This is a genomic window from Fluviibacterium sp. S390, from assembly GCF_049800695.1.
Lineage (GTDB): Bacteria > Pseudomonadota > Alphaproteobacteria > Rhodobacterales > Rhodobacteraceae > Meridianimarinicoccus.
Genome location: NZ_JBNAFN010000025.1, coordinates 1 through 57,671 on the forward strand (window position 1 = coordinate 1; position 57,671 = coordinate 57,671).

Here is a 57,671-nt window from a genome sequence, read left to right on the forward strand (position 1 = left end):
TGCGCGCCCGCGACAGCCAGAACATCGTGATCGAGGACAGCGAGGTCACCGGCTTCTGGAAGGGCATCTACCTGGCGCGGGTGGATGGGGCGCAACTGCTGCGCACCGAGTTGCACGAGATCCGCTCGGATGCGCTCAACCTGATCGACACCCGCGACGTGCTGGTGGAAGACAACCAGTTCCACTCGATCCGCCGGTCGATGCAGTCGGGCGACCACGCCGACATGATCCAGGTCTGGAGCGGTCAGGACGATCCCGCCCGCAAGCCCGGCAACATGGTCATCCGCAACAATTATTTCGACATCGCCGACGGCGACCGCAGCCAGATGATCTATATGGACAACAGCCGCGCGTCGAACCGCGATGCGGATCCGGCGATCTTCTACAGCAACATCCTGATCGAGAACAACGTGATCATCTCGGGCACGGTGTCGGGGATCAAGCTGGGCGCGGTGGATGCGGCGGTGATCCGCAACAACATCCTGGTCTACAGCGAAGCCCCCGATGCCGACACCGCCAAGGGCGCCGGCGACCCGCGCATCCGGGTGGCGCCGCATTCCACCAACGTGGTGATCTCGGACAACATCACCTACGACGTGAAGGGCTATTCCGGGCAGGCCGACTGGTCGGTCTCGGGCAACGTGAAGGCGCAAAGCGCGCGGCCGGGGGCGCCGGGCTATGTCGGGGGGATCCTCAGCCCGATCTCCCATGACCCGGCCGAGGGCACCCCGGTGGATGCCACGCTGCTGGCCTTTGACAGCGGCACCGGCCTGCTCAGCATGCTGGAAGACGGCACCATGCAGGCGCTGCTGCTGCCCGCGGCGGCGCTCACCCCGATGGGCGGTGGCGGCACCGGGCTGGACCTGGGCACCGCGGTGGTCGAAACCCCGGCCTCGGCGGTGGCACCGCTGGGCGGCGGCACCGGCTTCCGGCTTGACGCCGGCCTGCGGCTGGAGACGGGGCAGGACCGGGGCGTGGTGTTCCTGCTCAAGGGGGTGTTGATGGTCTCGGTCACCGATCAGGGCGGCCTGGAGGCGGTTCTCACCACCGCCACGGGCGACAGCGCGCGGGTGCAGACCCCCGGCCCCCTGGGCGACGGCGGCTGGCACGACGTCTCGCTGACCTATGACGGCGCCGCCGGGGGGGGCGGGCTGACCCTGACGCTGGACGGGGTGCTGCAGGACACCGTCGCGCTGGAGGGCGCCCTGCCCGAGATGCCCCGCAAGGGGCTGATGCTGGGCTCGCCCTGGCACGCGGATGCCCAGGGCGGGCTGCGCCACCTGTCGCTGACCGGTCTGGTGGAACATTCCGATCCGATCCTCAGCCCGGCCCCGGTGCCGCCGGTGTTCCCGCCCGAGATCGACAGCGCCACGCTGCTGGCGCAGGCGGTGATGGCCGAGGGCTTCGACTTCCTGGAGGATCCGGCGCTGGCGGCCAACCTGATGGGCGATGCCCGGCTGACCGGCACCGAGGGCGACGGCCAGCTGAGCCTCGGCACCGGCGGCGCCCTGCACCTGCCCGGCCTGCCCGGCGACCTGCACAGCCAACATCTGGCCGCCGAGATCCTGTTCCAGGTGGACCTGGACGTCACCGAGCGCAGCACCCTGCTGTCCAGCCACCGGCGCTTCGAGGCGGAACTGGTGGGCGACCGGCTGAAACTCACCGCCAGCACCGCCGAGGGCGGCACCGCCTCGGTCACCAGCGGGCGCCTGACCGACCTGCAGGCCGACGGCCCGCACCGCCTGACGCTGGAGCTTGACGCCCGCGCCGACCTGCTGACGGCGCATCTGGACGGGCAGCTTGTGCTGGCCGAGACCGGCATCGACTTCGACCTCGCCGCCAGCACCGCGCGGGAACGCGGCTGGCACATGGGCAACCGCTGGAGCGATGCGGCGCAGGCGGTGGAGATCGACCAGCTGATCCTCGCCGATCTGGACGCCCTGCCGCCCGAGACGGGCGACCTGCTGCTGGGCTGACCGGCGGGGGTGTTTCGCGCGCGAAACACGCGCCGGGGTCACAGGCCTTCGACGATCACCACGCACCCTGTCGAACCGCTCTGCCGCAGGGCTTTCAGGGGGCATGGTCTTCGCGGGTGAGCAGCTTCCGCGCCGCCGCCATGTCGGGGAATTCGAACAGGACAATCCGGGTCAGGGTCCAGTCCCCTTCCAGAACCTCATGCGCGCCGCCCCGGACCAGGTATTTCCGCCGAAGGATTCAACCAGGGGGCTTCACCTGTTCCATGAACGCGCCGTAGGGGCCGGGTTCGTGGACGTCGACATCATGGATCGGATAGGCGCTCATCGGGGGGGATCCTTCCGTGGCAGGACAAAAGGCCAGACCGCCCCCCGCCAGACCACAACGCCGCAGGCCCGTCACCCACCGCCGTGTTCGCCGGGCCGGCCAGGGCGACCTCGACCGGCAGCCCGCCGGGGGGGGGCGCGAAATGACTTGACGAAGCCGGGGCGCCCCCCCCTTGATGACCGACGTCTTGCCGGAACCCCGGTTGCCGTCGTCCTTTCCCCTTTGGTGAGCGCGATTGTGCCCCACCCCCTGAAAGGGCCCCATTATGTCTTTCAAGTCGATCCTGGCCGGAACGGTCCTGGCCGCGTCCTCTGTCACGGGCGCATCCGCGGCACCGGTCAACACCGCGACGGGGCTGGCCGCGCCGGTCACGACCATAACCTTCTCGGAAGTTCCGGGGATTGCCCAGGGCGCGGTCGTGACCGATCAGTTCGCCGCCCTTGGCGCCACCTTCGGCAGTCTGTCTGCGACGGCAGGCCTTTACTTCGGCGCCAGCGGCAACCCCGGCGCGGAACTGCGGAACTTTTTCCCCGACACCTACAACCCGTTTTCGATCACCTTCTCCGGCACGGTCACCGAGGCCGCCTTCAACATGGTGACCAACGGCTATACCGACAAGTTCACGGCGCTGTTGAACGGCGGGGTTGTCGAAAGTTTCACCGCCCCGACGGGGGGCTGGAAATACTATGGGTTCACCGGGATTCTGTTCGACGAGATCCAGGTTGAAATCGGCTTCGGATCGACCGCAACGAACAAGCACATGCGGCTGGACAATCTTCAGATCGGCGCGGTGAGCGCGGTGCCGCTGCCTGCGGGCGGCCTGCTGCTCCTGTCGGGTCTGGGCGGCATCCTCGCCGTCAAGCGCCGCAGGAAGGCCCGCGCCGCGCGGCGCGACAGGGCCTAGACCCGCCGGGGGGCATCCACCCCGAAGGATGCGGGGGGTACCGGATCAGGATCCCGCACCGGCATGCAAAAGCGGGCGCATCGTTTCCGATACGCCCGCTCAAATCCGTCAGCCTTGCCCCCTGAGGGGCGCAGCCTTACACCAGCGCGAGGTTGGCGGCGCTTTCGCGACCGTCGCGGCCAGCTTCGATATCGAAGGTGACTTTCTGGTTGTCGTTCAGACCGGTCAGGCCGGCGCGCTCAACTGCAGAGATGTGCACGAAGATATCGCGGCCACCATCATCAGGGGCGATAAATCCGAAACCTTTTGTGGAATTGAACCATTTCACGGTGCCATTGGCCATCGTAATTCTCCTTGTTTCCTGCCCGCGACATGCGGCAGGGCGGCTATGTCAGTGCTAGATCGCGACACTGAGCCGTAAGGAGCAGATTCATCGATAGAGATAACGTAACCCGGCCCTCGTAAAGCCTCACGCCACAGCAAGCAAGCTTTATTTCCCCCGGCCTCTGTCCGCCATGTGTCCGGGACGACCGATATCCGGCCCCGAGAGCACGGCTTGCGGTACCGCATTCACCCCCCTTGGGCCGACCGGTCCGGCGCTCCAGACAAGGTCACCGCCTTACAAACCAAGATCCCTGCGCGCAGCAAGGGCCAGCTTGGCGATCAATGCGTCGCTGATCGGCTTGCCGGGGGAAAAGGTGACGCCCATTTTCGTGGGTTTGAGCCCCTCGGCGGCAATGTCGTCGGCATGGGCCGCAATGGCGCCATGGGACACGTAAAGTCCGCATTGCTTGCTGAAGGCCGCATAGCCCGCGATGACGGATTTCCCGAAGCCGAAACCGGGCATGTTGTAGGCGATGATCTCTTCGGCGTCGGGAAGTGCCCTGGCAAGCTGCGCCCGCACTTGACCCAGAAGGGGCCGCAGTGGGTCCGGAGCCGCGGCAATATAGGCGTCATGGTCAATTGGTGTTGTCATGCCCGAATATCATCGACGCGGCGCCTGCGCGCAAGTGGCAGGGGGATCGGCCCCTGCCCCGCCCGCCTCAGACCTTGTAGTAGTCCCGGTACCAGTCGACGAAGCGCTGCATCCCGTCGCGCATGTCGGTCTTCGGCGCATAGCCGGTCAGCCGCTTCAGCAGGCTGGCCTCGGCCCAGGTCGCCGGCACATCGCCGGGCTGCATCTCCATGAAGTTGCAATTGGCCTTCTGTCCCAGCGCGTCTTCCAGCGCGCCGATGAAATCCATCAGCCGGACCTGTTCGGAATTGCCGATGTTGACCACCCGCCAGGGCGCCACCGGGCTCAGGCTGTCGCCGTCCGCGATATCCTCGGGGGCGGCGGGGCGCACCGGTTTCGCGTCGATCAGCAATTCGATGCCGCGCACCAGGTCTTCCACATAGGTGAAGTCGCGCCACATCTCGCCGTTGTTGTAGACGTCGATGGGATCGCCGTTCAGGATCGACCTGGTGAACTTGAAATAGGCCATGTCGGGCCGGCCCCAGGGGCCATAGACGGTGAAGAACCGGAACAGGGTGATCGGCAGCCCGTGGATATGCGCCCAGGCATGGGCCATGGCCTCATCGGCCTTCTTGGTGGCCGCATAGAAGGACATCTGGGTGTCGACCTTGTCGGTCTCGGCATAGGGCATCTTCGTGTTGGCGCCATAGACCGAGCTGGTCGAGGCCATCAGCAGGTGATCGACCTTGTGTTCCAGCGCCAGCGCCATGACGTTGAAGCTGCCGGTGATGTTGGTCTCCAGGTAGGCGCGCGGGTTCTCGATGGAATAGCGCACCCCGGCCTGGGCGGCGAGATGGACGATCACCTCGGGCTGCGCCTGCGCGCCTGCCCGTTCCAGCGCGCCCATGTCCTCCAGCCGCCCGATGATCGGGGTGAAGCCGGGGTGCCGGGCCAGCCGGGCATGGCGGGCCTCCTTGAGGGCGACGTCGTAATAGTCGCTCAGGGCGTCATAGCCGGTGACCTGCCAGCCGGCGGCCAGCAGCCGCTCGCACAGGTGGTAACCGATGAAACCGGCCGAACCGGTGATCAGGGCGCGTCGTGTCATGTTGTGTATCCTGCTCTCTGGTGCCATCGCCAGGCATCGCCGATCATCTGCTCGGGCGTCGAATGCACCGGCTCCCACCCCAGTTCCGCCCGCGCCAGCCGCGAGCCGCAGACCAGGCTGGCCGGATCGCCCGGGCGACGCGGGGCGATGTCATGGGGGACCGTCTCGCCGGTGACCGCTTCCGCCGCCTCGATGATCTCGCGCACGGTCATGCCGCGCCCGGTGCCCAGGCACAGCAGCGGCACGCGGGTGTCGCGGTCAAGATAGTCGATGGCCGCCACATGGGCGTTCACCAGGTCCAGCACATGCACATAGTCGCGCACGCAGGTGCCGTCGCGGGTCGGGTAATCCTCGCCAAAGACCTTCAGCGCGCCGCGGCTGCCGCGGATGGCCTGGATCACCAGCGGAATGAGATGGGTCTCGGGCTGGTGATGCTCGCCCACTTGTGCTGCCGGATCGGCCCCGGCGACGTTGAAGTACCGGAAGGTCAGGGCGCGCAGACCATAGGCCTTCACATAGCCCGCCAGCATCATCTCGACGGCGGCCTTGGTGGCGCCATAGGGCGACATCGGGTTCAGCGGCGAGGTCTCGTCGATCTCCACCCCGTCCAGATCGCCGTTGACCGCACAGGTCGAGGAGAACACCAGCTTGTCGGTGCCGGTGGCGACCATGGCATCGAACAGCGCCTTGGCCGAGCGGAAGTTGTTGTCCCAGTAGCCCGCCGGATCCTGCACCGAGGCGCCGACCTCGATCAGGGCTGCGAAATGCAGAACCGCCTCGGGCTTTACGTCGCGCAGGGCGGCCTCGATGGCGTCACGGTCGCGCAGGTCGCCCGCGATCTTCGGGCCGAATTGCACCGCGTCGTGCCAGCCGGTCTGGAAATTGTCGAAGGTGACGGGCTCATGCCCCGCCGCCACCAGCGCCTTGCAGGCGTGACTGCCAATATACCCGCCGCCGCCGGTCACCAGAATGCGTGCCATATGCCTGCCTCTTCGTCTTGCCTGCCTTCGGGGTAGCGAGGGCCTGCGAGGGGCGCAAGGGGGCGCTGCCCCCTCCGGGCCTGCCGGCCCGTTCACCCCCGGAGTATTTGGACCAAGAAGAATGAGCGCCGTCTCGGAAACGCTCCCGGGGAGCGTTTCCGGCGCGAACGGGCGGAGCCCCATGATGCCTTTCGGTCGCGAACGGAATGTTTCGCGCGCGAAACATCGGCATGCGGGGTGAATGACCGGCTCATTCTTCTTGGTCCAAATACTCCCGCCGGAGGCTCCCGAAGCGGCCAGGGGCGGTGGTCTCGACAGACCGGGAGCACCCTGAACCAGAGGCGCGTTTCGCAGTCTGATTATTTTGATGCGCGTTTCGCGCTTGGCCTATTTTGATGCGCGTTTCGCGCAATAGGCCACGAAGGCGCGGGCCGGGCTGCGCAGGCGGGGGCGGCCGGTGGTCACCCAGTAGCGGCGCCAGTCGGCTTCCAGCGCGTAGACATCCCAGCCCGGCGCCACGGCGCGGGCCTCGTCCAGCGCCTCGGGGGGCAGCGCCGGGCCGTCGCCGGGGTCGATCACAGCGGCGCGCGGGGTGATGCGCACCAGGTCGCCCTCGATCACCTCCAGGCTGTAGTCGGGCAGGGGATCGGCGGCGGCCATGTCGCGGATCATCTTGCGGAACACCCGCAGCGGCGAGGCCGAGCCCGATTTGGCGCAGAGCACCGCCATGGAGATCTGCCAACGCGGCTGCCGCCCGCAATGCTTGCGGGCCAGTTCGTAGACCCGCCGCTCCAGCGGCTTGCGCAGGGAGAAGTAGTCGCGGCTGAGGGTCAGCACCGATTTGCCCAGCACCGCGCGATAGAGCCAGTCCGAGAGCGTCACCGAAACCGAGACCATCCGCCCCGAGCGGGTGCGGCGCACGATCTCCCAGCTTTCCAGCAGGCCGAAGCCGGCGGTGGTGGTGACCTCGGCGGTGGGGATGTTGGTGATGATGCGGGTGCCCGACAGCCGTTCGAAGGCATCGCGCAGGCGGCGGTAGCTGTCGCCGGAGGTTTCGCGGTTGGTGGCCAGCAGCAGGTCGTGGGCGGTCAGCTCCAGCGTCCGCGCCGTCGGCCGGCCGGCGTTCAGCGCCGCCACCAGCTGGCTGATGCAGTAGATCAGCACGTCCTTGTCGTGGATCGTGGCCAGCCCTTTCACCGAAGGCGTGATCTGCACCGAGATGCCCTTGTGATCATAGCTCAGCACCCGCCGGTCGGGGCGTGTGGACAGCGAGAACACCGGGTGTTCCATCGTCGCCATGTCATCCTTGGGGATGGCGGCCACGATATCGCACACGAAGAAATCCGCCAGCGCCGGGGCCGGGGGCGGCCCGAAGGCAGAGGGCGGGCCCAGGGCTGCAGCGGCGGGTTTCGGGCCGGGGGCCTTGGAAACGGAAACCGGCCCCCGGGACGGGGGCGGGGCGGGTTTGGACATCAATCTACTGCTCGTGACGGATTCGTCGTTTTATTTACACTCAGAGTAGAAAGACCCCCGGTGCGGCTCAAGCGGAAGGGAGCGCGGGTTTCGGGGGTCTGGAGTCGGCGGATCGGGGGTTCAGAGTCGGTCTTTCGTGGTTCCGGAGTCGCCAAGGTCTGAAAAAGGGTGGAATCGGCCTTTGATGTCAGCAGCTTGGAGAAATCCACAGGATGCCGTAACAGATATCTAACACATATTCTAACAGACCCGATGGCACCCGCGCCCCTGCGGCGCCTTGGGCACCTGATGGCAAGTGCCTGATTTTTCTTAGAAAACCTAATGGGATGCGCATTTTCCTTTGATATGCCGGGTTTTATGGTAGTCTGGCGAAAACAAAGCATGTCGAGCAGGACATTCCATGAGCAGCACCCCGGCGGATCCGCCGTATTTCAACATCTCACCCGATGCGGCGCTGGCCGATCTGGGCGATCCCGTGGACACCGCCGGCTTTGCCGAGGCCGCCGAAATGGCCTCGCGCGGGCGCGCCGACCTGATGTCGCGGGGGCTGAACCCGGATGGCGCGAAACGGCTGCGGCGGTTCTCGACCTGGGAAATCACCAAGTATCTGATCCCCGTCGCCACCCCGCATTTCCGCCGGGTGCTGAAGGCCAATCCGCATCTGCCGCAGGGCGCCTCGGAAACCGAAGGCGGGGCCAAGTGGTTCACCCTGGACGAGGTGCTGCGCCTGCGCGCCCATTTCGCCGCCGAGGGCTCCAAGACCAAGGAATACCTGCCCTACCGGCCCAAGGGGCTGCCGGCCAAGGTGGTGGCGGTGGCCAACTTCAAGGGCGGCGTCGGCAAGACCTCGACGGCGGCGCATCTGGCGATGTCGGCGGCGCTGGACGGCTACCGGGTGCTGGTGCTGGACCTGGACAGCCAGGGGTCGATGACCTCGATCTTCGGCGGCCAGGTGGCGGACGAATGGCAGACGGTCTTCCCGCTGCTGGCGCGCGATTACGCCGAAAGCCTGCAGGCCGAGAACCGCGCCCGCATGGGCCGGGGCGAGGCGCCGCTGCCGCTGGACGATCTGCTGGCCGAGGCGCTGAAGGTCAGTGCCCGCGATCTGGCGCAGAAGACCCATTGGCCCAACATCGACCTGATCGGGGCGCAGCTGAACCTGTACTGGGCCGAGTTCCAGGTGCCGGTCTGGCGCATGGGGCTGAAGGGCTGGAAGCTGTGGGACGCGCTGCTGAACCGGCTGGAGACCGACGGCATGCTGGAGGCCTATGACGTGGTGATCCTCGATACCCCCCCGGCGCTGGGATATCTGACCATCAACGCGCTGGCGGCCTCGGACATCCTGCTGGTGCCGCTGGGGGCGTCGTTTCTGGAGTTCGACAGTACGGGGCGCTTCTTCGACATGCTGCACGCCACCTTCAGTTCCATCGAAGAGGGCGAGAACCTGGCCGCCCGCGCCCTTGGCACGCCCGAGCTGCGCTTCGAATGGGACGCGGTGCGGGCGGTGGTGACGCGCTTCGATGCCGCCCAGCAGATGGAGATGGCCAACCTGATGCAGGCCTATATCACCCCCTACATGTCGCCCTACCGGCAGGATTTCACCGCGCTGGTGGGCCAGGCGGGCGAGCAGGTGAACGGCATCTACGAGGCCGATTACCGCGACTTCAACCGCGAGACCTACATGCGCGGGCGCGAGACCTTCGACGAGACCTATGCCGCCTTCAAGCGGCTGCTGATCGGCGCCTGGAGGCGGGATGAGCTGGCCGGGGCGTCCCAGGCAACGGACGGTGGGGCAGGGATGTCTTCACCTTCCTTGCGCCATCCTGACCCCCGCCCCAGAAGAGGAGCCGCGTAAATGGCCCGCCGTCGCCTGACCCCCGCCCAGCCCGGCTATCTTGCCCCGGCCCAGAGCCGCCCCGCGCCGGCCCCCGCGGCCACGCCGCGCGCCGTGGCCCCCATCGCCCAGGTCTCGGGCCAATCCGCCGAAGCCGCCGCCCTGCGCGAGATCACCGAAAGCCTGCAGGCCGCCCGCGACGAGGGCCGGATGATCGTCGAGGTGCCGCTGGCCGACATTGCCCAGGGCCACCTGGTGCGCGACCGGATCAGCCTGGATGCCGAGGAAATCGCCGCGCTGAAAGCCTCGATCGCCGCCCATGGCCAGCGCACCCCGGCCGAGATCACGCCGCTGCCCGAGCCCGCCGCGGGCGAGGCCACGCCGCCCTATCGCTTCGGCCTGATCTCGGGCTGGCGCCGCCTGCGGGCGCTGAGCGAACTGTACGAAGACACCGGGGAAGAGCGGTTCTCGACCCTGCGCGCCCTGATCCGCCCGCCCGAGGAGGCCGCCGACAGCTATGTCGCCATGGTCGAGGAAAACGAGATCCGGGTCGGGCTGAGCTATTACGAACGCGCCCGCGTGGTGGCCGAGGCCGCCGCGCGCGGGGTGTTTGCGGACCAGTCGGCGGCGCTGCGCAGCCTGTTCGCCACCGCCAGCCGGGCGAAGCGGTCGAAGATCGGCAGCTTCATCGACATTCACGAGGCGCTTGGCGATCTGCTGAACTATCCCGCCGAGATCCCCGAACGGCTGGGGCTGGCGCTGGTCTCGCGCCTGCGGCTGGGCGATCGCAACGCCATCCGCGCCGCCCTGACCCGCGCGCGCCCGGCCAATGCGGCGGCAGAACTGGCGCTGCTGGAGAAACTGGCGCAACCGCCGAAGACGGATGTTTCGCGCGCGAAACACTCCGGCGAGGTGCTGCGCGACGGGCTGCGCTTTGCCTCGGCCCGCAAGGGACAGAAGATCACCCTGACCCTCAGCGGCCCCGGCGTGGACGACGCGCTGCTGGACCGGCTGCGCCAGGCGATCCGGGCGGCGGAGGGCGGCCAGGGCTGACGCCGCCCGGCGGGCGTATTTTCACCAGGAGTGAGCGCCGTCTTGCAATCGATCCAGGGGATCGATTGAGGCGCGAACGGGCGGAGCCCCAGGCCGTCCGGGAACCTGCCAAGGCGCGCCCCAGGGGCTGACGGGCAGGGTCCGCCCGCGAAAAGGATCAGGCCCGCCGCCGCCTGCGGCGCAGCAGGCCGAGGGCGGCAACCCCGGCCCCGAGGGCCGGCAGGCTGGCGGGCAGGGGGATCTCTGTGCCCAGGGTGGGAAGCTGGCGCACGGTCCATTCCTTGGCGGGTGCCCAGAAGTCTCCACGTGTCTCATAGTAGACTTCCGAAATGAAGATTCTGTCCCATTTCGGGTCCATCGAGGAATCCGGGGAATCCTCTTCCGCATAGATGTTCCAGTCGAGCACCTCATAGTTTGGTCCGAAGGTGAAGCTGGCGACGGTTCCATATGCGATTTCTGTGAAGAGATTCACGGAAAAGTTCCACGAAATCACGCCGTCTGTTTCGATGGAGGTGTCGTCGTAGGGGTACTCGTGCCGGAACACCACGGTGGAATTCTTGAAGCGACCACCATAGGCCGCTTCATCCAGAATGATCGTCCCAGAGAACCCCGCGTACGAATAATGATAACTCTCCCACACCCAGTCGTCATCGCCGGGGCAGGGGCCGGCAGGCTGCGGTGTGTAGGTGCATTCTGCGAGTGTGTCGTAGTAAATCGTATCGCCGTAGTAGCTCAACTTCAGCGTCACCGCGCTGGCGGTGGTGGTGGTGAACAGGGCCGCTGTAATGAGCGGCAGGGTGCTTTTCAGATGCATCGGAAGGTCCTTTTTCGAAATACCTTCAGGATATTCCGGACCGCCACGGGCGACAAGCGGGGGGCGGGCGGGGGTTAACCTGCCTGGCGGCGTGGCCCGTGGTCCGGGGCGCAGACGGCAGCGGCCCGCCGTGTCGCGGGCGAAACAGCGGGCCGTCATGTCATGGGCCGGGGGCGCCCCCGGCCGCCGGGGGGCGGGCCGGGTCAGACCACCTCGATATTGGCGAAGGTGATGTCGTCCACGACAAGATAGCCGTTGCCATTGGTGATGGTGAGTGAGGTGATGTCGTGGAAACCGGTACCGAAGGTGGTGGTGCCGGTGGCCCCGGCGGCCACCGTGTGGGTGGCGCCGTTGGAGGCGGTGAAGGTGACGCCCGTATCGACCCGCGCGATATAGAGCGATTCAAGGTCGAAACTGCCGCCGTCGCCCCGATCCAGCGTGTGGACGGAGTTGCCGTACAGATAGGCTTCCCAATCCGCATCGCTGCCATCGTAGTTCGCGACATGATGGTACTCGCTGGTGGCGAAAAGGGTGAAGCCGTCTTCGATATAGAGTTGGTTGTTCTGGCCCCTGTCGAATTCGATCACATTGGGATCGCTCGCATAGGGCGTGGCGCCTTGCAGATCCTCGAAGATGAGATTGTCGATGGTGAAATAGTCCAGATCCGTGGAGGGGGTGCCGTCGCCGTTGACATTGCCGGTGAAATCCCAATCCACCCAGGCCACATCGGTGAAGACCGCGGCGAAATTCACCGTGCCATAGGAGGCATAGGTCTCGGATCCGGTACCGGTATAGGTGACCGTCTGGGTGGCGCCGTTCGATCCGGTGAAGGTCACCGACCAGCCGTCGCCCTCGTGGTCCCGGAACGTCTCGATATCGAGGGATTTGAGCGAGAAGGTGCCGGTGCCGCCTTCGCCTTCGATCCGGCCCTTGCCCTCGTAATAGGTCGCACTGAGATAGTCATAGTCATAGGAATACACAGCGCCATCCCCGGTCCCTTCCGCCGGGAGATACCAGCCAAGGACGTCATCGCCGATGCCCCGGACCTGCAGCCCGGCATCACTGATATGGATGCTATTGACCCCTTCGGCATTGATCGCGACCCAATAGAAGGCCCCTTCGAAATCCACCACCCCGGACACGCCGTCGTCCGCCCCGTTGATGGTCACGGTGACGGTGGCGGTGTCGGTGTCGCCATTCGCATCGGTCACCTGGTAGGTGAAGCTGTCGAGCAGGGTCTCGCCGGCGTTCAGCGCCTGCACCGCCGGGTTGGCGTTGTCGAGCGCATAGGCATAGCTGCCGTCCGGGTTCAGCACCAGCGTGCCCAGCATGGCCCCGGTGACCAGCGTGACCGCGCCCAGAAGGTCGGGGACGCTGTCGTTGTCCAGCACATTGCCGACGATGGCGGGGCCGTCCTCGTCGACGCTGACGGCATCGTCCACCGCGGTGACCGGATCATCCTCGGGGGTGATTTGCTGCCCGTCCACGAAGATCTCGAGCGCCTCGACACGGGTCACGCGCAGGGTCTGGTTGCCGAAGCTTTCGAAATAGAAGAACTCCTTGACCGCCTCGCCGGTGCCGCCATTGGTGGCCGTGTCGAGGAAGGCCAGGTAGGCGGCGATTTCCAGCTGCACCGCCGGGTCGTTCCAATGGGTGCTGGTCATCAGCAGGCGGATGGTGTCGAGCCCGAGGCCGCCATCATAGGTGTCGGTGGCGCCGTCGTTCAGGGCCACGTCATAGACCAGGAGATCATCGCCGCGCCGGCCGCGTACGATGTCGTCGCCGGCGCTGCCGGCGAGCATGTCACCCTGGCGGGTGCCGTGAATGTCTTCGTCTGAGGGGGTACCAGCATAGATAATTCCAGGCATGGTCAGCATTCCTTCCATACAATAAAAATGTATAAAAAAAATGCGTTACGCCAATATCGAGCCAAGCTAATGCTTGCTCTCGCATCTGAGTCCTGTCAACAGGATTCCGCAACGTCAGGAAGGATCTGCCCCCGGCCTGTGCCGGGGAGCAAGGGTCAGCGGTCGGCGGCGCGCTGGTAGGCGTCGATCAGCGTGTCGACCTGGTAGTCCCAGCTCAGTTCCGTCTCGACGCGGTTGCGGCCGATGCGGCCCATTTCGGCGGCGCGCGCGGGATCGTCGATCAGCGACAGGATCTTGTCGGCCATGTCGGTGGTGTTGTTGGGTTCGGCGTACAGCGAGGCCTCCTGCGCGCTGTAGCGGCCCTCGGTCACCTCGAACTGCACGATGGGTTTGGAAAACGCCATGTATTCGAGGATCTTGTTCATGGTCGATTTGTCGTTCATCGGGTTCACCCGGTCCGGGTTCACGCAGACATCGGCCGACGACAGCACCTCGAACAGTTCCGCATCGGGGGCGCGGCCGGTGAAGGTCACATGGTCTTGCAGCCCCAGATCGCGGGTCATGGCCTTGAGGTCGTCCAGCGCCGGGCCGCCGCCCACCAGCACGAATTGCACGTCGCGGCCGCGGTCGAAGACGATCTCGCGCGCCGCTTCCAGCAGCAGGTCGATGCCCTCCTGGTCGCCCATCACGCCGACATAGCCGACCATGGCGGCGCGGCCCTTCTTCCAGGCCGGGTTGGGCGGCATCACGTGCAGCCGGTTCAGGTCGGGGCCCGAGCGGACCACGAAGATGTCTTCGGGCTTCTTGCCGCCGCGCTCCATCGCGATCTGGCGGTAGGACTGGTTGGTCGAGATCACCACGCCCGCCGACCAGAAGTTCAGCTTCTCGAACAGCACCATCAGCTTCCAGAAGAAGCCGCGCTTGTTGAACTTGGCTTCATAGAGCTCGGGATTGATGTCGTGATGGTCGAAGATGTACTTCTTGCCCAGCAGCTTGAACGGCCAGGCCACCAGGAAGATCAGGTCCGGCGGGTTGCAGCCCTGCAGCGTGTCGAAGCCGTGCTTGCGCAGGATCTTCCACGCCAGCCGGGTTTCGTGGAACAGGGCAGCGCCGTATTCCAGCAGGTAGCCCGAGGCGCCCTTGGCATCCAGCGGCAGCTTGTGGCGGTAGATATGGACGCCGTCCAGTTCCTCATACGGGGCTTCATAGCCCTTGCCGGTGGGGCAGATCACGCTGACCTGCGCGCCCGCCGCCGTCAGGGTCCGGCATTCGTGCCAGACCCGGCGGTCGAAGGGCAGGGGCAGGTTTTCCACGATGATCAGGACCTTGCGTCCGGCCAAAGGCCTGTCGACCCGGACGGCTTCCATCCGGGGCATTTCGGTAAACTGACCGTCCATCACACACTCCATTCCGTCACTGATCGCCCCCCGGTTCAGGCTGCTCAGGGCAAACGGCCCAGATCGCGCAGGTCCGTTGCCGCGGGCAGATCCAGGTCCTCTACTGTCGCATTGGTCGCGATCACACGCGCATAGGCTGTACCCTCTGCGGTGGGCTTGTCCACCAGCAATGCCTCGATTCGGGGCAGTTTCGAGAAGGCATAGCCCAGATTCGTTCCCATCAGCTTTTCGGAATCGACCCCCGGATCATAGATATCCAGGTCATATCCCGAGGCCAGCAGCTTGCGCGCCAGGTCGACATTGGGGCTTTCGCGCAGATCGTCGGTGCCGGCCTTGAAGGCCAGACCGGCCAGCAGCACCCTGGCGCCCGGCTCCAGCCCTTCGACCGCGTATTCGTACATGCGGTGCTTGTGGGCCTCGTTCGAGCGGATCAGGCTTTCCACCAGCGGCATGTTCGAGCCGCTGTCGACGCCGATATATTGCAGCGCGCGCACGTCCTTGGGCAGGCAGGAGCCGCCGAAGGCGCCGCCCGGACGGGTGTAATAGGGCGAGATGTTCAGCTTGGTGTCGGATTTGAAGATCTCATGCACCGTGGAGGCCTTGATGCCGAGGTTCAGGCAGACCCGGCCGATCTCGTTGGCATAGGCCACTTTCACCGCGTGCCAGGTGTTGTCCACGAACTTGGTGAACTCGGCCTCGCGGTAGCCGACCTGGAAGGTGGGCGCGGTGATATTGGCGTTGAGCTCTTCCATCTGCGGGTTGGGCTGGCCGTCCCGGGTGCCGATGACGATCTTGGGCGGCTCGAAGTAATCCTTCACCGCCGAGCTTTCGCGCAGGAATTCGGGGTTGTAGACCAGTGCCGCCGCCGCGTCGGTCTTCTCGCCCAGCACCGCCATGAAGATCGGGTGGATCAGCTCCTCGACCGAGCCGGGGCGGATGGTCGAGCGATAGGCGACGGTCAGCGGCCGCGCCCGGTTCGGATCCAGCGCCAGGGCGATCTGGTGCGAGACATCGGCGATGTAGCCCATGTTGTGCGAGCCGTCCGACGCCGAGGGGGTGCCGACGCAGACGATGGCCAGGTCGGCGTCATCCAGGTGGCTGCCGATCTCGGTGTCGGCGGTGATCCGGCCCTTGGCCAGACCGTCCTTGAGCATCTCTTCGACGCCCGGTTCCAGGATCGGCGGGATGCCGTCACGGATCGCCTGCACCTTCTTCAGGCTGACATCGATGCCTGTAACCTCGTGCCCTTCGCTGGCGATACAGCAGGCGGCGGTGAACCCCACATAGCCCAGCCCGAAAATGACGACCTTCATGAACACTCGTTCCTTCACGCAAAGATAACCAGATACGGGGCATTGCCTATCAGACTGTGAGCGCTGACGCGACGGGGCAGGCGCAGGACACGCAGCGGTAATATGGCGCGGCCCGGCTCTGGACAGAAAACCGCGCGGCTCGCTACTGTCCGGCGCACCACCCGCCGCCGCGCGCGCGGCCCGAACCGGGTGTGACATGAAAAGAGGTTGAGGATGAGTGATGTACGTACCGCCCCCCAGGGGGACTACAAGAAGGCCCGGCGCACCGGGCTGAACCGGCTGGCCGGGGTGCGGCACCTGATCGTCGAGACCTACCGCTGGTACTATACCCGCGTCTGGGGCATGGACATTCATCCCTCGGCGCAGTTTTCCCTGTCGGCCAAGTTCGACCGCACCTATCCCAAGGGGGTGCACGTGGGGAAGAATTCCTATGTCGCCTTCGAAAGCCGCCTGCTGTGCCATGACCGCACCCGCGGGCTGTACCTGCACACCCGCGTGGGCGAGAACTGCTTCATCGGCGGCCGCAGCCTGATCCTGCCCGGGGTCGAGATCGGCGACAATTGCGTGGTGGGCGCGGGCTCGGTGGTGACCAAATCGGTGCCGCCGCGCTGCGTGGTCGCCGGCAACCCGGCAAAGATCCTGCAGGAAGGCATCGAGGTCGGCGCCTATGGCCGCTTTGCCAGCGCCGATGAGACCGAAAGCAAGCTGGTGGAGCAGGGGCTGGTCTGACCCCCGCGCCTGCCCTTGCGGAACATCGTTCCGGAAAACCCCGTTCTGACGAAAAACCGGGCACCGCCCCCGGTCTGTGTGCGGCGTTGGTAATGCTGCGCGCAACCTTCCCGTGCGTCACCGGCGTATTCCGCCGGAACGAAAGCAAAATTCCGCTCAGAACCCAGGGTTAACCAAGGGGCGGGGTCGCGTCGCGGCGGCGATCCGGGCATATCCACCCCGAGGAAGAATTCTTCACCAAGAGCACATTGCCATCGCCTGCGAAGCCTTTGGATTCGCAGGAGGGAGATGTGTTGTCGCGTAACGAGAGGACAACTGTCATGGCCACACATGTGGTAACCAACGCCGCCCAGCTTCACACCGCCTTTGCCCGCGCCGCCGACGGCGACCGGATCGAACTGGCGGGCGGAAATTATTCCGCCGTCAACCTGCAGGGACGGGATTTCGCCCAGGGGCTGACCATCACCTCGGCCGACCCCAACGACCGCGCGGTGCTGGCCACCTCGCTGGAGGTCCAGAACTGCAGCGGCGTCACCATCGAGGGGCTGGATGTGGATGCCGCCAGCATGGCGCCGAATTTCAGCTGGAACCGGGTGCAGATCCGCTCCAGTTCCGACATCACCCTGCGCGACATGCTGATCGACGGCTATGTGCCCGGCCCCGGCGATGGCGCGGTGGACCCCACGACCGCGGCCGCGACCCGCAACAGCATTCTCGACGGCATGGGCTATGAGAACGGGCTGCTGCTGCGCAACACCCAGGACGTGGTGATCGAGGATGTCGAGATCGCCAACCTGCGCGTGGCCGTGCGCCTGAACGGCACCCAGGACACCACCATCACCGGGATGGAGCTGCGCGATTGCCGTGAAGGGGTGAATTTCAACGATGCCACCGACCTGCTGATCGAGAACAGCTATTTCCATGATCTCAAGCCCTGGTACGACCCGGATGGCACCTCGGGCGATCACCCGGATTTCATCCAGTTCTGGGGCGTGAACTCGACCACCGGGGTGAACGGGATCACCATTCAGGACAACATCTTCTACCAGCCCGAGGGATCGCGCGCGCAGACCATCTTCGGCCATCTGAAGAAGGCACCCGCCGGAGTCACCGCCAGCGATTTCACCATCACCGGCAACACCATCATCAACGGCTCGGCCAATGCCATCAAGCTGGCCCATACCGATGACGTGGATATCTCGGGCAACATCCTGCTGCCCAATTCCGACACGCTGCATTACAGCAATTTCCCGCGGATCTCGTTGAATGGCGTGGACAATGTGCAGATCACCGGCAACACCCTGCTGCCGCGCCACAACGGCGATATCCTGAACCTGGACGCGGGGGCGATGGCGGCCCAGAACGTCACCGAAAGCGGCAATACCCTGCTGTCGCAGAACCCGGCATCGCCGAGTTTCTGGGGCTCGCTTCATGACCAGATCCTCAACACCCTGCCGTCCGGCGGCACCGGCGGCACCGGCGGTGGCGGGACCGGCGGTGGTACGGGCGGTGGCGGCACCGGCGGTGGTACGGGTGGCGGGACAGGTGGTGGTGGCACCGGCGGCGGGACGGGCGGTGGCGGCGGCGCCGTGACCCCGCCGACCACGACCTATCCCATCGATCCCGATACGATTTACGACACCGCGGTGCGCGTCACCGGCTCTAACCGCAAGGACAAGCTGAGCGACCGCGGTCTGGCGCCGGATGAGATCGGGCATCTGCGCGGGTTGAACGGCAATGACAAGCTGACCGACACCGGCGGCCATGACATCCTGGAGGGCGGCAAGGGCGCCGACCATTTCCTGTTCGATTTCCGCAAGTCCACGGGCGAGGACACCTATGACCTGGTGATGGATCTGACCTTCCGCGACGGCGATGTCCTGCGCCTGATGACCGACCAGGCGGGCACCTTCACCGACGCCCTGGATCCGGGCAACCGGATGCATGTGTCGCCGGGCGGCCACAGCGTGACCCTGGACAGCCTGGCCGATCTGACCGAGCTGCTGCTGGCGCCCGAAGTCAGCGTCACCGCCAATGGCGACGGCTCGGGCGTGGTGCTGGCGCTGCAGGACGATGACACCCATTACATCGAACTGCAGGGCATCCTGATGAGCGACCTGGGCTGACGGCCGCCCGAGATCCGGGGGTCAGGCGTCGCGGCGCCTGATCCCGACCCGCGCCGGGGAATACAACCTGTGCGTGTCATCTCAAATCGTCTATTACTCCTATGCGTGTGCGGGCAGCATCCGGTTCCGGAAGAGAATCGGCTGTGGGGGCGCCGATCTCGTACAACTGGGGGCATTACAGAATGACGACTTTTCAGGTGACGACGGCGGCCGGGCTTGTGGCCGCCTTCCAGGGGGCGGCCGATGGCGACCGCATCGAACTGGCCGCGGGCGATTACGGTGCCGTGGTCCTGAAGAACCGGGCCTTCGCCCAGGACATCACCATCACCTCGGCGGATCCCAACGACCGCGCGGTGCTGACCGAGACGCTGCTGATCCGCGCCGCCAGTGGTATCACCGTCGAAGGCATCGACCTGGAGGCCGCCAGCCTGGCCCCCACCCGCAACACCAGCCGGGTCCAGTTGCGCGACAGCGCCGACATCACCCTGCGCGACATGACCCTGACCGGCCATCTGCCCGACGCCACCGAGGGCACCGATCCCGACAGCGCCGCGGCCACCCGCAACATCCCGCTGACCGGCTATGGCTATGAATTCGGCCTGCTGGTGCGCGACACCGACGGCGTGGTGATCGAGGATCTGGAGATCACCGACGTGCGCACCGCCCTGCGCCTGAACGGGGTGGACGGCATCACCGTCAGCGGGCTGGAGCTGCATCACACCCGCGAGGGCGTGAACCTGAGCGATGTCAGCACCCTAGTGATCGAGGACAGCTATTTCCACGACCTGACGCCCTGGCGCGACCCGGACGGCAACACCGGCGACCACCCGGATTTCATCCAGTACTGGGGCACGAATTCGGCCAGCGGCCTGCAGGGGCTCACCATCCGCGACAACATCTTCTACCAGCCCGAGGGCGCGCGGTCGCAGTCGATCTTCGGCCATCTGGACGGGGCGCCCGCCGGCGTCACCTCCAGCGATTTCACCATCACCGGCAACACCATCATCAACGGCTCGCCCAACGCGATCTCGATCTACGACACCACCAACGTGGTGATCGCCGACAATATCGTGCTGCCCAACGGCGAGGATCTGACCCATACCGAATACCCCAGGATCATCCTGGTGGATGTGGATGGGGCGGTGGTGACCGGCAACACGCTGGTGCCCTATTGGGACGGCAGCGTGCTGAACCTGGACGCGGCGGAAATGGCGGCGATGAATGTCACCGAAAGCGGCAACACCCTGCTCTCGCTGGACCCGGCGGCGCCGGATTACTGGAAGATCCTGCACGATCAGCTGCTGGCCACGCTGCCCGGCCAGCCGGGGCCGCCCGACACCGGCGTGCCCGGCGATGCGGTGGTGCTGGCGGGCACGACCGACAACGACGTGCTGACCGACCGGGCCACCGACCAGGGCCAGGTCACCCATATCCAGGGGCTGGAGGGCAACGACAAGATCACCGACACCGGCGGCGATGACTGGCTGGAAGGCGGCCTGGGCGCCGACCGGTTCATCTTCGACAATCGCAAGAGCGGCGATGCGGCCTCGGCCGATGTGGTGATGGACCTGGATTTCGCTGCCGGCGACAGCCTGCGCTTCCTGACCAGCCTGGCGGGCAGCTTCACCGACACCCTGGATCCGTCCAACACCCTGAACGTCAACAGCAACGGCACCAGCGTGACGCTGAACAGCCTGGCCGACCTGGTCGAACTGGCCGCCGGCACCAGTGTCGCCATCGCCGCCAATGCCGATGACAGCGGCGTGGTGCTGACGGTGCAGGATGCGGCGGCGCATGAGGTCGAACTGCTGGGCATCCTGATGAGCGACCTGGGCCTGGCCTGAGCGATCGGGCGCGGCGCGCGGCCCCCCCCTCTGGCCTGCGCCCGTCCCATCCCGCGTTCATTTTTTACCGCGGGATGGGTCACAAGACGCCCTATACGTGTATAAGGGGGAGAGGATTTTTTAACCGTATGCGTGTGCCGGTGGTATTCGAGCCGGCGGTGGGGCCTGTTTCCGATGCGGTTTTTTGAAGGGGTGCAATGCCATGGCGACTTTCGTGGTGACCGATACCGTTGAACTGGACGCGGCATTTCAGGCCGCGGCCGACGGGGATCGGATCGAACTGGCGGGCGGAGATTACGCGATCTCGGTCAGCCTGACGGGGCGGGATTTCGCCACCGGCCTGACCATCGCTTCGGCCGATCCCAACGATCGCGCGGTGCTGACCGAATCGCTGCTGATCGAGAATTGCAGCGGCATCACCTTCGAGGGCATCGACCTGCAAGCGGCGACCCTGGCGCCGAACTACAGCTGGAGCCGGGTGCAACTGCGCAACAGCAGCGACATCACCCTGCGCGACATGCTGATCGAGGGCCATATTCCCGATACGATCGAGGGCACCGATCCCGACAGCGTCGCGGCAACGCGGGATATTCCCCTGACCGGATATGGCTATGAATTCGGCGTGCTGGCGCGGAATGTGGACGGGCTGGTCATGGAAGGCGTCGAACTGGCCGACCTGCGCGTCGGGCTGCGCCTGAACGGCGCCACGAATGTGACCATCGACGATCTGGACCTGCATCACACCCGCGAGGGGGTGAATTTCAACGATGTCACCAACATGGTGATCGAGAACAGCTATTTCCACGACCTGAACCCCTGGTACGATCCCGATGGCAACTACGGCGATCATCCGGACATGATCCAGTACTGGGGGGTGAACTCTGCCTCCGGCGTGCATGGGATCACTATCCGGGACAATTTCTTCTACCAGCCGGAAGGGGCGCGGTCGCAATCGATCTTCGGCCATCTCAACAAGGCCCAGGCCGGGGTGACGGCCACGGATTTCCTGATCACCGGCAACACCATCATCAATGCCTCGGCCAATGCCATCAAGATCTCGGATGTCGTGAACATGGAGATCTCGAACAACATCCTGCTGCCCAATGCCGAGGATCTAACCTACAGCGATTACCCGCGGATCTCGCTGCTGGACGTGGACAACGTGCAGATCACCGGCAACACCCTGCTGCCGCGCAACAACGGCAAGATCCTGAACCTGAACGCCACCGAGATGGCGACGATGAATGTCACCGAAAGCGGCAACACCCTGTTGTCGCCGACCCCGACGGACGTGGATTACTGGAAGCACACCTATGATCAGGTGATCGCGACCCTGCCCTATATCTACACCGATCCCGGTCCCGACACTGGCGGCGGCGGCGGGACCGATCCCAACGATCCCACCGGCGGCGACGGTCTTGTGGATGCGATCCTGATCACCGGCACCGCGGCGAATGACAGCCTGACGGACCGGGCCTACAGCCATGACGCGGTGAACCATTTCCAGGGTCTGGCCGGGAAGGACAAGCTGACCGACACCGGCGGCGACGATATCCTGGAAGGCGGCCTTGGGGCGGATACCTTCATCTTCGACAACCGCAAGAACGGCGACGAGGTGTCCCACGATCTGGTGATGGATCTGAATTTCAGTGATGGCGACCGGTTGCGGATCATGAACAACCAGCCCGGCAGTTACAGCGATGACCTGGATCCGTCCAACAACATGATCGTGTCGCCGAACGGCTCCAGCGTCACCCTGCGCAGCCTTGCCGACCTGGTGGAACTGCAGGCCGGGGCCACGGTCGATATCGCCGCCAATGCGACCGACACCGGGGTGGTGCTGACGATCCATGACGATGTGGACAAATACATCGAACTGCAGGGCATCCTGATGAGCGACCTGGGCCTGGGCTGAGCTCAGGCTTCCGGTTCAGGCGCCGCGCAGCGCCTGTCCCAGCATCCAGCCCGCCCGCGCCGCGCGCAGGCGCAGCAGCGTGGCCGCGCCGCGGCGGCGTTCCAGCGGGCTGGCCAGCTTGTCCGAGCCCAGCACTTTCGGCAGATGCGCCAGCCCTGAGATCAGCACGACCCCGGCCCGCAGCGCCCATTTCACCCGCGCCGCGGGGCTGGTGCCGTTCAGGTGGAACCCCTCCAGCGTGGTGCGTTTCCATTTCTTGGCCAGCGCCGCCCAGTCCTGCCGCGTCGGATGGCTGACCGCCAGTTCGTCGGCATAGACCAGATCGTGCCCCCTGGCGGTGGCGCGGAAGCACCAGTCCATGTCTTCCGACAGCCCGACGATCAGCGGGCCGACATCGTCGAAGACCGCGCGTGAGGTCAGCAGGTTGGCGGTGACGGAAAACCCCTTGTCCTGCACATAGCTGCGCTGGTGGAAGGCAAAGACCGTCTCGAAGGCCTCGGCGCCCGAACGGGGGGGCGGGGTTTCATCGAAGGTGTCCACCCGCCCGCCGGTCAGCCCGGCCTTGCCCGCCAGCCGCAGGGCGGTCTCCAGCCAGTCGGGGGCGGGTACGCAATCGCTGTCCAGAAAGGCGATCAGCGGTGCCGTGGTCTCGGCGACCCCCCGGTTGCGCGCCGCCGCCGCGCCCTTGGTGGGCTCGGTCACAAAGCGCACGCCCGGATGGGCGGCCTGCAACGGGCCCAGGTCGCAGGGGCTGGCGTTGTCGGCGACCACCGCTTCGACGTCCCGGTGCGCGGCCAGCTGCGGGGCCAGCGCCGACAGGCAGCGGCCCAGACGTTCGGGATCGTTGTAATGGGGGATGATGACGGCCAGCCGTGGCGGGGCGGGGTCGGTTTGTGGAGCGGGGGCGGTTTCAGGGGCGGGGTCGGTTTCAGGAGTGGGGGGAACAACTTCGGACACTGGGAACACCTCGGGATCGGAACCTGCCGCCCTTGTGCCAAATTGCGCGGGTCGCGCCTAGGGTCATGGTGATGCGGCGGCGGCAGCGGGGCAGTGGGGTCCCTTTGCCCCGCGCGCCACCCTGCACGCCGGGTGGGGACAAATACGACTGTTCTAGGCTCCTATGCCAGGCTGGTATTGCCCCGCGGGGTTTCGTAACCTTGACACATGACGCTCACTCAAGCAGCTGAATTGGCCACAATAATTGGTGTGGTGGTAGCAGGGATTGGCCTAATCTATGCGGCAATCCAAATTCGGAAGAATGCGCGAATTTCCGAAGGTCAGTTTCTTCTCGAACTCACCAAGATGTTCAAGGAGCATGATGCGGTTCATATCAAGCTTCGACCGGCGGGTGATTGGCAGAAGGGTGATCAAGACCCTAGTACGCTGGACGACTGGGCAGCCGTTGATGCCTACATGGGGCTTCTTGAGCGGTGTGAAGTGCTGATGAGGCAGAAGTCACTCAACCCAGAGGTATTTGCGAGCATGTTTGCGTACAGGGTCGATAACCTGTTGGCACAAGAAGCAATCGTTGGGGGAAAGCTGGTTGGCGACGAGTGCACTCATTGGGCCGACTTCATCAAGCTTGCCAAGCGACTGAGAGACATGGATGCGTTGCATCAGGACCTGCCCAAGGGAATAAGATAGGCGCTTTCTGGATCTGCCCGGTGATCGAACGCCCCGGTGCAACCTACCGATCTGGAGCAGAAAAACTCCCCGTATCCGCATCGCCTGCCACACAGCGCGCCCCAGACACGTTTCCGGATGCGCATGGGGGCGCCGTGTCAGAGGCCCTCCGCCCCCCACGGCCTGATCTGCGCAAACATCTTGTTGGGATGTGACGGCGCGGGCCGGGGCGGGCGGTGCCATGATTCACATCAACGACTTTTTCGACATATTATGTAAACATCTGAATACGTGTCTGGCCTGAATGCCACACGATCTGATCAGGGGGGGACAGCAATGCAAATTACCGCAGGAAATGAACACAGCACCGGGCGCGCGCCATTGGATCGGCTGTGCAGATGCGCCGGCGCCCTTGCCCTGGCTTCGGTCGTTCTGGCGGGCCTGTCCGTACCGGGTGCGGCGGCGACGCTGAAGGTGTCGCTCAGCATTCCGCAGCTGACAGTCAGGGCAGACATGGACGGCCCGGGGGACAATACCGCAGAGGCCTATGTTTCTGGCGGTATTGGGTATTCAGCTATCTATCCCCAAATTCTAGGGCGTTATCGTACGGGCACATTCAAGGCCAAGGAGGACAGAAGGGTTTTCCCGGACTGGTCCATCGTGCGCGCCATTGATCCCAGGCTCTATACCCAGAATTACGGGTATTCCGTGCCTATCAGCATCCATCTTCGCGACAAGGACATCCGGCGGGATGACCGGATCGATATCAACCCCGCTCGCCGGGTGAGCGGTCTGGTCTTTTTCTTCGATCTTCAGACCCAGGCCATGTCGATCAGCAGCCCGAAGACCGGGAATGCCGGCGAAAACGCCACCATCTATTTCGACATGTTCTCGCAGCCGCTGGTGTATGACTTCAACGTGGACAGCCGTGCGGCCCCGCAGGGGAATGGCTGGCTCTATACCTATGATTTCCAGAACCTGTCCTCCAGCCATTACGACATCACCAATGTGGTGCTGAAAGGGCTGGGAAACATCTCGCTGACTCTGGCGCCCGGGGCCTCCATCCAGGTGAGCCGCTGGTCAAGGCACGAACCGGGCCGGGCGCTTGCCACCGGTCTGTATTCGGATCTGGATCAGACGGTGCGGACCCAATACGTGGAGGCGCCCGTTCCCCTGCCGGCCTCGCTGGTGCTGCTGGCGGGATCGCTTGCCGCGCTGGCCTTTCAGGGCCGGGTCCGGCGCAAGGTCTGCGGTCCGGCCTAGGGTCCGGCCCGCGGCACGGCCGCCGCCTCTCGTCTTTCGCGCGGCGGTCTTGGGGGCATTGGCACCAGCGGCCAATGCCCTTTTCACTGCATCAATCCGTCCTCTGGCCGCCAAGGGTTACTCTGCTGTTAGGTGCAACCTGGGCTTGTCCTGTGTTTTGCAGGTCCGCGTGATATGTTAGATGGTGCAGGCGGGGACGGCGCGCTCCGCGAGATATGGGCGAGTAGCATGCGTGATTTTCCCCTGGGCGTGGTGATCGTCGCCTTCAATTCCGGTGGCGAGGCGGTGGATTGCGCCGAAAGCCTGCTGGCGGCGGCAACGGCTGCGGGGGTGCGGCTGCGCGTGGCGCTGGTGGACAATGCCTCGGGCGATGACACCGTGGCGCGGCTGCGCGGCTGGGCTTCGGGCGAAACCCCCTATGCCGCCCCCGTCAACCTGCCCTTCGATCTGACCCCTGTCGCCAAGCCGCTGGCGCTGCGCGAAGGGGGTGCCGACCTGGCCGCCGATCCCGAGGCCCGGCTGACCCTGTTGCACAATACTGCCAACCGCGGCTTTGCCGGCGGCGTGAACGTCGGGCTGGCCTATCTGGCGCAGTTTTCCGATATCGAGCATTTCTGGGTGCTCAACCCCGACAGCGTGGTGCCGCCCGAGGCCCTGACGGCGCTGGTCGACACCCTGCCGAATGCCGGGGATTACGCGCTGATGGGCGGGCGGGTGACCTATCTGGATCCCTCCGACATGATCCAGATCGACGGCGGCAAGGTGAACATGGCCACCGGCGTGACCGCCAACATCCACCTGGGCCTGTCGCACAACGACACCCCGCCGCCAGCCTCGGCAGAGCTGGATTTCATCATGGGCGCCAGCATGATCGCCTCGCGCGCCTTCTATGAAGAGGTCGGCCCGATGCGCGAGGAGTATTTCCTGTATTACGAAGAGGTCGACTGGGCCATGCGCCGGGGCGACCGGCCGCTGCTGTTCTGCGAGGGTCTGCGGATCTATCACCACGCCGGCAGCTCGATCGGGTCGCCGACGCTCAGCCGTCTGGCCTCGCCGTTTTCGCTGTATTTCAAGCATCGCGGCCGGATGATGTTCCTGCGCCGCTTCGCCCCCAGGCGCAGCCTGCTGACGGGCTATGCCTATACGCTGGCCTATGCCGCGCGGCTGCTGCTGCGCCACCGCGCCCCCGAAGAGGCGCACGCGGTGCTGGCCGCCGCCTTCGGGCTGACCCCGCCGGCCTCGGTGCGCGCCCGGCTGAGCGGGCCGGCCGCCGAGATCGCCTTTGCCGCGCCAAAGCGCACCGCCCTTCTGTAAACCTGTCCGGGGGACGCCCCCCGAAACCGATCCAAGAGAGATCCCATGTCGACCCTGACCTGTTTCAAGAGCTATGACGTCCGCGGCCAGCTGGGCGTGAACCTGGATGCCGGCATCTGCCACCGCATCGGGCGCGCCTTCGCGCAGGTGATGCAGCCCGGCCTGGTGGTCACCGGCCGCGACATCCGCGAAAGCTCGGCCGAGTTGCAGGCGGCGCTGATCGCCGGGCTGCGCGACGGCGGGGCGGATGTGATCGACATCGGGCTGTGCGGCACCGAGGAGGTCTATTTCGCCACCACCCATTACGAGGCCGGCGGCGGGCTGATGGTGACGGCCAGCCACAACCCCATTGATTACAACGGCATCAAGATGGTGCGCGAAGGCTCGCGCCCGGTGTCGGGCGACAACGGGCTGAACGACATCCGCGACCTGGCCTACAGCCAGGATTTCGCGCGGGTCGCCGCGACAGGCAGCCTGCGCCTGGAAGACCCGCGCGCCGCTTTCGTTGACCGGGTGCTGTCCTTCATCGACCCGGGCAGCCTGACGCCGCTGAAGATCCTGGTCAATGCCGGCAATGGCGTCGCCGGGCCAGCCTTCGATGCCATCGCAGGCAAGCTGGAGGCGCTCGGCGCGCCGCTGAGCTTCGTGCGCATGCACCACGATCCCGACGGCACCTTCCCGAACGGCATCCCCAACCCGCTGCTGCCGGAAAACCAGCCGGTGACGGCGCAGGCGGTCCGCGACCATGGCGCCGATTTCGGGGTGGCCTGGGACGGGGATTTCGACCGCTGCTTCCTGTTCGACGAAACCGGGGCCTTCATCGACGGCGAATATATCGTTGGCCTGCTGGCGGCGGCCTTTCTGGCCACGGAACCCGGCGCCAGCATCGTGCATGACCCGCGCGTGATGTGGAACACGCTGGACGTGGTCGGGCAGGGCGGCGGCACGGCGGTGGTGTCGCGCACCGGGCACGCGCTGATCAAGGCGCGGATGCGCGAGGTCGACGCGGTCTATGGCGGCGAGATGTCGGCGCATCACTACTTCCGCAACTTCATGTATTGCGACAGCGGCATGATCCCCTGGCTGAAGGTGGCCGAGCACATGGCGATGACCGGCCAGAGCCTGTCGTCGCTGGTGGCGCAGATGCGCGCCGATTTCCCCTCGTCGGGCGAGATCAACTTCCGGCTGGACGATCCCGACGCCGCGCTGGCCGCCATCGAGGCGCGCTTCGGCCCCCTCGCCACCGATACCGACCGGCTGGACGGGCTGAGCCTGAGCTTTCCCGACTGGCGGATGAACCTGCGCAAGTCCAACACCGAACCGGTGCTGCGCCTGAACGTGGAAACCCGCGGCGACCGCGCCCTGCTGGACGCCCGCGTCGATGAGTTGCGCAGCCTGATCACCTCGGCCTAAGGTTCCGCCGCCCGCCTTCGGAATGTCGCGGCGGCGGGCGCGGACAGCAAAAGGAGCCCCGCCCATGAAACTGGCAATGATCGGAACCGGCTATGTGGGGCTTGTGTCGGGGGTCTGTTTTTCCGACTTCGGCCATGCGGTCACCTGTGTCGACAAGCAGGCCGCCAAGATCACCGCGCTGGATGCAGGCCAGGTGCCGATCTATGAACCGGGGCTGGACGATCTTCTGGCGCGCAACGTGGCCGCCGGGCGGCTGTCGTTCACGCTGGATCTGGCCGCCGCGCTGAAGGGGGCCGATGCGGTCTTCATCGGTGTCGGCACCCCGACCCGGCGCGGCGACGGCCATGCGGATCTGACCTATGTCTATGCCGCCGCCCGCGAGATCGCCCATGCCATGGACGGCTACACGGTGGTGGTGACCAAATCGACGGTGCCGGTGGGCACCAACCGCGAGGTCGCCCGGATCATCGCCGAAGAGGTGCCCGGCGCGCAGTTCGACGTGGTCTCGAACCCCGAGTTCCTGCGCGAAGGTGCCGCGATCGAGGATTTCATGCGCCCCGACCGCATCGTCGTCGGCGTCGAATCCGAGCGCGCCCAGGAGGTCATGGCCGAGATCTATCGCCCGCTGTCCCTGCGCGAGGCACCCATCGTCTGGACCGGTCTGGAAAGCGCCGAGATGATCAAATACGCGGCCAATGCCTTTCTGGCCACGAAGATCACCTTCATCAACGAGATCGCGGCGCTGTGCGAAAAGACCGGCGCCGACGTGCAGGCGGTGGCCAAGGGCATGGGCATGGACGGGCGCATCGGCAACAAGTTCCTGCATGCGGGGCCGGGCTATGGCGGCTCGTGCTTTCCCAAGGACACCAGCGCGCTGGCCCGCATCGGCCAGGAACATGCCGCCCCGCAGCGCATCGTGGAAACCGTGATCGCGGTGAACGAGGCCACCAAGCGGGCGATGGTCGACAAGGTGCTGGACCTGTGCGGCGACAGCGTGGCGGGCCAGAAGGTGGCGGTGCTGGGGGTGACCTTCAAGCCCAACACCGACGACATGCGCGACGCGCCCGCGCTGACCATCGTGCCGGCGCTGATCGGGCGCGGTGCCAAGGTGCATGTGGTCGATCCGCAGGGCCAGCGCGAGGGCGCGGGTCTGTTGCCCGGCGTGGTCTGGGACGACGATCCCTATGAGGCCGCCCGCGATGCCGCGGCGGTGGTGCTGCTGACCGAATGGAACGAGTTCCGGGGTCTGGACCTGGCGCGTCTGGCACAGGTCATGGCGACCCCGCGGCTGGCCGACCTGCGCAATGTCTTCAGCCCCGAGGCGGCGCGCGAGGCGGGCTTTGCCTATGTTTCGGTGGGCCGTCCCTCGGCATGAGGGCCGGGGCGGGGGCCGGGGCCAGGGCGGGGGCAGGACTGGTCGCGCTGGCGCTGGCCGCCGGGCTGGCGGCCCTGCTGTGGCCGCGCGCGCCCGAGGAGCCTGCCGACCGGGCGCTGGTGCCCTGGGAGGATCCGGCGCGCCCGGCCCGCATCCTGGCTTTCGGCACCAGCCTGACCGCCCGCGGGTCCTGGCCCGAGGATCTGGCCGACACCCTGACCGCCTGCCTGGGCCATCCGGTGCAGATGACCCGCGTGGCGCAAAGCGGCATGGGCTCGGCCTGGGCGCTGGAACAGCTCGACCGGGTGGTCGCGGCGCGCCCCGACCTGGTGCTGCTGGAGTTTTCCATCAATGACGCGGATCTGCTGGACGGGGTGTCGCGACGCACCAGCCGGGCCCGGCATGCGGCTCTGCTGGCGGCGCTGACCCGCGATCTGCCGGACACGCGGGTTCTGCTGATGACCATGAGCCCGGTGACCGGCGTGGTGCGTCATCTGCAGCGGCCGTGGCTTGGGGCCTATTACGGGATCTACCGCGATCTGGCCGACGAACAGGGGGTCGGTCTGGCCGATCTTTTCCCGCGCTGGCGGGCCGCTCCGGCGGATCTGCGCGACCTGCCCGACGGGCTGCACCCCGCGCCCGGGAAGACGGCACAGCTGGCGGTGCCGGTGCTGGCACAGATGATCGGAGCCGCCGCCGGGCAGCCCGCCTGCGGGGCGGGGGCCGGAACAGGGGCGGGGGGCTGAGCCCCCGCCGCCGGGATCAGACGAATTCGAAGTCCGAAAGGCTGAGCGCGCTGGCGTTGAAGTCCTGCAGCACGATGGTCTGGCCGTTGGACAGGGTCAGCTCGGCATCGCTGCCGTTCTGCGTCAGGCCCAGCCCGGCCAGGGTGGTGGGGGCCACGCCTTCCAGCCGGATCGTGTTGTTGCCCAGCCCGAAATCCCGGATCGTATCCACGTCACCTGCCTGGGCCAGCGTGTCCTGGAAGACGAAGACATCCGAGCCGCGGCCGCCGATCAGCGTGTCATCGCCCAGGCCGCCGTCCAGCAGATCGTTGTCGCGGCCGCCGCTGATGTAGTCGTTGCCGTCGCCGCCATAGAGATCCTGCGCCCCGTAGGAGAACAGCAGCCGATCGTTGCCGCCGCCGCCATGGACCGTGGCCGTGACATTGTCGGTGACGCGCAGCAGGTCGTCGGTGCTGCCCAGCACGGTGTCGGTGGAGCTGGGGGCGCCGGGCAGGGTCACCGCCAGGCTGTTGGTCAGCACGAAATCATTGGCGGTCATATCGGCCACGTTCAGGCCCTGCACGATGATGAAATGCTTGCTGGAGGCGATGATCTTCACCCCGGCGGAATCGCTGCGCAGGTCGAGGTCGCTGAAGCTGGCAAAGCCGAAGCCCGACAGGTCGATGACGTCCTCGCCCTGGGTGAAATCGGTGATGATGTCCTTCTTGGTGCTGGTGGCATGCAGTTCGTCATCGGAGGTGAAGAGGAAGCGGTCATTGCCGCGCCCGCCGGTCAGCGTGTCCTTGCCGGCGCCGCCGAACAGCACGTCATCGCCGTTGCGGCCTTCCAGCCTGTCGGTGCCGGCGCCGCCCACCAGGATGTCATCCCCCGAGCCCGCGAAGATATCGTTGCGGCCGCCGCCGGCGATGATGATCGCCGCCGCCGCGCCGCTGCTTTTCAGCTTCTCGGTGGCATTGGACAGGTAGACCACCTCGGCGCCGCCCAGGCCGCCGCCGTTGCCGCCCGATCCCCCGGTGCCGCCCGTGCCGCCCGTGCCGCCGGTGCCGCCGCCGGTACCGCCAGTCCCCCCGCCGGTGCCGCCGCCCGTGCTGCCGGTCAGGGTCAGCAGGGTGTTGCCGTTCGAGGTGGCCACGTCGAAACTGTCGGTGGCGGCCAGACCGGTGAAGGTCAGGCTGGCCTCGGCGGTGCCATCGCCATCCAGATCGACGCTGAGAAGGCCGCTGGTGGCGTCATAGCTGATCTGGCTGGCGCCCAGGGCGGTGCCTTCGATCACCACGGTGTCGTCGCTGTCGAAGCCCTTCACGGTGTCCCCGTCCAGCCCGACAAGACTGTCGGTGACGGTGTTGGCGCCATTGCCCAGGTCCAGGGTGTCCGCCCCCAGCCCGCCGGTCAGGAAGTCGTCGCCGCCCCGGCCGCGCAGCACGTTGCCGATCTGGTTGCCGATCAGCAGGTCATTGCCCGAGCCGCCGGTGGCGTTCTCGATCAGCGACCGGGTATCGCCCTGGTGCAGCAGGGACATGTAGACATGGCGCGCCGCATAGATCGGGGCGGAGCCGCCCACCAGCTGCGCGCGCTGGCTCAGCCCGCCCACGTCCAGGTCCAGGCCGCGCCCGGGGTTCAGGTCGATCTCCAGGTCGGTGGTATAGTTGGACAGGTCGATCAGGTCGGTGCCATTGCCATCCCACAGGGTGCGGAAGATGCGGTTGGCACCGGGGGTGCCCTGGGACACGCCGTCGATCAGCATCTCGCCGGTGGCGGGGTCGAAGGTATAGACGGTGCTGCCCGACAGGGTGGCGTAATTGGCGCCGTAGAGTTCCTGCACCGCCAGCAGATCCAGCATCATCAGCGATTGCGGATAGCCCCAGCTTTCCACCGTATAGCTGCTGCGCGGCCCGCCCAGGTACGACCGGTAGGACATGACCGTGTATTCCAGCCCGTCATAGGCGGCATCCATGTTGGTCGGATTGTCGTGGGGATGCTTCAGCCCGACGGAATGGCCGATCTCGTGCAGCGACACCAGGTATTCGTAGCTGCCGATATAGGGGACCGCGGTGGGCGAGATCATCTTGTCGAAATAGGTCTGGTCGAGACCGAACCAGATGTCGCCATTGGCGTCATAGGTGCCGGGGCTGTAGGCCCAGGCGGTGTCCGGCACGCTCGATCCGCCGATCCGGATCACCGCGTTCGCGGCGTTGCCGGTCTCGGTCATGTTCAGGCCCGAGACCGCGTTCCAGGCCGAGAAGGCATCGCGCAGCACATCCTTGCCGGCCTCGCTGAAGCTGAGGAAATCGCCCGGCTCCATGTAGGCGGAGTAGGAACTGGGGTAATCGGCGGCACTGTCGGCAAACCCATAGGAAAAACTGGCCATACTCCAAGGCCCGGCGGGGCTGAGCAGCGCCTGGATCTCGCTCCCGCTCGGGGGCGTGTCGGGTTCGGTCGACAGCGTCGCGGTCCCGTTGACCGAATTGGCCGCCGTCACAAGGCCGGAGCCCTCTGGCTTGGGAGCACTGCACACACCTTCACAGACCGGATCAAGGCACACGTCACACATCTAACTTCTCCAAAACACTTAACAACGCGATGACTGGCTCGCGTCGCACGCCACATTTTGCTTCGTTGGGAAGGGTTGACGACAGGACTGCCGCGCCCGGGATGACTTCGAAGATTAAGACGCAGTTACCATGAATCGGCGCTGCAAGAAAACGCAAACAGACTCCACGCAGACGGGAACTGCCGCCGTTTGATACCGCATGAAGGGAGAATCGGCGTGAAATTGCCTAAAAAAGCGCTATTCTCTGCGAGTCTCTTCCTTTTCGGGAAAGGTGATTAAAATACACGCTTAGGTTGAGAAATCCTCTCGCCAGCCGTGAGTCGCCTCCCGTACAGAGGATGTGTCGCGCTTAACAAGCCCGGCCCTGTGGGCTATGACTTTGTGCAGTGCTGACAGTTCGGTAGAGGCAGTGTGATGATTCATCCAGTAATTCTGTGCGGCGGGTCCGGGACCCGTCTTTGGCCCCTGTCCCGGAAGGCCTATCCCAAGCAATTCACGCCGCTTTTCGGCCGCGAAAGCCTGTTCCAGGCCTGCCTGCGCCGCTATCTGGGCGACGGTTTCGGCGCCCCGGTGGTGCTGAGCCATGCCGATTTCCGTTTCCTGGCCGCCGAGCAGATCTCGGCGGTGGGTCTTGAAAAGGCCGCCATCCTGCTGGAGCCCGAGGCGCGCAACACCGCGCCCGCGATTCTGTCGGCGGCACTGTATCTGGCCGGCCAGGACAAGGGCGATGACCTGATGCTGGTGGCGCCGTCGGACCATGTGATCCGCGATGTGCCGGCCTTCCTGAAGGCGGTCGAAGCCGGGACGGCGGCGGCGGAAAAGGGCGATCTGGTGGCCTTCGGCATCCGTCCCGACCGCGCCGAGACCGGCTATGGCTATCTTGAGGTGGGCAGCACCGACACCGCCACGCCCAGGGCGATGCCGGTCACCCGCTTCATCGAGAAACCCGATGCCGACCGCGCCGAGACGATGTTCGCCGAGGGCCGCTTCCTGTGGAACGCCGGCATCTTCCTGTTCAAGGTCGACACGCTGATCGCCGCCTTCGAGGACCTGGCCCCCGAAATGATGGCCCCCTGCCGCACGGCGGTGGAAAAGGCGCGCCCGGACCTGGGCTTCCTGCGGCTGGACGAAGACGCTTTCGCCAGCGTGCCGGAAGACAGCATCGACTATGCGATCATGGAAAAGGCCGCCGCCGTGGCCACGGTGCCGGTGGAATGCGGCTGGTCCGACCTGGGCGCCTGGGACGCGGTCTGGCGCGAGATGGGCCCGGACGCCGCCGGCGTGGCCACCTCGGGCGCGGTGACCCAGATCGACTGTGCCGACACGCTGCTGCGCTCCGAGAGCGACGGGCCGCGGGTGGTGGGGGTGAACCTGAAGGACATCGCCGTGATCGCCATGCGCGACGCGGTGCTGGTGGCCGACATGTCCGACCTGCAGGCGGTGAAGACCGCGGTGCAGACCCTGAAGGCCGAAGGCGCCGACGAGGCCGAGATCCTGCCGCGCACCTACCGCCCCTGGGGCTGGTACGAGACCCTGGCCCTGGGCGACCGCTTCCAGGTCAAGCAGATCATGGTGCCGCCGGGCAAGAAGCTGTCGCTGCAAAGCCATGTGCACCGATCCGAACACTGGGTGGTGGTGCAGGGCACGGCCACGGTCACCATCGATGACGAGGTCAAGCTGGTCACCGAGAACCAGTCGGTCTACATCCCGCTGGGGGCCGTGCATCGGCTGGAAAACCCCGGCAAGGTGGATCTGCACCTGATCGAGGTCCAGACCGGGTCCTATACCGGCGAAGACGATATCATCCGCTACGAAGATATTTATAATCGCGCGTGACACTCGGGGGGAACCGGCGCGGATGCTGACCGCGCCCCCCCTGCCGGACCAGAAAAGGAGGCGCCGTGTCTGACGCCGCGCTGTCACGCTCCCGCCCGACCGGACGGCCGGCCATGGCGGAGCCACCCAAGGATTTTCCCCCCGAACAGATGGTGCCGGGGAAGATCCCGCCTGTGCCGAAACTGGCGCTGGTGGCGATGATCGCGATGATCTCGCCGATCTGGCTCGACGTGGCCGGGGTGCTGCTGGCGCCGACCCGGCTGCTGTTCGTGACCTGTCTGCCGGTCCTGCTGGTGATGCTGTTCATGGGCAAGTTCGGCAAGGTGGTCCTGACCGACTATCTGATGCTGTTCTATTCCTTCTGGATGTACCTGTCGATCGCGCTGTTCAACACCGATGTGGTGCTGGTCTTCGGCACCCTGCAGATGTCGCTGGTGCTGGGCGGCTACCTGATCGGGCGGGCCTCGATCCGCACCCTGGGCGACTGGCAGGCGATGGCGCGGCTGTTCGGGATCATCGTGGTCTGCATGGCGCCGCTGGCGGTGCACGAAGCCATCACCGCGGCCTTCCTGATCCCCGATTTCATCGCCTCGCTGCCGGGGTTTTCCAGCGTCACGGATGTGACCGACAAGGGCTATCCGCGCCGGTTCGGGCTGGACCGGGCGCAGGTGGTCTTCGGTCACCCGATCCATTTCGGCCTGTATTGTGCCATGCCGATCAGCCTGTTCTTCATCGGGCTGCGCAACAAGATTTCCTTCGTCACGCGCGGCACGGCGGTGGCGCTGATGCTGGCGGCCTGTTTCACCTCGGTGTCCTCGGGGCCGCTGCTGTCGGCGATCTTCCAGACCGGGCTGATCGGCTATTTCATGATGCTGGACGGCCACCCCAGGCAATGGCCGATCCTGCTGTGGGGGCTGGCCATCATCTATGCGATCATCGAGATCGGCTCGGACACCTTCGGGCTGTACGCGGTCGCGGTGCGGCTGGCCTTCAACTCCAACACCGCCTCGATCCGCCGGACCCTGTGGGAATACGGCACCGCGCAGGTGGCCGACCATCCGATCCTGGGCATCGGCCACAACTGGTGGAACCACCCGGTCTGGATGTCGGGCAGCATCGACAACTACTGGCTGCAACTGGCGATCCTTTATGGCATCCCCGCCAGTTTCGCCATGATCGCGGTCTATTTCTCGATCATGATCCGCGCCGGGCGCGGCAAGTTCATCCCCGGCTCCGACGCCTATAACGCCCGCGTGGCGGTGACCTTCCTGCTGGTCACCATGTTCCTGATCCTGGCCACGGTGACGATCTGGAACGAGGTGCTGGGCATGGTGATGTTCCTGCTGGGCTCCTCGGTGTTCCTGTTGCAGCCGCTGGCCGGCGAGGCGCCACAAGCCGCGGCCGATCCGCGGGCCGCCCGCAGCCGCGGCGGTGGCCGGCCGGTGGCCGCCGATCCGGCGCCCCCGCCCCGAGGCGGGGCCGGGACCGGGCCGGGATCCTCGGCCCCCGTCTATACCCGTTTTCCCAAGGGAAGTGTTCCCGCAGGCGGTGTCCGTCCTGCCCGGCCCGGCTCTGCCCGGGCGGCGCAGCCGGTCCGCAAGCGTCTTAACGAGGATTGAGTGTTGTGCGTCCGCCCCATCTGAAAAACCGGTCCGCCCTGCTGGACTGTATCCGCGCCGTGGCGATCATCATGGTCATCGGCTTCCACGTGGCGCTGGAATACCCCCGCGCCGACCTGGACACGGTGGCCCTGTTCCTGCGCCGCTACGGGCTGCTGGGGGTGGCAATCTTCTTCCCGCTCAGCGGCTACCTGATCTCCAGCTTCCTGCTGACCCGCGACTATCCGGGGTTCCTGAAGACCTTCTTCCTGCGCCGCTTCTTCCGCATCGTGCCGCTGTATTTCGTGGCGGTGACGGTGTTTGCCCTGGCGATGATCGTGACCCGGACCGACCTGCACCTGCTGGACCGGATGTGGGTGCCCTACAGCTTCCTGACCGCCTGGATCATCTTCTTCCAGGGCGAGGCCACGGTGCCCTACACGATCACCTGGTCGCTGTCGGTCGAGGAATTCGCCTATATCGTCTTCGGGCTGGTGACCTGGTTCAGCCGCCGCAGCATGCCCGCCTTCCTGATCGCGGTGAGCATCCTGCCGATCCTGCTGCGCTGGTACCTGTACTGGGAAAGCGCCAACGGCAACCACACCCCGGCGATCCATTATTTCCCGCTGGCCCGGATCGATGCCATCGCCACCGGCGGGGTGCTGGCCTGGCTGATGGTGCGCAAGACGCCGCTGAAATACCTGCTGCTGGGGTTCGGCGGGCTGACGCTGCTGTCCTGGGTGCTGGTGCAGCAGACCCCGGTGCTGAACCGCACCTTCCTGTATTCGCTCACCACCTTCGGCACCTGCTTCTGCATCGCGCTGTTCGATGGCGGGCGCTGGCGGATGTATTCCAACGCGGTGACCGAGGTGATCGCCAACATCGGCTTCTATTCCTACTTCACCTACCTGTTTCACTACTTCAACGTCTACGCGCTGTTCGCGGTGGTGCACAAATTGTTCGCGACCCCGCCGTCGTTCTGGATCATGACCCTGGCGGCGCTGGTCCTCACCCATGTGCAGGCGATGATCTCGTACAAGATCTTCGAAGGGCCGATGATGCGCTTCGGGCGCAAGCTGGAAGGGCGCAAGGAGACCGGCGGCAAGAAGGCAGCGGGCATGGTGCCGGTGCCCATGGCCACCGGCGCGGATGTCTCCAAGCCGCCCGAGACCTGAGCCACGCCAAAACCCTGCGGTGTGGAAAATGGCGGATCTGAGGCCATACCCAAAATGGTGCTGCGGAATGGCGAAAGCCCGGTTTTGGGACGGCGGCCATAAACGTGTCAAAATCAAACCGGATCCCGGCAAGGGTTGTGCCGCAACTGTCTCATGTCCCTCCTATTGTTTTAACCCGAGAAGAGCATTTGCCTCTGCAGTAGACATTGGTTCTTCCCATTCGACATAGCGCCGGAGGTTTTCGCGTAAAACCTGAAGCTCATCGCTTCGGCAACCGAATATTTGCAGAATACGTGCGCCATCTCGTACCCAACCACGCGTCAAGCCACCAACTTCTCCTTCAAATGCGCGGCGAACCATCGGAGCGTGCGACTGCGGATGATATATGGAAAATGCATTGGGATCGGTTGTGGCTGTCGAAGGATCATTACGGTCGGATTGACTGGTCCGCGAAAAAGTCGTTTTGACATCGCCGGGAATCAGGCACGATACATTCGCATCGACCTGGTTTGAGTAGGCCCTCATAATGCCGTGATAGGCATGGGCTGCGACCGTCCGATCACCCGCCGTGCGGTCTTCCGGTCGCGTGCCCAGGCCGCCAAAGTTTCCCTTGTAGTAGATGCCCCAGAATGGATCGATACCGCCGGGCAACGACGCCAGATTTCGATAGACCTCCGCTTCCATGGTGGCCCCGTCTGAGGAAACGAGCGCCGCAAACTGTTCTTCTGTCAGTTCGTCATCGCCAAGCCAATACCGGGTCCTGCCGTTGTCTTCCCAGATGATGCGCGCCACGATGTGCGGTCTTCTGCAGGGTGGAAGAAGATCGGGTCGCTGGCTTGCAATGTCTAGGATGTTCTGCGCGGCCGTTCCCGTCGGTTCGCTGCCCGCGATGTCCCGAATTTCCGCGCCCAGCAGTATCGTCTCGACAATCAGGCTTGCGCAACTGCCACCATGGGTCTGCACCCAGGTGCGCAGCCTCTCGGTCCGAACCTGCCTGGATTTGTCGAAAAATGTGTTGGGCAGTTTGCCTGCCATGGCGCCCCAGTCGGCCTGCGGCTCAATTGGATCGGGTCGCGGACCGCCGGTCAGTTCATTGAAGGCAAGAAGATCGATCGGATTACCGGAATGGAAATAGAGCTCCTCATCAGACCCTTCGCGGACAAGACGCGTCACCATCGTGCTTTGCTCGCAGACGGGTGGCATATCCGGATGATTGGCAATTATTTCTTTAAGAACAAAGGCGGCGGTCAATCCGGAGTCTTCCGGGTGTTTCGTGGCCCACATTTCTTCATTGTAGGTCACGGTTTCGACGAAAACCTCTGTGCAATCTTCGCCGTAGACGCGGAGGAAAGACGGGCGCATTTGCGACTTGCGCTTTCCGTCGACTCGGGTTGTTTTTTTGAAATCCCCAATGAATGTGCCCCACTCAGGCTTGGCATCCTGTGCAAACGTTGCGGTAGAGAGCAATAAACTGGCAAATACAGCAACAAACGAGCGCATCGCACCACCTCCAAATCCAAGCGTCCATAAAAGACTATCGGGCACTAGAATTTCTGCATCCGTCAACCCCGATGGTCGCGAGGTCCCGGTTGAACGGCTGTCTGCAGGGTCCAGAACCGCTGTCGGGCAAATCAAAGGCTAGCGGGGGATTTCCCCGGCGGGTTCAGGTGGGACAGACGCCTCGAATGTCGTTCGCGCAGGATGCCGCCCCGCGCCGCAACGGCCCCCTCAGCCCAGCGGCTGGACGTATTCGATGATGACGCCGCGGGTCGAGACCGGGTGCACGAAGTTGCACAGGAAGTTGCCCGCGCCCTGCACCGGTTCATCTTCCAGCATCCGCACGTCCTTTTCGGCCAGTGCGGCCTGCACGGCGCGGATGTCGGGGGTTTCGAAGGCATAGTGATGCAAGCCCCCGGCGCCCCGGTTGAACTTCATCAGCGGCCCGCCGGTGGGCACCACCAACTCCACCGCCGCCGTGCCTTCGGGGGCCTTCAGGAAGATGCACCAGCATTCGAAGGCGTCGACGTAGCCGCGGTAGTCTTCTTCGTGGTTGAACAGCGCCATGAAGGCCTCGGCGGCCTCCATGTCGGGCTGGATGATGCCCACGTGATGCAGTTTCGGGGCGGCGGGCAGGATGGGCAGATCGGTCATGGGGGCTCCGGCAGGGTCGGTCGGGAAGGTCGGGTCGGGAAAGGTCAGTCCCCGGACAGGCTGCGGGCGATCCGGTCGGCCAGCCAGGGGGTCAGGCGGGCGATGCCCAGGCTGGAGCCATGGGCGGCATCCACGTAATTCTCCGGATCCGTCGCCAGGAAGCGCGCCGCCCAGTAGTCGCCGAATTGCTGCACCCATTCGGCCTCATGGGCGTCGCCGTAGCCGTCATAGAAGGGCAGGAACAGGAAGGCGGTCTCGAACCCATGGGTTTCGGCCAGTCTGTCGAGGTCGCGCAGGTAGGCGCGCGAGACGCCGAATTCCAGCGCGTCGGGGATCGCCGGCACCGGCCAGGTGATTTCTTCGCGTCGCTGGGCGCTGTCGGCGGCGATGGCCAGGGCGTGATCCAGGGCGCTGGTCTGGCGCGCCTCGGCGTCGACACTCCAGCCCGGATCGTTGAAGCCGCGGTGATCGGGGGCGGGGCCGAGATAGCCCGCCGGATCGAAATCCTTCGCATAGCCGAAGGCCTCGGGCAGCAGGCTGGCCAGCGCCAGTTCCATCTGCCGGTAGGGCAGGGCCGCCAGGTTCACCGGCAGGGTGCGGTTGACCAGCCAGGGGCTGGACAGAAGCTCGCCCGGCCGGGCCAGGTCGCCGAAGGTCTGGTGGCCGTCGCGCGGGAAGACCTCGACCAGTTCCCAGATCACCAGCTTGATCTCGGGGTGATGTTTCAGCGCCTCGCGCAGCACCGTCAGCCGCCAGTCGAAGCCCGAGGCCGGGATCGAGACATTGGCCACATGGGCGCTGACGCCGCGCTCGGCCAGGGCGGCTTCCAGCTGCTCCACATTGGCGCCGCGCGCGGTCCGCGACGAGCCGATGACCAGCACGTCGATCGGGGTGTCGTCATAGGCCAGCCGTTCATAGACCCAGCCCAGCCGGTCGAAGATCGTGCCCTTGAAGGACTGGTAGCGGATGTAGGGATCATGCGGCAGCGCCAGGGTCAGGGCGAAGGCGCCCAGGAACACCGCCGCCACCAACCCCAGGAAGCGGCCCAGCCCCAGCGGCCGGCTGAGCCAGCCGGGCTTGTCCGTCACCGGCGTCTCGACGCTTCTGTCGCCGGCTTGCCGGGCGTTGGCGGCGGCGGGGCCGAAACTGTTCGGGCCGGAGGATGTCTCTGCCATGCGTCCTTGCCCCGTCAGAAGTTGAAATAGATGAATTCGGTCTCGCCGCGGCTGACGAAGGCCACGGCAAGAAACAGGACCAGCCCGGTATAGCACGCCCAGAGCGGTGTCGGACGCCATTGCAGCGCGATCTTCGGCAGCGCCACGCCGCGCCATTTGGCCCAGCCCAGGATCGGCTCGTAGCGGTTCATGATCTGCTGGGTGTTGGGGAAGAAGGCGATCAGTGCGGCGGCCACCAGGATGAAGGTCAAAGGCTCGGTCAGCAGCTCGCCAAAGCTGGCGGGCAGGATCGACGGCAGCATCAGCAGGTCGCCCAGCTGCACCATGCCGGCCCAGATCGCCGCCGCCGCTGCCACGCTGTCGGCGCGGAACACCACGTTGGCCGCGGCCACGCAGACCAGCGTCAGCGCGTGGTAAAACACCATGTCCCAGGGACCGGGCTTGATCTTCTTGCGGCGCTTGCGCCGGTAGGTGCGCCAGAATTCATTCACCGTCAGGTAGATGCCATGCATCAGCCCGAAGACCACGAAGGTCCAGTTGGCGCCGTGCCAGAAGCCGATGACCACGAACAGCAGGATCGTCGGCATCGCCGTGGTCAGGGCGAACATCTGCCATTTGCCATAGCCGCGTTCGGCGCCGAACCGGGTCAGCGGCACCACCAGCGGCTGGTGCATGTAGGCGACGATGAACTGCTGCAGGGTCATGTGCCAGCGCCGCCAGTATTCGATGATCGAGGCCGCGCGCAGCGGCGAATGGAAGTTCGGCGGCAGCTTGACCCCGAACATCCGCGCCAGCCCCAGCGCCATGTCGGAATAGCCCGAGAAGTCGAAATACAGCTGCAGCGTATAGCAGGCCGCGGCGCGCCAGGCCGCCAGCAGCCCGATCGGATCGCCCGCGGCGGCGGCGTCATAGATCGGGGTGGCAAAGGCCGCGGCGCTGTCGGCCAGCACGGTTTTCTTGAACATCCCCAGCGCGAAGATCGCCAGCCCGACGGTGAAATTCGCGGTGGCGAAGCGGCCCAGGCGGCGCCCGAAGAACTGCGGCATCATCTCCTTGTAGTGGACGATGGGGCCGGCGATGAGCTGCGGGAAGAAGATCACGAAGGTGGCATAGCGCCAGACCCCGGTGGGGCGCACCTCGCCCCTTGCCACGTCGATCAGGAAGGCGATCTGCTGCAGCGTGTAGAACGAGATCGCCAGCGGCAACAGGATCCGGTCAAGCACGAAATCGGTGCCCGCCGCGCCGTTCAGGTTGTCGATGAAGAAATTGGCGTATTTGTAATAGAACAGGATGGCGAGGTTGAAACACACCCCCAGCCCCATCACCCGCGCGTTGCCGCGCCCGGCCTCGCGGCGCCGGTCCAGCCAGCTGCCGAAGATATAGTTGCCGCCCATCGAGGCCAGCAGCAGCAGCACATAGGGCGGGTTCCACACCGCGTAGAACAGCAGCGAGGCCATCACCAGGAACAGGAAGATCCAGCGCTGCCTGCCGGTGGCGATCAGCAGGTAATAGCCCGCCAGCGCCGCTGGCAGGAACAGGAAGACAAACTGGAGCGAGTTGAACAGCACCGCGGATCTCCCGGCTCAGGACATCATGCGGACACGGGCGTCTGCACCGCCAGGGTCATGGGCAGGTCGGGGGCGTCATAGCCGGCCACCTCCAGCACCCAGCGGGTGCCGCCGTCGCCGATCGGGCCCAGTTTCTCGAAGCCCAGCTTGCCATAATGATCTTCCACCATGCCGTTCTTGGGCGAGGGCAGGTAATCGCCGTAAAGCTTGCCGATGCCGGCGGCGCGGGCGGCCTCGACCACGGTGGCGAGCGTCGCTTCCTCGACCCGGCGCTTGAGCACCCGGCAAGACATCAGCCAGGTGTCGAAGACCCAGGCGTCCGGTTCGGCATCCTTGCGCAGGATCACCACCGAGATCATGCCGTTGTCGCCGAACTTGTCGGTCAGGCGCACCTGCAGGGTGTGGCAGGCGGGATCGTCCTGCATCGCCGCCACCTCGGCCTCGGTATAGCGCCGGGTGGTCAGGTTGAACTGGTTGGACTTGTTGATCAGCTGGGCGGTGCGGGTGCGGCCCACCGCGTCGAACGGCGCGATGGTGCAGGCCATGTCCAGCGAGCGCAGGTAGTCGTCGTAATTGCCGATGGTTTCCATCGCCACGACGCGCTGCGCGTTGGCGCGGTATTGCTCGGCCCGCTGGGCATCATCCGCCGACAGGCCAACGGTTTCGAAATAGCCGCCCTGGGCCAGCATCGCCGGGTAGAGGCTGGGATCGTCGCCGACCTCGGGCACGCCGACCATCGGCAGCTCCATCCGCACGCGGGCGCGTTCGGCGGGGTTGTCATCCAGGAAGACCAGCGCGTCGGTGCCGATGTTCAGCACCTTGGCGATATGCTGGATGTTGGAGGCCTTGTCGGTCCAGTTGGCCACGAAGACCGCGATGTCGTCCAGTTTCAGGGCCATGTCGGGGTGCTGCTCGAAGGGCAGCTTGCCGTTGGCTTCCTCGTTCTTGGAACAAACCGCCAGCACCACGCCGCGTTCCTTCAGCGACAGGGCGTAAATCTGGATCGCCAGGAAGGCTTCGCCCTGGGCCGAGCCCTGGCCGATCTCGATGCCTTCCAGCCCGTCGTCGCCGATGATCCCGCCCCAGCAGGTGTTGTCCAGGTCCAGCACCAGGCATTTCGAGGCCTTGCCGCGCAGGGCGCGCAGCACCTGGGCGAATTTTTCCGCATACAGTGGCACGTAATCCAGCGCGAAGGGCACCTTGGCGCGATGCCACAGCCCGGCGTCGTGCCAATTGGCCCGGCCCACCAGAGCCGAAAGCGCCTCGGCATCGAACAGCACCGCGGCATGGCTGTCGCACAGATCGACCATGGCGTCATTGACGGCGGCGATCTGGGCCGCCAGCGCGCCCTTGGCGCGGCGGTCGTATTGCCCGGCCCAGGGATCGGCGGGCAGCGGCAGGGTCTGCAGGATCACCGTCTTGATGCCCGCCCCCTGCAGCCCTTCGACCAGCGCCGTCAGGGTGGCGGTGGCCGAGGCCACGGCGGCCGCGCCGCTGGCCGCATCGATGAACGACCGGGTCAGGCCCAGGCTTTGCGGGGTTTCGGCGATCAACGCCATCTCGGCCCCGAAGCCGCGCAGGGGGCTGCCCGGATCCATGACCTCGGCCATGGCCTGGCCGTAGGCGGGCACATAGGTTTCGACCTGCAGCCCGTGGCGCAGGGCCGAGGCGCGGATCGCGGGGGCGATGTAATCGGTGGTGGCCTGGGCCAGCAGCGCCAGCTTCAGCGGGCTCAATGCCGGCCCGTCGATGCGACCGGCCAGCTTGCCCACCGCCTTGTCGAGGCTGGTCAGCTTGTTGAGATCCAGATCCTGGGCGGCCAGCGCCACCAGGTCCTGGGCGGGCACCGGGCCAGGGGCCGCGATCAGCGCCTTCAGCGTGGCGCGGAAATCAGCGGTAGCCGGAACCAGCCAGGGAAGCTTTCCGGAGGACAGGTCGAACATTGTGCATACTCCACGCGCACCGAAACTACGTCACCGCGGGCCGTCAGCCGGCCTTGGTCTGAATCAGGGTGATGATGTCACCAAACTTCTTAAGGCCTTCGATCTCGGCATTGGAAAACTTGATGCCGTATTTCCGCTCGATGGCGATGATCAGGCGGACATGGCTCAGGCTGTCCCATTCCTCGACATCATTGGCGGTGGTCTCATCGGTCAGCTCGACGTCATCGGCATCCATGACATCCTCGAAGATGTCGACGAGTTCTTCCTTGATCGACGCGGTATCCATACTTCTGCACTCACCTGCTGCGTGTCTTGCCCGGCGCGAGGCGCGCGCGGACGGAAAGCGGCCGCGGCCATGACGCAACCGGAGCGGGCGCACACGAGGTGTTCCCGCCGGTTGTGCGGCCGCAGCTTTGGGGGTTGGGCCCCTTCAACTCAAGGGGCTTTGATGTCGCGGCGGTCGCCGGGACGGTGCCCGGTCACTCGGCCGACGGCGGGGTGTCGGACGCCTGCTCGGCCGCGGCCTTGCGCTTGCGCATCAGGCGTTTGACCGGATACCAGACGAAGCCCACGATGGCAAAAAACACCGCGGCCACCAGGGCCAGGGCTGCACCGATGGCCGAAACGCCGGCGCCCGGGCCGATATAGGCATGGGCCAGGGTCGGCAGCAGCATGACGGCCAGCGCCAGGGGTACCGTGAGATCCCGTTTCATCGTATTACCTTTCCAATTCTCAACTCAGACCAGTTCATTCGCCTGTATAAAGCATCCCGAACAACGATGCACGCGCAGCGTGGCTCTTTTGCGCCGCGTTGGCGCCGGGCACGGCGCTCAGGTCATGCAGGCTGTCATATTGCAGATAGACCTCGCCGGTGGCCACGTCGACCTCGTACCCGCGGCCTTCGCCGGAATAGCTGACCAGGGCGCGGCGGCGGTCGGGTGACAGGCTCAGGTGGCTGCCGCGATCCGAGAACAGCTGTTCGGCGGCCTGCGGCGTGCCGGGCTGCGGAAAGATCCGCCGTTCCTGCCCGGTGACCAGGTCCACCTCCAGCAGGCGCGAGACCCGGCCAACCTCGGCGTCGCCGCCCCAGTTGTCGAACATCACCATCTTCGATCCGGTCAGGTGATGCACCGAATGCTGCTGCACGAAGCTGCCGCGCACCACGTCGGTGATGGTGTCGGTGGCCGGGTCCAGCACTGCGACGGCGCTGAGGTTGCGCAGCGAGATCACAAGGTTGCCCGGCTGCAGGGCGCCGCCCGGCGCGGTATAGTCCAGCACGTCCACATAGTTGATGTGCAGCGGGTCGCAGGCATTGGTGGTTTCCGCCAGCATCGCCGACCAGGGCGAGGCCAGCAGGGCCGCCGACACATCGATGCGACGCTCGACGCTGCCATCGGCGCGCAGGATCTGCACCCCGTCGACCTGTGGCCGGCCGGTGTCGCATTTCAGTTTCTCGCGCGAGCCGCGCGGCCCCACCGGCACCACCCAGTCGCCGGTCGCGATGTCCAGGTCGGGCACCAGGGCGCGGCCATCGGGCAGCAGCGTCGCCCAGTGATGCGAGAAGTCGAAGCGGAACCACACCGGATGCCCGTCACGGTCCACCCGCGCCGCGCCGGCGGCAAAGGGGAACATGTTGCCGGTGGACTGGAAGCTGATCAGCAGGTCGCCGTTGTCATAGCGCTGCAGCCCCAGCGGGCGGAAGATCAGCGCCGGATCGCCCGGCACACCCTGGTGACCGAAGCTGCCGTCGGTCATGTCGGCGGCGAAGATCTCGTCGGGGCGGAAGGGGGTGGCATGGACCACCGCGCCGCTGCGGTCGATTTCCACCGCCAGGCAGCCGTGCTCGGGGCACAGTTCCAGGTATTCGTTCAGCCCGCCGTTGATCAGCAGCCCGCCTTGCGGCTCGGTCGCGCGGGGACCGGGGGTGAAGCGGCTGGAGACCGCGTCCTCCAGCGCCACCCGTTCCCGCGAATGGGCGTGGAACTGGCCCAGGTAGGGCGGCGCGCTGATGCCGCGATAGGTGTACAGGATCGTCTTGGCGCCATCGGCAATGGTGCGATAGGGGGGGACCTGGTACTCGCCCACGAATACCCCGGCCCCGAAGACCAGCAGCACCAGCGACACGACCGGCATCAGGATCGGCAGGATTTTCGACATACTCGGCTCAACTCCACGCACGGCCCGTGTCGGGCCGGTAACTGGGCCGGAGGCCTCCGGCCCCCGGGGTCTTACGGTCACGGCTGCAGATAGTACATGCCAAACAGTTTCGCCCGCGTTGCCGCGGATTTCTGCGCCTCGGTGGCCTGCTCCAGGCCGCTGAGGTCATGCAGGCTGGTCCAGGTCATCACCGGCGCGCCGCTGGCCAGATCGACCTCGACCCCCACCGAATCCTCGGTGAAGCTGACCAGCGCCCGGTCGGTCTCGGGCGAGATGCTCAGATGGCCGGCGCGGAAGGAGAACAGCGGCCGCCCGGTCTGCAGGGCGTCGGGGTCGGGAAAGATCTGCCGCTCGGGCCCGCCGGCCAGGTCGATCTCCAGCAGACGCGAGCCGTGGCCGTTGCCGGCGCCGCCCCAGTTGTCGAAGACCAGCGCCTTCGAGCCGCGCAGCTGCTGCACCGCGTGCTGCTGCATGAAGCTGCCGCGCACCACGTCCAGAACCGCGCCGGTGTCGGGATCCATGATCGCGACCATGCTGAGATTGCGCAGCGAGACCACCAGGTTGCCCGGCTCCAGTACGCCGCCCGGCGCGGTATAATCCAGCACATCCACATAGTTGATGTGCAGCGGATCGCAGGGCACCGGGGTCTGGGACATCAGGGGCGCCCAGCGGCTTTCGCGCAGGGCCTTGTCGACATCGATGCGCTGCAGCACCGCGCCATCGCCATCCAGGATATGAATGCCGTCCACCTGCGGGCGGCCGGTTTCGCAATACTGGTCATAGATGCGGCCGCGGGTGCCGATCCCGACCTCCCAGTCGCCCTCTTCCAGCACCAGGTCGGGAATGATGATGCGCCCGTCGGGCATCACGTTCACCCAATGGTGGGAATAGTCGAAGCGGTACCACAGCGGATGACCGTCGCGGTCGATGCGCGCCAGCCCGCCCGAGAAGGGAAACATGTTGCCGGTGGTCTGGAAGCTGACCAGGTAATCGCCGTTGGCATAGGGTTTCAGGCCGATCGGGCGCTTGATCAGCCGCGGATCCGGCGGCACGCCTTCGCGGTAGAAGCTGCCGTCGGTGATATCGGCGGCGAAGATCTCGTCGGGGCGATAGGGGATTGCATGGGTGACCGTGCCGGCGCGGTCAACCTCCACCGCCAGGCAGCCATCCTCGGGGCAATGCTCCAGGAACTCGTTCAGCCCGCCGGTGATCAGCAGGGTCTCGGGCAGCCCGGCGGCTGCGGGATCGATCGCCTCGAAGCGGTTTGCAGCGGCCTCGGCGGGGGGCACATCGGGAGCCGGGCCCACGAACTGGCCCAGGTAGGGCGGCGCGTTGAGCCCCTTGTAGGTGTACAGCAGGGTCTTGGCGCCGCTGGCGATGGTCGGATAGGGCGGCAGCTTGAACTCGTTCACGGCGATGCCGGCCCCGAAGGCGACGATCACCGCGCCGATGAGGAACGTCAGAAACGGAAGGATTTTGGACATTACAGGGTGGTTCCGGTCAGGCTCTGGTACAGGGCACGGGCATGATCCACGCGATCCGCGGGCAGATCGTGGGCAATGGGGCGGTCGGGCAGCGGGGTGAACTCTCCGGCCACCTCGGCCAGGTGCGCGCCGGGCTCAAGGCCCAGCTGGCCGCACAGGCGGGTCATCTCGCCCAGCCCGTCGTTGCGCTGCGCCTCGTGGCTGACGAAGAGGATGCCGTCGTCGAGGCCTTGCAGATGCTCGAAGGCGGCGATCCAGTAGCCCAGCCAGTAATCCAGATCCTCGGGCGTGGTGCCCGCGGTGCGGGCGGCCAGCGTCGGAAACTGGATCGGGCGGTGCAATTGCCCGAACTCGTAATGGCCGATGTCGCCCATGTAGCGTTTGACGAAGGGATCCTCGGCGTGCTGGGTCAGGAAATTCCTGTGCTGACGCCACAGCGAGGCCGCATGGGTGACCGGATCGCGCACCGGCACCACGATGTCGGCATCGGGAAAGATCGCCCGCAGCAGCGGGATCCGCGCCACATTGCCGTTGTTCTTGGAAATATAGCGCCCGTCCGCCGCATTGGGGCCGCAGCGCAGGGCGATGATCTTGCACAGATGCTTGCGCAGGAACTCCTCGGCCTCGGCGTTGCGGTCGGTGCCGGTCCACAGGGTGATGCCGTTGTCGGTGTAGTGATCGGGCCAGAAGGCTTTCCAGATCACTTCTTCAAAGGCCTCGGGGCTGTCATAGCCGACCTGGATGCCGTCGCCATGGGCGCGCTCGGCCAGGGTGCTGTCCTTGCGGAAGCCTTTCGACAGGCGGTTCCACAGCATCGGCGCCATCAGGAAGGGCATGTCGCGGTACAGATGCGTGGCCAGGCCGGGCACATGCGACAGGGCGGTCAGCAGGATGGTGGTGCCGGCCCGCGGCAGCGAGGTGATGAAGATCGGGCGGGTGCCGGTGATGCCCTTGAGATCCTTGGCAAACATGCTGTCTTCCATGTCGGCCATGGACATCTGCAACATGCGACTGGAAAAGGCGACCTTGTGAACCCGCTGGTCCAGCTTGGAATAGGCGCTCATTTCTTCGCGACCCGCAGTCCGATGATCACGGCCACGGTGACGATCACGCTGGTGATCAGGATCACGTCCAGCCGCAGCATGAAGGCCATGGTTTCATCGGCGGGCTTGAGGCCGATCATGTCGGCGGCCTGGATCGGCACCCAGGCGGCGACCAGGGTCAGGGCCCCGCGGATCAGCAGATCGAGGAAATTCTTCATCAGCGACAGCGCGGCTTTCTGCACCGCCGCTTCCTTGGCGTCTTCATCAAGGCTCTTGTCGCCCATCACGGCCGCCGTCGCGCGCGAGGTGGCGATGGCCGTGCGCGCCCGTGGCACAAGGTTCAGAACCTGGAAGGCCGCGATGAAACACAGGACCGAAAGCCCGACAATGATCACCGTCATGTGGAGAGGCTCCACAGAAGATTGCCCCGGAAAAACGCCATTCGTCCCGCCTTTCGTAACATCACTCTGTCGGCGTTCCGCCTGACCGAATCCTCAGGGGGGGACCGCCTTGCGGATCACACAAACACAAAGCGCAAGATGGCACACTTCGGCGGCGCTTTCTGGAAGGCGCTTTGTCGCGGCCCGGTTGACCGGACCGCGCGGAAATTCCCTCAGCCGCCCTTGCGCCAGGGATGCCCGACAAGGGCGCTGTCGGGGCCGGTGATCTCGGCGCTTGGCGGGGTGGCGGGCTCATTGGCATCCACGCTGGCCAGCCCTTTCCAGACCCGCAGGTATTCGACCTCGCCCAGGAACTGGTAGCCGCCATTGCCGTTGCGGTTCAGGAAGGTCAGGAAGCGGCCCGGCACCAGCTGGCCGGTGTTGGCCGGCAGCGCCACCTGGGTTTCCACCCCGTCCTTCCACAGGGTCAGGGTCTGCCCCGGCAGATCGATGGCCAGCAGCAGCGTGACCCAGACGTTCTCGGGGATCGAGAGGCCGGGCTGATGGCTGGTCAGAAGTGCCGCGCCGCTGCTGTCGTCCAGGTTGATCCGCAGCGCACTGTTCGAGGCCAGCCGGGTGACCTCCATGCCGCCGCCGGACTGGGCGAAGATGCCGCCATTGCCGGCGCCGGGGGCAAAGCGCAGCCTTGCTGCCATGGTCAGCAGGCCCGGATTGGCGCCCAGGTTGCCCGGATCGTTGAAATAGGGGCCCGCGCCGGTGGTGGTGAAGGTCGCGGGTGCGGGCAGGGTGTTGGCGATCTCGGTGGCCAGGGGCAGCGGCTCCAGCGCCACGCCCTCGACACCCGCGAGCCCCAGGTCCACCATCGGCAGGTTCATCCAGTCGCCGTCGAACTTGTCCTCGGGCCATTTCAGCACGCCCGAGGCGCCGCCGCGGCCGAATTGCACCGAATCGGCGAAGGTGAACAGGCCGCCGCCATTGGGCGCGATCCGCACCCGGCCCCCCGCCAGCGTGGCGTTTTCCGCCGGAATGCCGTTGATCTCGAAGCCCAGCACCTCGGTGCGATGCGGGTATGTGGTGGGCATCGCCGGCAGGCCGCGCGCCGCGCGGGTGGTGGTGACCGGCGGCGTGGCGCCGCTGGCGTCCTCGAACCACAACTCGACCCAGGCGCCCGAGGGCTCCCAATAGGCGCGGTTGAAACGCGGCACCTCGATCGGTGCCAGCCCCAGCCCGTGCAGCGCGGTCACCGCCACGTGGCGGGCGCGGGCGGGAAGCCCGTCGTCGGTCATCGCCGCGGGGTGCGAGGCGTCATCCCAATGGGTGCCGGTGTCCGACGGCGTGTTGTCGGTGGCGCTGACCGCGCGATAGCCGTTCTGGTAGAGCAGGATCTCGGGCCCCTTGCCGCGCGGTGCCAGGATCGGGGCCAGGGCCGCGTCGTCCAGCATGTTGCGGATCGACAGGCGGGTGTCCTGCTTGTTGGCGATCGGATCGGGGCTGCCATCGGCGCGGGTCACCGCGTCGCGCATGTCCTGGCCGACTTCGAACCGGTGCGGGCCGAACATCAGCAGCGGCGTGCGCGCGGCATCGAAGATCCCGCGTCCGCCGGCGGCCGACAGGTCCCACAGGACATGATCAAAGGTGCGCGCCTGATGCGCGGTGCCCAGCGTATAATCGGCGCCGGCCGCAGTGATGCCGGCGTAGAAGGGATAGAAGCGCTGGCGGAACATGTCGGCGGCGGCGCTGTCGGCGGCGGTCCAGGTGTCCAGCACCAGCCCCAGGTCCGACCCGTCGGCGCGGGCCTGCGCCACGATCGCCGCGAAATCCACCCAGTCGCGGGAGAAATCGCTGTCATTGGCCAGGTTGCCCCGGCTGGTGCCGGAATGGGCCAGGTCGAGGATCAGGAACTTCTCGCCCGGCGCGTTGCGGATCAGCACATCGGCCAGCGCCGCGACCGAGGCGGTGACCGGATTGGCGGCGGTGACCGGTTCGATGGTGATCGGCCAGGGCTTGGTGCCGCCCTCCTGCTGGCGGATCACCTGCACGGCGCTGTCGTCGGTCACGGCCAGCGGCGCGGTCTGGCTGAAATTGTCGGCAAACATCCGGGCATCTTCCGACTGGCCGATCAGCCCGACGATATGGCCCACGCCGAAGCGGCTGGTGGTGCTGGCCTTGGCGCTTGCATGGCCCTCGACCCAGACCCGCGGGCGCAGCCAATGGGTGCTGCGCGCGGCACCGGGATAGGCGCCGGTCCAGCTGCCGCCCGCGGCGGTGGCCACGGGTTGGGCGGGATAGAGCACCGCGCCGGTGTCGGCGCGCAGGATCTCGGCCATGATGCGGGCGCCGTCGGGGGCATCGGTGCTGCCCGACAGCGGGATGTCGGCACTGTTGCCGCCGCGCGCCGCCCCGCTGTCGAACAGCGTCAGATCGCGCGAGAACTCGGCGATACTGGCGGTGGCGGCGGGTCCGGGCGAGGGGGCGGACGACATGGGGCTGGGCAGACCGATGGCAAGCGCGACCTGGATCATCATGGCAAGCAGGCTCCTTCTGTGGCAGCGCCGGGATCGGGCGGTCAGAGCGGAAAGGATGGCGGCCATGGGCAGGGGTCCTGATGCAAGGGGTTTCCCTTACTGGCAGCCCCCGCGCGCCGGGATCAAGGCGGATCCTCTCCCGGTTTCACGGCCCATCCGTCCCGCCCCGGCCTCCGGGAACGGCAAATGAAGGCTCAGGCTAGCTTGAGGGGCGGGGGCGTTGCGCCAGAGGCGCACCGAGCGTTCCTGCGCCAGAGGCGCACGCAGCGCACTCGCGCCAAAGGCGCACCAAGCGTGTGGGCATCGCCCCCCCCCGCACGCGGTCGCCCGGCCCCGGCCCTGCGGCCTCTTGCGTCATCTCGTCCCTGCTGTCTCCGCCCGCCGGCTTCGTATACTGCGCGCAGTACCAGTGAGTAAGGATTCCAGTTCATGCCCATCTTCAAGGCCGGCGAGAAGCTCGTGCTCTATGCCCATGTCCCCAAATGCGGGGGGTCGGCCGTGTCGTGGTACCTGACCGAACGCTTCGGACAGGTCGCCTTCCATGACAGCCGTCACACGCGGCATGATCCGCGCAGCCTGTGGTCGCGCACCTCGCCGCAGCACATCGACCACACCAGCCTGTCGCGGCTGTTTCCCGACGGGTTCTTCGACGCGATGTTCACCATCGTGCGGCACCCGGTGGCGCGGCTGGTCAGCGCCTATCACTTCCAGCTGGAGGTCGAGCAGAGCATCTCGACCCAGGTCAGCTTCTCGGACTGGCTGGAGGATCTGACCGACCGCCGCGCCGAGGATCCCTTCGTGCACGACAACCACGTCCGCCCGATGACCGAGATCGTCCCCGAGGGCGCCCAGGTCTTTCACATGGAACACGGGCTGGACGCGCTGGTGCCCTGGTTCGACGCGCTCACCGGCACCGCGGCCGCGCCGCGCGCCCTGCCCAAGATCAACGAGCGGGGCAATTACGCCAAGGTGGCGGTGGAACGGGCCAAGCCCACGGATTGGGACCTGGAACGGATCGCCGAGATCTATGCCGGGGATTTCAGCCGCTTCGGCTATGAGATCGGATCGAAGGCGCCCAAAAACCCGGCCCCGGTGCTGACCGCCGCCCAGATCGCCGAACGCGATGCGGCGCTGAAGGCGTTCAACAGCCCGATGGCCAAGTTCACCCGCAAGATCACCCGGCGTATCGGACGCTAAGACGTCCGTCAGGGAATATCGGACGCTAAGACGTCCGTCAGGGAATATCGGACGCTAAGACGTCCGTCATGAAGAGGGGACGCTAAGACGTCCGTCATGAGGGGCGGACGCTAGCTGCCCGTCGGGACACCCAGCCGCCGGTCAGCCGCCATAGGCGGTCATCCGGCGATCCCGCAGGTAGCGCCAGAGCGGCCGCAGCGTGGCCAGCAGCGCCCCGCCGGTCAGCGCCAGCAGCCCGGCCTCGACCAGCGGCGGCAGGGTCCAGGGCAGCAGCGGGCTGGCCAGCGCCAGCGCCGCGGTGAACAGCGCCAGCGCGATCAGGCAGGGGGCCTGCGGCGCCACCGCCATGCCGGCCCAGCGATGCACCAGCACCAGCGCCACGAGAAAGCCCAGGGCCTCGCCCAGAACCGCCACGCCCAGAACCGCCGGCAGGCCGGCGCCGCCGATCAGCAGCGCCCAGGCCACGGCGATGGCCAGCACCCGCGGCAGGTTCGACACCACGCCGTTCAGGGTCCGGGCGCGGGCCAGCGCCACCTGGCTCAGCCCCGAGCGCACCGCCCGCAGCAGCTCGACCACCGCCATCAGCAGCAGGAAATCCAGCACCGGCGCGTATTTCTCGCCCAGGGCCAGCAGCACCAGCGGCGGCCCGGCCAGCGCGATGCCCAGAGCCAGCACCGCCATCGCCAGCGCCGAGGCCTGCACCATCACCACCGCCATGCGGTTGAACTCGCCGTCATCGGCCTTGGCCGCCGACAGTTGCGGCAGCAGGAACTGGTGCACGGCGCGGGTCACCGCCCCCATCGGGGTCTGCACCAGCGACAGGGTCATGGAGAAGATCGCCAGCGTCGCCATGCCCAGCTCGCGCCCGACCACCAGCCGCTCGCCCTGGTAGATGATGAACAGCATCACCCCGTTGGCCAGCAGCGGCCAGCCGAAGCGCACCCCGCGCATCAGGATGTCGCGCCGGAAGGCCAGCGCATAGCGGCGCTCTTTCACCAGGTGGGTGAGCAGCAGGTACAGCAGCCATTGCGCCAGGATCGCCCCCAGCATCACCCGGTAGTCGCCGTACATCATGTACAGCGGCCAGATCGCCAGCACCGAGATCAGCGGCGGCAGCAGCTGGGTGGCGATGAACGGCCCATAGGCCATGCGCCGCTGCAGGCGGAAGACATCGAAATGCGCCAGCCCGTTCAGCACCGGCACCACCGCCAGCAGCTGGTAGGCCCAGGTGATCTGCGGCTGGCCCAGGAAGCGCGCCATCGGCGCCGCCAGCGCGAACAGCAGCGCCCCCGAGACGAAGCCGCGCAACAGCTGGAACCCCTGCAACGAGGCCTGGAAATCCGGATCGTCGCCGTCGTTGTCCTGGATGATCATCTGGTTCAGGCCCAGGTTCGACAGCAGCTGCATGATCGTGACCGAGATCATGAAGGTGGCCGCGATCCCGTAATCGGCCACGCTGATCAGCCGCGCGATCAGGATCGTGCGCAGGAACAGGATGACCGAGGTCATCACGTTGCCTGACAACAGCAGCACGATCTTCTTCACCATTACTCGACACCTGCGCCACTTCTACCGGACCGGGTATGACGGCAGCCGGGGGGGAATGGCAAATGATTCCCCCTTTGCAATCTTGTCACAGCGGCAATGACAGCCGATTTGTCGCTTTGCCCGGCACCGGGGCGCCTGTTAAACGCGCCCCCAACGCGTACCAGTTGAAAGTTCAATCCCATGACAGCGTCGTTGCATTCGCCCATTACCGAACTCTATGTCTCCGCCGAAAGCGCCCAGAAACTGAAGGTCGAGGCCGGCGAGATGCCGTCCTGGGATCTGACCGCCCGCCAGATCTGCGATCTGGAACTGCTGATGAACGGCGGCTTCAACCCGCTCAAGGGCTTCCTGGGCGAGGCAGACTACAACGGCGTCGTGGAAAACATGCGTCTGGCCGACGGCAGCCTCTGGCCGATGCCGATCACCCTGGATGTCAGCGAGAAATTCGCCGAAGGGATCGAACCCGGCCAGGACATCGCCCTGCGCGACCCCGAGGGCGTGATCCTGGCGATCCTGAACGTCTCCGACAAATACACCCCGAACAAGGCCCGCGAGGCCGAGAAGGTCTTCGGCGCCGATGACAGCGCCCACCCGGCGGTGAACTACCTGCACAATACCGCCGGCCCGGTCTACCTGGGCGGTCCGATCACCGGCCTGCAGGCGCCGATCCACTATGACTTCCGCGCCCGCCGCGACACGCCGAACGAATTGCGCGCCTATTTCCGCAAGATGGGCTGGCGCAAGATCGTCGCCTTCCAGACCCGCAACCCGCTGCACCGCGCGCACCAGGAACTGACCTTCCGCGCCGCCAAGGAAAGCCAGGCCAACCTGCTGATCCACCCGGTGGTGGGCATGACCAAACCCGGCGACGTGGACCATTTCACCCGCGTGCGCTGCTACGAGGCGGTGCTGGACAAATACCCGGCGGCCACCACCCACATGTCGCTGCTGCCGCTGGCCATGCGCATGGCCGGCCCGCGCGAGGCGGTCTGGCACGGTCTGATCCGCAAGAACCACGGCCTGACCCATTTCATCGTCGGTCGCGACCACGCCGGCCCCGGCAAGAACTCCGCCGGCGAGGATTTCTACGGCCCCTATGACGCCCAGGACATGTTCCGGGAATACCAGGACGAGATGGGCATCGAGATGGTGCCGTTCAAACACATGGTCTATGTGCAGGACCGCGCCCAGTACGAGCCCGCCGACGAGATCGCCGACAAGGACAACGTCACCATCCTGAACATCAGCGGCACCGAATTGCGCCGCCGCCTGTCCGAAGGCCTGGAGATCCCCGAGTGGTTCTCCTTCCCCGAAGTGGTGGCCGAGCTGCGCAAGACCAAGCCGCCGCGCGCCAAGCAGGGCTTCACCGTGTTCTTCACCGGCTTCTCGGGCTCGGGCAAATCCACCATCGCCAACGCGCTGATGGTCAAGCTGATGGAAATGGGCGGCCGCCCGACCACGCTTCTGGACGGCGACCTGGTGCGCAAGAACCTGTCGTCCGAGCTGGGCTTCAGCAAGGAACACCGCGACCTGAACATCCGCCGCATCGGCTATGTCGCCTCCGAGATCACCAAGAACGGCGGCATCGCCATCTGTGCCCCGATCGCGCCCTACGCCACCACCCGCCGCGCCGTGCGCGAGGAGATCGAACAGTTCGGCGCCTATGTGGAAGTGCATGTCGCCACCTCGATCGAGGAATGCGAACGCCGCGACCGCAAGGGGCTCTACAAGCTGGCCCGTGAAGGCAAGATCAAGGAGTTCACCGGCATCTCGGATCCCTACGACGTGCCCGAGAACCCCGAACTGCGCCTCGACACCGAAGGCACCGACGTGGATTTCTGCGCCCAGCAGGTGCTGCTGAAGCTGGAAAGCATGGGGCTGATCGGCTCGGAATCGTAAGACGGCCACAGGTCTGAAAGACAAGGAACCCCCCCCGCCGAGGCCATCGGCGGGGGGGTTTTCGTTTTGAGTGACGCCCCATGGGATATCCGGCATGTCACATTGTCGAGGCATCGAACCAACATCATGTTGGCAACCTCGGCGCTGACCACGGACCGAAGCAAGTGCCTCAAGGACCTCATTGCTGGGCGGCATAAAGATCAGGCACTGATGCCGAAAATGCCGCTCTCCTGCTTCAGCGGGATCATTCCTTCTGTGCACAATGCCTTGACCAGACCCGACCGGTTACCAAGGCCCTGAGCCTAGTCAGGCGATAGGATGGCTTGGATGAGCCATCTTTCCTACGCTCGAAGAAAAAATGGGGTTGACTTTCACTTTGCACGGTGGCCTCGGGTGCACCTTGACACAGGACATCTAAGACTTTTCAGCGACGAGTTTCGTCGTCGTTAGACATTGCCTCATCAGTCAATCTCGAGTGCAAGTCAAAGAGGACCATTGTGTCGCGCTCGTCGCTAGAACGGACCAATGAAGACACGGGTTTTTTCTCAGGCATTTCCCCAGTGAAATATTGAAATGCACCGGAAACCGCATCGGTTAAGTTTTCTGAGAAGTCTTCAAAGTACACACGGTGTGGAACTATTTCATTCATTTCGAAGTATTGTTGCCATTTCGTCTCTTCTGCCTGCAAATTGGCCAGATTATTTTTTATTGGACCAAGAGGGACTTGACCAACAACAGGGCTTTCGTATTTCGCCCCTGCTTCGCGGTGCCAAATATTGTACTCGTTTGCTTTCCACAACGAATAGGCTTGGGCGACCTTATCCTTCCTCTCAATATGGACAAACTTTACTTCAGGGAATATCTCCCGAAAATGGTTGCCAGTCCAGTTGACTACGGTGGCGAAGTCAATCCAGTTTGTCTTGAAAGCCAGTACTCCAGACGTTTCCTGTCCGTAGTATTGGTTCAAATAGTCAACAAGAGAGCTTGGTTTAAACTTTTCAGACAGGTCTTTCATTGAAGAACGAGGATTGAATATTTCTCGAATTGGCCGACCCGAAAGCCCACAACTGGTTAA

45 protein-coding genes (1 of these 45 running past the window's edge) are annotated in these 57,671 nt (G+C 65.7%); 19 read left to right on the plus strand and 26 right to left on the minus strand.

Annotated elements, in window-relative coordinates; genetic code table 11:
• Window positions 1-1,976: right-handed parallel beta-helix repeat-containing protein (locus tag ACP15K_RS16895; RefSeq protein ID WP_424991069.1), on the plus strand; the 1,976-nt coding region annotated here is incomplete at its 5' end.
• Window positions 1,977-2,070: 94 nt separating this feature from the next.
• Here ACP15K_RS16895 and ACP15K_RS16900 read toward each other — a convergent pair.
• Window positions 2,071-2,214: a DUF1330 domain-containing protein gene (locus ACP15K_RS16900; protein WP_193143468.1), complete on the minus strand. Its 144-nt coding sequence runs from the start codon at window positions 2,212-2,214 to the stop codon at window positions 2,071-2,073.
• A gap of 352 nt (window positions 2,215-2,566) precedes the next feature.
• Here ACP15K_RS16900 and ACP15K_RS16905 point away from each other — a divergent pair, with 352 nt between their 5' ends.
• Window positions 2,567-3,205 (plus strand): VPLPA-CTERM sorting domain-containing protein, encoded by a 639-nt coding sequence (locus tag ACP15K_RS16905; RefSeq protein ID WP_226926139.1) that lies wholly within the window; start codon window positions 2,567-2,569, stop codon window positions 3,203-3,205.
• A 136-nt stretch (window positions 3,206-3,341) separates the two neighbouring features.
• Here the strand turns inward: ACP15K_RS16905 and ACP15K_RS16910 are convergent, their stop codons facing one another.
• The 5 genes from ACP15K_RS16910 to ACP15K_RS16930 all read right to left on the minus strand — a co-directional run bounded on the left by ACP15K_RS16910 (window position 3,342) and on the right by ACP15K_RS16930 (window position 7,718).
• Window positions 3,342-3,548: a cold-shock protein gene (locus ACP15K_RS16910; protein WP_193143426.1), complete on the minus strand. Its 207-nt coding sequence runs from the start codon at window positions 3,546-3,548 to the stop codon at window positions 3,342-3,344.
• A gap of 276 nt (window positions 3,549-3,824) precedes the next feature.
• Window positions 3,825-4,181, minus strand: coding sequence for an iron chaperone (locus ACP15K_RS16915; protein ID WP_424991070.1), 357 nt, complete (start codon window positions 4,179-4,181; stop codon window positions 3,825-3,827).
• Window positions 4,182-4,248: 67 nt separating this feature from the next.
• The gene (locus ACP15K_RS16920; RefSeq protein WP_424991071.1) at window positions 4,249-5,265 is read right to left on the minus strand and encodes an SDR family NAD(P)-dependent oxidoreductase; all 1,017 of its coding nucleotides are present in this window, start codon (window positions 5,263-5,265) and stop codon (window positions 4,249-4,251) included.
• Entirely contained in the window at window positions 5,262-6,245 is a 984-nt protein-coding gene (gene galE / locus ACP15K_RS16925; RefSeq protein ID WP_193143432.1) for a UDP-glucose 4-epimerase GalE, read from the minus strand. Before galE ends, ACP15K_RS16920 begins: the two co-directional genes overlap by 4 nt.
• A 387-nt stretch (window positions 6,246-6,632) precedes the next feature.
• Window positions 6,633-7,718, minus strand: coding sequence for a replication initiator protein A (locus ACP15K_RS16930; RefSeq protein ID WP_424991072.1), 1,086 nt, complete (start codon window positions 7,716-7,718; stop codon window positions 6,633-6,635).
• Window positions 7,719-8,118: 400 nt separating this feature from the next.
• On the opposite strand from ACP15K_RS16930, the gene ACP15K_RS16935 reads away from it, so the two are divergent.
• Together ACP15K_RS16935 and ACP15K_RS16940 are read left to right on the plus strand one after the other, a co-directional pair.
• Window positions 8,119-9,573 (plus strand): AAA family ATPase, encoded by a 1,455-nt coding sequence (locus tag ACP15K_RS16935; RefSeq protein ID WP_193143436.1) that lies wholly within the window; start codon window positions 8,119-8,121, stop codon window positions 9,571-9,573.
• Window positions 9,574-10,605, plus strand: coding sequence for a ParB N-terminal domain-containing protein (locus ACP15K_RS16940; protein WP_193143438.1), 1,032 nt, complete (start codon window positions 9,574-9,576; stop codon window positions 10,603-10,605).
• Between the two features lie 157 nt (window positions 10,606-10,762).
• Here ACP15K_RS16940 and ACP15K_RS16945 read toward each other — a convergent pair whose 3' ends face one another.
• The 4 genes from ACP15K_RS16945 to ACP15K_RS16960 all read right to left on the minus strand — a co-directional run bounded on the left by ACP15K_RS16945 (window position 10,763) and on the right by ACP15K_RS16960 (window position 15,997).
• Window positions 10,763-11,419, minus strand: a complete 657-nt coding sequence (locus ACP15K_RS16945) for a hypothetical protein (protein ID WP_424991073.1) — start codon at window positions 11,417-11,419, stop codon at window positions 10,763-10,765.
• Between the two features lie 203 nt (window positions 11,420-11,622).
• Window positions 11,623-13,287 (minus strand): VCBS domain-containing protein, encoded by a 1,665-nt coding sequence (locus tag ACP15K_RS16950; RefSeq protein WP_424991074.1) that lies wholly within the window; start codon window positions 13,285-13,287, stop codon window positions 11,623-11,625.
• Window positions 13,288-13,442: 155 nt separating this feature from the next.
• Window positions 13,443-14,684: a glycosyltransferase family 4 protein gene (locus tag ACP15K_RS16955; protein WP_226926141.1), complete on the minus strand. Its 1,242-nt coding sequence runs from the start codon at window positions 14,682-14,684 to the stop codon at window positions 13,443-13,445.
• A gap of 44 nt (window positions 14,685-14,728) precedes the next feature.
• The gene (locus ACP15K_RS16960) at window positions 14,729-15,997 is read right to left on the minus strand and encodes a nucleotide sugar dehydrogenase (RefSeq protein WP_193143450.1); all 1,269 of its coding nucleotides are present in this window, start codon (window positions 15,995-15,997) and stop codon (window positions 14,729-14,731) included.
• 213 nt (window positions 15,998-16,210) lie between these two features.
• Here ACP15K_RS16960 and ACP15K_RS16965 point away from each other — a divergent pair, with 213 nt between their 5' ends.
• The 4 genes from ACP15K_RS16965 (at window position 16,211) to ACP15K_RS16980 (ending at window position 22,611) form a co-directional block, all read left to right on the plus strand.
• Window positions 16,211-16,726, plus strand: coding sequence for an acyltransferase (locus tag ACP15K_RS16965; RefSeq protein ID WP_193143452.1), 516 nt, complete (start codon window positions 16,211-16,213; stop codon window positions 16,724-16,726).
• Between the two features lie 320 nt (window positions 16,727-17,046).
• On the plus strand, window positions 17,047-18,852 hold the full coding sequence (locus ACP15K_RS16970) for a right-handed parallel beta-helix repeat-containing protein (RefSeq protein ID WP_424991075.1): 1,806 nt from the start codon (window positions 17,047-17,049) through the stop codon (window positions 18,850-18,852).
• Between the two features lie 182 nt (window positions 18,853-19,034).
• A complete protein-coding gene (locus ACP15K_RS16975) occupies window positions 19,035-20,696 on the plus strand; it encodes a right-handed parallel beta-helix repeat-containing protein (protein WP_424991076.1) in 1,662 nt (553 codons plus the stop codon).
• A 202-nt stretch (window positions 20,697-20,898) separates the two neighbouring features.
• Window positions 20,899-22,611 (plus strand): right-handed parallel beta-helix repeat-containing protein, encoded by a 1,713-nt coding sequence (locus ACP15K_RS16980; RefSeq protein ID WP_424991077.1) that lies wholly within the window; start codon window positions 20,899-20,901, stop codon window positions 22,609-22,611.
• Between the two features lie 15 nt (window positions 22,612-22,626).
• Here ACP15K_RS16980 and ACP15K_RS16985 read toward each other — a convergent pair whose 3' ends face one another.
• The gene (locus ACP15K_RS16985; protein ID WP_424991078.1) at window positions 22,627-23,568 is read right to left on the minus strand and encodes a glycosyltransferase family 2 protein; all 942 of its coding nucleotides are present in this window, start codon (window positions 23,566-23,568) and stop codon (window positions 22,627-22,629) included.
• Between the two features lie 207 nt (window positions 23,569-23,775).
• Between ACP15K_RS16985 and ACP15K_RS16990 the strand changes: the two genes are divergently transcribed.
• The 6 genes from ACP15K_RS16990 (at window position 23,776) to ACP15K_RS17015 (ending at window position 30,345) form a co-directional block, all read left to right on the plus strand.
• Window positions 23,776-24,255 carry a hypothetical protein gene (locus tag ACP15K_RS16990; RefSeq protein ID WP_193143371.1) on the plus strand — a complete coding sequence of 160 codons (480 nt, stop codon included), beginning with the start codon at window positions 23,776-23,778 and terminating at the stop codon, window positions 24,253-24,255.
• A 270-nt stretch (window positions 24,256-24,525) separates the two neighbouring features.
• The gene (locus tag ACP15K_RS16995) at window positions 24,526-25,497 is read left to right on the plus strand and encodes a hypothetical protein (RefSeq protein ID WP_424991079.1); all 972 of its coding nucleotides are present in this window, start codon (window positions 24,526-24,528) and stop codon (window positions 25,495-25,497) included.
• A gap of 228 nt (window positions 25,498-25,725) precedes the next feature.
• Window positions 25,726-26,811 carry a glycosyltransferase family 2 protein gene (locus ACP15K_RS17000; RefSeq protein ID WP_193143373.1) on the plus strand — a complete coding sequence of 362 codons (1,086 nt, stop codon included), beginning with the start codon at window positions 25,726-25,728 and terminating at the stop codon, window positions 26,809-26,811.
• A gap of 45 nt (window positions 26,812-26,856) precedes the next feature.
• Window positions 26,857-28,224 carry a phosphomannomutase gene (locus ACP15K_RS17005; protein WP_424991080.1) on the plus strand — a complete coding sequence of 456 codons (1,368 nt, stop codon included), beginning with the start codon at window positions 26,857-26,859 and terminating at the stop codon, window positions 28,222-28,224.
• A gap of 64 nt (window positions 28,225-28,288) precedes the next feature.
• A complete protein-coding gene (locus tag ACP15K_RS17010) occupies window positions 28,289-29,599 on the plus strand; it encodes a UDP-glucose dehydrogenase family protein (protein WP_424991081.1) in 1,311 nt (436 codons plus the stop codon).
• Complete coding sequence (locus ACP15K_RS17015; protein WP_424991082.1) at window positions 29,596-30,345, plus strand: SGNH/GDSL hydrolase family protein; 750 nt, start codon at window positions 29,596-29,598, stop codon at window positions 30,343-30,345. Before ACP15K_RS17010 ends, ACP15K_RS17015 begins: the two co-directional genes overlap by 4 nt.
• A gap of 16 nt (window positions 30,346-30,361) precedes the next feature.
• On the opposite strand, the gene ACP15K_RS17020 is transcribed toward ACP15K_RS17015, so the two are convergent.
• Window positions 30,362-32,896 carry a M10 family metallopeptidase C-terminal domain-containing protein gene (locus tag ACP15K_RS17020; RefSeq protein WP_193143377.1) on the minus strand — a complete coding sequence of 845 codons (2,535 nt, stop codon included), beginning with the start codon at window positions 32,894-32,896 and terminating at the stop codon, window positions 30,362-30,364.
• A 414-nt stretch (window positions 32,897-33,310) separates the two neighbouring features.
• On the opposite strand from ACP15K_RS17020, the gene ACP15K_RS17025 reads away from it, so the two are divergent.
• The 3 genes from ACP15K_RS17025 (at window position 33,311) to ACP15K_RS17035 (ending at window position 37,505) form a co-directional block, all read left to right on the plus strand.
• Window positions 33,311-34,732, plus strand: coding sequence for a mannose-1-phosphate guanylyltransferase/mannose-6-phosphate isomerase (locus ACP15K_RS17025; protein ID WP_424991083.1), 1,422 nt, complete (start codon window positions 33,311-33,313; stop codon window positions 34,730-34,732).
• 113 nt (window positions 34,733-34,845) lie between these two features.
• The gene (locus ACP15K_RS17030; protein ID WP_424991084.1) at window positions 34,846-36,351 is read left to right on the plus strand and encodes an O-antigen ligase family protein; all 1,506 of its coding nucleotides are present in this window, start codon (window positions 34,846-34,848) and stop codon (window positions 36,349-36,351) included.
• Between the two features lie 5 nt (window positions 36,352-36,356).
• Window positions 36,357-37,505, plus strand: a complete 1,149-nt coding sequence (locus tag ACP15K_RS17035) for an acyltransferase family protein (protein WP_424991085.1) — start codon at window positions 36,357-36,359, stop codon at window positions 37,503-37,505.
• A 162-nt stretch (window positions 37,506-37,667) separates the two neighbouring features.
• Here ACP15K_RS17035 and ACP15K_RS17040 read toward each other — a convergent pair whose 3' ends face one another.
• From ACP15K_RS17040 to ACP15K_RS17095, 12 genes are all read right to left on the minus strand, one after another.
• Entirely contained in the window at window positions 37,668-39,005 is a 1,338-nt protein-coding gene (locus ACP15K_RS17040) for a hypothetical protein (protein WP_193143381.1), read from the minus strand.
• A 228-nt stretch (window positions 39,006-39,233) separates the two neighbouring features.
• Window positions 39,234-39,656 (minus strand): VOC family protein, encoded by a 423-nt coding sequence (locus ACP15K_RS17045; protein WP_193143382.1) that lies wholly within the window; start codon window positions 39,654-39,656, stop codon window positions 39,234-39,236.
• 44 nt (window positions 39,657-39,700) lie between these two features.
• Window positions 39,701-40,831: a hypothetical protein gene (locus ACP15K_RS17050; RefSeq protein ID WP_424991086.1), complete on the minus strand. Its 1,131-nt coding sequence runs from the start codon at window positions 40,829-40,831 to the stop codon at window positions 39,701-39,703.
• Window positions 40,832-40,845: 14 nt separating this feature from the next.
• Window positions 40,846-42,399 (minus strand): MBOAT family O-acyltransferase, encoded by a 1,554-nt coding sequence (locus ACP15K_RS17055; protein ID WP_193143385.1) that lies wholly within the window; start codon window positions 42,397-42,399, stop codon window positions 40,846-40,848.
• 23 nt (window positions 42,400-42,422) lie between these two features.
• The gene (locus ACP15K_RS17060; RefSeq protein ID WP_424991087.1) at window positions 42,423-44,342 is read right to left on the minus strand and encodes an HAD-IIIC family phosphatase; all 1,920 of its coding nucleotides are present in this window, start codon (window positions 44,340-44,342) and stop codon (window positions 42,423-42,425) included.
• 43 nt (window positions 44,343-44,385) lie between these two features.
• Entirely contained in the window at window positions 44,386-44,628 is a 243-nt protein-coding gene (locus tag ACP15K_RS17065) for an acyl carrier protein (RefSeq protein ID WP_193143387.1), read from the minus strand.
• Between the two features lie 193 nt (window positions 44,629-44,821).
• On the minus strand, window positions 44,822-45,055 hold the full coding sequence (locus ACP15K_RS17070; RefSeq protein ID WP_193143388.1) for a hypothetical protein: 234 nt from the start codon (window positions 45,053-45,055) through the stop codon (window positions 44,822-44,824).
• Window positions 45,056-45,089: 34 nt separating this feature from the next.
• On the minus strand, window positions 45,090-46,499 hold the full coding sequence (locus tag ACP15K_RS17075) for an arylsulfotransferase family protein (protein WP_193143389.1): 1,410 nt from the start codon (window positions 46,497-46,499) through the stop codon (window positions 45,090-45,092).
• 77 nt (window positions 46,500-46,576) lie between these two features.
• Window positions 46,577-47,983 (minus strand): arylsulfotransferase family protein, encoded by a 1,407-nt coding sequence (locus ACP15K_RS17080; RefSeq protein WP_193143390.1) that lies wholly within the window; start codon window positions 47,981-47,983, stop codon window positions 46,577-46,579.
• A complete protein-coding gene (locus ACP15K_RS17085) occupies window positions 47,983-49,047 on the minus strand; it encodes a sulfotransferase (RefSeq protein ID WP_193143391.1) in 1,065 nt (354 codons plus the stop codon). Before ACP15K_RS17085 ends, ACP15K_RS17080 begins: the two co-directional genes overlap by 1 nt.
• Window positions 49,044-49,427 carry a hypothetical protein gene (locus ACP15K_RS17090; RefSeq protein ID WP_424991088.1) on the minus strand — a complete coding sequence of 128 codons (384 nt, stop codon included), beginning with the start codon at window positions 49,425-49,427 and terminating at the stop codon, window positions 49,044-49,046. Before ACP15K_RS17090 ends, ACP15K_RS17085 begins: the two co-directional genes overlap by 4 nt.
• Window positions 49,428-49,639: 212 nt before the next feature.
• Window positions 49,640-51,952 carry a hypothetical protein gene (locus ACP15K_RS17095; protein WP_424991089.1) on the minus strand — a complete coding sequence of 771 codons (2,313 nt, stop codon included), beginning with the start codon at window positions 51,950-51,952 and terminating at the stop codon, window positions 49,640-49,642.
• A 429-nt stretch (window positions 51,953-52,381) separates the two neighbouring features.
• On the opposite strand from ACP15K_RS17095, the gene ACP15K_RS17100 reads away from it, so the two are divergent.
• Window positions 52,382-53,149, plus strand: coding sequence for a sulfotransferase family 2 domain-containing protein (locus tag ACP15K_RS17100; protein WP_193143396.1), 768 nt, complete (start codon window positions 52,382-52,384; stop codon window positions 53,147-53,149).
• 141 nt (window positions 53,150-53,290) lie between these two features.
• Here ACP15K_RS17100 and ACP15K_RS17105 read toward each other — a convergent pair whose 3' ends face one another.
• Window positions 53,291-54,697: an oligosaccharide flippase family protein gene (locus tag ACP15K_RS17105; protein WP_424991090.1), complete on the minus strand. Its 1,407-nt coding sequence runs from the start codon at window positions 54,695-54,697 to the stop codon at window positions 53,291-53,293.
• Window positions 54,698-54,877: 180 nt separating this feature from the next.
• Here ACP15K_RS17105 and ACP15K_RS17110 point away from each other — a divergent pair, with 180 nt between their 5' ends.
• A complete protein-coding gene (locus ACP15K_RS17110; RefSeq protein ID WP_424991091.1) occupies window positions 54,878-56,596 on the plus strand; it encodes a bifunctional sulfate adenylyltransferase/adenylylsulfate kinase in 1,719 nt (572 codons plus the stop codon).
• 424 nt (window positions 56,597-57,020) lie between these two features.
• Here the strand turns inward: ACP15K_RS17110 and ACP15K_RS17115 are convergent, their stop codons facing one another.
• On the minus strand, window positions 57,021-57,671 hold the 3' portion of the coding sequence (locus ACP15K_RS17115; RefSeq protein WP_424991092.1) for a Stf0 family sulfotransferase. It continues 117 nt past the right edge of the window; 651 of the gene's 768 nt are visible here — the last part of the coding sequence; its start codon lies off the right edge, out of view — the gene reads right to left on this strand; it ends in the stop codon at window positions 57,021-57,023.

Excerpts from the sequence above, each read along its gene's own strand:
- ACP15K_RS17095 (WP_424991089.1), bottom strand. The coding sequence starts at position 51,952 with ATGATGATCCAGGTCGCGCTTGCCATCGGTCTGCCCAGCCCCATGTCG.
- ACP15K_RS17110 (WP_424991091.1), top strand. The coding sequence starts at position 54,878 with ATGACAGCGTCGTTGCATTCGCCCATTACCGAACTCTATGTCTCCGCC.
- ACP15K_RS17000 (WP_193143373.1), top strand. The coding sequence starts at position 25,726 with ATGCGTGATTTTCCCCTGGGCGTGGTGATCGTCGCCTTCAATTCCGGT.
- ACP15K_RS16990 (WP_193143371.1), top strand. The coding sequence starts at position 23,776 with ATGACGCTCACTCAAGCAGCTGAATTGGCCACAATAATTGGTGTGGTG.
- ACP15K_RS17050 (WP_424991086.1), bottom strand. The coding sequence starts at position 40,831 with ATGGCAGAGACATCCTCCGGCCCGAACAGTTTCGGCCCCGCCGCCGCC.
- ACP15K_RS16930 (WP_424991072.1), bottom strand. The coding sequence starts at position 7,718 with ATGTCCAAACCCGCCCCGCCCCCGTCCCGGGGGCCGGTTTCCGTTTCC.
- ACP15K_RS17015 (WP_424991082.1), top strand. The coding sequence starts at position 29,596 with ATGAGGGCCGGGGCGGGGGCCGGGGCCAGGGCGGGGGCAGGACTGGTC.
- ACP15K_RS17070 (WP_193143388.1), bottom strand. The coding sequence starts at position 45,055 with ATGAAACGGGATCTCACGGTACCCCTGGCGCTGGCCGTCATGCTGCTG.
- ACP15K_RS17100 (WP_193143396.1), top strand. The coding sequence starts at position 52,382 with ATGCCCATCTTCAAGGCCGGCGAGAAGCTCGTGCTCTATGCCCATGTC.
- ACP15K_RS16905 (WP_226926139.1), top strand. The coding sequence starts at position 2,567 with ATGTCTTTCAAGTCGATCCTGGCCGGAACGGTCCTGGCCGCGTCCTCT.
- ACP15K_RS16970 (WP_424991075.1), top strand. The coding sequence starts at position 17,047 with ATGGCCACACATGTGGTAACCAACGCCGCCCAGCTTCACACCGCCTTT.
- ACP15K_RS16935 (WP_193143436.1), top strand. The coding sequence starts at position 8,119 with ATGAGCAGCACCCCGGCGGATCCGCCGTATTTCAACATCTCACCCGAT.
- ACP15K_RS17020 (WP_193143377.1), bottom strand. The coding sequence starts at position 32,896 with ATGTGTGACGTGTGCCTTGATCCGGTCTGTGAAGGTGTGTGCAGTGCT.
- ACP15K_RS17025 (WP_424991083.1), top strand. The coding sequence starts at position 33,311 with ATGATTCATCCAGTAATTCTGTGCGGCGGGTCCGGGACCCGTCTTTGG.
- ACP15K_RS16980 (WP_424991077.1), top strand. The coding sequence starts at position 20,899 with ATGGCGACTTTCGTGGTGACCGATACCGTTGAACTGGACGCGGCATTT.
- ACP15K_RS17040 (WP_193143381.1), bottom strand. The coding sequence starts at position 39,005 with ATGCGCTCGTTTGTTGCTGTATTTGCCAGTTTATTGCTCTCTACCGCA.
- ACP15K_RS16955 (WP_226926141.1), bottom strand. The coding sequence starts at position 14,684 with ATGGACGGTCAGTTTACCGAAATGCCCCGGATGGAAGCCGTCCGGGTC.
- ACP15K_RS17045 (WP_193143382.1), bottom strand. The coding sequence starts at position 39,656 with ATGACCGATCTGCCCATCCTGCCCGCCGCCCCGAAACTGCATCACGTG.
- ACP15K_RS17005 (WP_424991080.1), top strand. The coding sequence starts at position 26,857 with ATGTCGACCCTGACCTGTTTCAAGAGCTATGACGTCCGCGGCCAGCTG.
- ACP15K_RS17010 (WP_424991081.1), top strand. The coding sequence starts at position 28,289 with ATGAAACTGGCAATGATCGGAACCGGCTATGTGGGGCTTGTGTCGGGG.
- galE (WP_193143432.1), bottom strand. The coding sequence starts at position 6,245 with ATGGCACGCATTCTGGTGACCGGCGGCGGCGGGTATATTGGCAGTCAC.
- ACP15K_RS16910 (WP_193143426.1), bottom strand. The coding sequence starts at position 3,548 with ATGGCCAATGGCACCGTGAAATGGTTCAATTCCACAAAAGGTTTCGGA.
- ACP15K_RS17105 (WP_424991090.1), bottom strand. The coding sequence starts at position 54,697 with ATGGTGAAGAAGATCGTGCTGCTGTTGTCAGGCAACGTGATGACCTCG.
- ACP15K_RS17075 (WP_193143389.1), bottom strand. The coding sequence starts at position 46,499 with ATGTCGAAAATCCTGCCGATCCTGATGCCGGTCGTGTCGCTGGTGCTG.
- ACP15K_RS17065 (WP_193143387.1), bottom strand. The coding sequence starts at position 44,628 with ATGGATACCGCGTCGATCAAGGAAGAACTCGTCGACATCTTCGAGGAT.
- ACP15K_RS16965 (WP_193143452.1), top strand. The coding sequence starts at position 16,211 with ATGAGTGATGTACGTACCGCCCCCCAGGGGGACTACAAGAAGGCCCGG.
- ACP15K_RS16945 (WP_424991073.1), bottom strand. The coding sequence starts at position 11,419 with ATGCATCTGAAAAGCACCCTGCCGCTCATTACAGCGGCCCTGTTCACC.
- ACP15K_RS16920 (WP_424991071.1), bottom strand. The coding sequence starts at position 5,265 with ATGACACGACGCGCCCTGATCACCGGTTCGGCCGGTTTCATCGGTTAC.
- ACP15K_RS16940 (WP_193143438.1), top strand. The coding sequence starts at position 9,574 with ATGGCCCGCCGTCGCCTGACCCCCGCCCAGCCCGGCTATCTTGCCCCG.
- ACP15K_RS16950 (WP_424991074.1), bottom strand. The coding sequence starts at position 13,287 with ATGCCTGGAATTATCTATGCTGGTACCCCCTCAGACGAAGACATTCAC.
- ACP15K_RS17060 (WP_424991087.1), bottom strand. The coding sequence starts at position 44,342 with ATGTTCGACCTGTCCTCCGGAAAGCTTCCCTGGCTGGTTCCGGCTACC.
- ACP15K_RS17090 (WP_424991088.1), bottom strand. The coding sequence starts at position 49,427 with ATGACGGTGATCATTGTCGGGCTTTCGGTCCTGTGTTTCATCGCGGCC.
- ACP15K_RS17030 (WP_424991084.1), top strand. The coding sequence starts at position 34,846 with ATGGCGGAGCCACCCAAGGATTTTCCCCCCGAACAGATGGTGCCGGGG.
- ACP15K_RS17085 (WP_193143391.1), bottom strand. The coding sequence starts at position 49,047 with ATGAGCGCCTATTCCAAGCTGGACCAGCGGGTTCACAAGGTCGCCTTT.
- ACP15K_RS17080 (WP_193143390.1), bottom strand. The coding sequence starts at position 47,983 with ATGTCCAAAATCCTTCCGTTTCTGACGTTCCTCATCGGCGCGGTGATC.
- ACP15K_RS16960 (WP_193143450.1), bottom strand. The coding sequence starts at position 15,997 with ATGAAGGTCGTCATTTTCGGGCTGGGCTATGTGGGGTTCACCGCCGCC.
- ACP15K_RS16915 (WP_424991070.1), bottom strand. The coding sequence starts at position 4,181 with ATGACAACACCAATTGACCATGACGCCTATATTGCCGCGGCTCCGGAC.
- ACP15K_RS16975 (WP_424991076.1), top strand. The coding sequence starts at position 19,035 with ATGACGACTTTTCAGGTGACGACGGCGGCCGGGCTTGTGGCCGCCTTC.